This window comes from Mesorhizobium sp. M0051 (genome assembly GCF_040323235.1).
In the GTDB taxonomy this organism is placed as follows: domain Bacteria; phylum Pseudomonadota; class Alphaproteobacteria; order Rhizobiales; family Rhizobiaceae; genus Mesorhizobium.
In genome coordinates this window covers 224,019-274,202 of sequence record NZ_JAMYUT010000005.1, presented here as the reverse complement: position 1 = coordinate 274,202, position 50,184 = coordinate 224,019, and the positions used below count along the sequence as shown (strand labels likewise).

Genomic DNA, 50,184 nt, shown 5'->3' with positions numbered 1-50,184 from the left:
GTAGACGCCCTGGAACACTGGCTGAACGAGCGCGACATTGCCGAAGACCAATACGACAGCGGCGGCGGCATCTGACGACAGCGAGGTGCTCGAAATCTTCGAGCGGCTTGCGCTGGCGGCCGGGCGCGAGGTGATGCGCGTGTTCCATGCCGGCTGTGCGGTCGACCGCAAGTCCGATTCGTCGCCAGTGACCGAGGCGGACCGTGAGAGTGAGAAGATCATTCTCGCCGGACTGCGCGCCGCATTTCCCGACATACCTTGCGTGGCCGAAGAGGAAGCATCCGCCGGCATCGTACCGCCCAACCTGGACGGGGCCTTCTTTCTCATCGATCCGCTCGACGGCACCAAGGAATTCGTCAACCGCCGCACCGATTTCACCGTCAACATCGCGCTTGTCCGTCACGGCGTGCCGGAGGTCGGCGTCGTCTTTGCCCCCTGCACGGGCCGCTTCTTTTCGGGCCTGCCGGGCAAGGCGGAATCTCTGGAAATCAATGGCGACTTCCAGATCACAGCCCGTCGGCCGATTTCGGTGAGAACAGCCGTCGCGCCGCTGGCCGTCGTTGCCAGTCGGTCGCACAACACGCCGGAAACCGAGGCCTATATTCGCGACCTCGGCGCCGCCGAAATCGTCTCGGTCGGTTCGTCCTTGAAATTCTGTCTTGTCGCCAGCGCCGAGGCGGATGTCTATCCGCGCTTTGGTCGCACCATGGAATGGGACACGGCAGCGGGCGACGCCGTGTTGCGCGCGGCCGGCGGCATGACACGCACACTGGACGGCCAACCTTTGCTCTATGGCAAGCGCAGGCAAAGCGACGACGAGGATTTTGCCAATCCGCATTTTATTGCCAGCGGGGCAGGGGCCAGCCCCGCTTGAGAAGGCCCGGCAGCTTACTCGGCTGCGGCCTGCGCTGAATTCGATCCGATGTAGTTGCGGATCGTCTCGATGATGCGGTCCTGGTCGGCTTCGCTCAGATAGGGGTGCATCGGCAGACAGAGGATTCGCTTCGGCAGGTCTTCTGACACGGCAAGGCCGGTCGGCGTGCGCGGGTAGTCGCGGTAAGCGACCTGGGCATGCAGCGGCTTCACATAGTAGATAACAGACGGAATACCCTTTTCACCAAGATGCGCCTTCAAGCCGTCGCGCTTCGGCGTCTCGATCGCGTACTGCGCCCAGGCCGAACGGCTGCCGTCCAGATTGCGGGCGGCGGTAACGATGTCGCCAAGTCCGTCCGCATAGCGCATTGCCACCACCTGGCGGGCAACCATCTCGTCTTCGAGAATGGCCAGCTTTTCGATCAGGATTGCCGCCTGTATCGTGTCGAGCCGTGAATTGATGCCGACGCGGACATTGTCGTATTGCGTCTCGCCCTTGCCGTGGAAGGCGAAGGATCTGAGCTGCTCGGCCAGCGCATCGTCATTGGTGAACATCGCGCCGCCGTCACCATAGCAGCCAAGCGGCTTTGCCGGATAGAAGCTGGTCGAGCCGACCGCGCCGAAGGAACCGCACATCTTGCCTTCGAGCGAACCGCCCATCGACTGGGCGGCATCCTCGATCACCATCAGCCCTTCGCGGTTGGCAATCGCCATGATCGCCTCGTAGTCGGCGGCAAGGCCGAACAGATCGACGGGAATGATTGCCTTCGGCTTCAGCCGGCCTTCTTTCTTGATCATGGCGATGGCCGCCTCAAGACTGGCAATGTCGATATTGTACGTATGCGGGTCGACATCGACGAACACCGGCTCGGCCTTGGCCAGCGCCACCACTTCGGCGGTGGCGGCGAAAGTGAAGCTCGGCACGAAGACCGCGTCGCCCGGACCAACCCCGGCCGCAAATAGCGGCAACAGCAATGCATCCGTGCCGTTGGCACAGGCCACGACATGCTTGGTGCCAATATAGGCGGCGAGCTTGTTTTCGAATTCGGTGACCTGGGGGCCGAGAATATAGCGGCCCTCATCGACCACGCGGTCGATCGCGGCCTTCAGCCGGTCGCGGATTCGTTCGCGCTGCGCGCCAAGATCGATGAACTGCATGTCGGCCTCAAAAAGCGGTTTAGCCAGATAACCGGCCGCTGGTACCAGAGTTGCGCCTGCCGAGAAAGCCGGACAGGCAAAACCGCGAATTGCCCAGGTGTCGCAGTCTGTTACCCGTATTTCCCGGCATGTCTTCGCGAGATGCCGGAATTCCGGCCTTCATCAGGCACGATCCTGCCCCTGTTATCCCTGGCATCGGCCCAGCGAAACATAAAGTGATCGACGGGCTCAACCAATCTTGAGCACGTTCGGGCCGCTCAGGCGATCTCGTGCCGCCAGGGTGGATTTGCACCGGCCCGCGAGACCGTGACCGCCGCCGCCTTGGCGCCAAGCGCCAGCGCCTTGCCGATGGCATCCCGGGAAAGGCTGGCGATTGCCGTCTTCGTCAGCAGGCCTTGTTCATGAAGCGAGGCGAGGATCCCTGCATTGAACGTGTCGCCGGCGCCGACCGTGTCGACCACCTCGACCCTTTCCGGCATCACCGTGACGGCGTGCTCCTTGCTGTAGCCGACGGCGCCTTCGCTGCCATGCGTGACGACGATCAGCTTGGGACCGCGGTCCAGCCAGCTGTTGATGACATCCTCATGCGAGCCAGCTTCGCCGAACCAGTTCAAATCTTCGTCCGACAGTTTCACGATATCGGCCATTGTCATCATGGCGCGGATGCGCCTGAGGTGCTTGGCCTTGTCCGGGATGAAGTTCGGCCGGATGTTGGGATCGAGCATCATGACACGGCTTCCATGCTCGCGCCGCATGAACTCTTCATAGGCACTGCCGGCGGGCTCGGAGATCAGGCTGATGGCGCCGAACAGCATGGCTTCGATCTCGCCGCCGAGCTGCGGTAGGTCGTCGACGGTGAGCATGCGGCCAGCGGTGTTCTCGTCATAGAAGGTGTAGGTCGCCTGGCCGTTGGTGAGCTTGACGAAGGCCAATGTGGTCGGTCGTGGCGAGGTGTGTGCATAGGTGGAGCTGACCTTGCTCGCCTCCAGCGCATCCCTGAACTGACCGCCGAATAGATCCGACGACAGGCCGGAAAAGAAGCCGGCCGGCGCGCCGAGCCGACCAAGTGCGATCGCCGTGTTGAACACGGCGCCGCCGACATAAGGTGCAAAAGCCGGCTCGCCCGCCGTCGTCGTGCGCGGCAGCATGTCGATCAGGGCTTCGCCGCAGCAGAGGATCATGGCTTCCTGGTCTCCGGCGGATAGATCACGCCCTTGCGGATGATGATGTTGGCATAGAGCCGCGGCTCGCTTGTCGCGACGATGGCATACGCCGATTTGACCCGTGCATAGAAGTCGGCGCCAGCCAGTGCAACCACCTTGCGGCCCGGAGCGCGTTTGGCGCAGGTTGCCTCGATCTCCCGGTGGACAGGATCGGCAAGCGAGGGATCGCCTTTGACGGAGGCACGAAACAGCGCCTCCGGCACAAGGTCATCGACAGGCAAGATGCTCAATATCGCGTCGAGCACAGGAATAAGATCGTGACCGTCGGCCCGCACCAGCCGGGTCGCCTGTTGCTCGGCCGGATAATTTCCGTCGACAAGGGCGATTTCGTCGCCATGGCCCATGCCGCGCAAGATCGCGAGAAGCTCCGGACCGAGCAGCGCCGGGATTCCGATCAACATCAGGCGCTCCTGGAAATCGTCGTCGAGCCAATCAGGAAGCGTTCGGAAAGTGGCAGGCTGGCGCCGCCGAGCGCCCTGGCATGAATGCCGACGGTTCCCTCGCGAACGGCGGGCAGCTTCAAGCCTTCGCCGTCGATCGTGGCGATGGCCGCGATGATGGCATCGACCAGCCGGCGGCGCACGGCCTTCGGCATCCATCCGTCGATGACTGCCGCTTCGAAATCGATGACCGAGGACGCGGCGACGATCGCGTAGGCGAGCGCTCGCGAAGCACTGGCGATCCAGTCCTCGAGTTCGGCGCCGATCTCGCCCCAGTCTTCCGGCGACGTCCACAGATGCGAGGCCTCGACGCCGCGCGCATTGAGCGCCTTTTCGAGCATGGCGATGGACGCCACGTCGATCAATTGTGTCGGCTTGCCGTCCGGCCCTGGTACGGGCATCGAACCGAGTGCGCCGGCATTGCCGGTCGGGCCGCCAAACAGCCGGCCATTCAGCACGATGCCGCCACCGGCAAAGGCGCCGATATAGAAGTAGACGAAGTCACGCGCAGCGCTCGCCTGACCGAAGACGAGTTCTGCGCCGCAGGCTGAAGTAGCGTCGTTCTGCAGGTAGACTGGAAAATCGCATTGCGCCTGGATGTCGCCCCTGATGTCGCGATGACGCCATTCGTCCATGACGTCGCGCGGGGCGCCGGCGGTATCGGCCCAGTTCCACAATTCGAACGGCATGGCGATGCCGAGCCCAGCGATACGCTTGTCCTGTGCGGGCGTCAGTTCGCCACGCATCTGCCGCATGCCGTTGCTCACGAAGTCCACCGTCTCGCGTGGCGCCGGGTAGCGGTATGAATGCTGCAGCATCGAGCGCACATTGCCGAGAAAGTCGATCAGCACGAGTTCGGCGCTGCGCCGCCCGATCTTCAGGCCGATGAAGAAAGCGCCTTCGGGATTGAGCGCCATCGGGATGGAGGGCTGGCCGATCTTGCCGCGCAACGGCGCCTGGCGCAGCAGAAGGTTTTCTTCCTCCAGTTCGCGCATGATGACCGAAACCGTCTGCGCCGAAAGTCCGGTCATGCGGGCGATGTCGGATTTCGCCAGGCTGCCATGCTGACGCACCAGCGAGAGCACCAACCGCTCGTTGTGGTCGCGCATGCCACTTTGGTTGGTGCCGCGGTGAATGAGGCTGTCATTCATCTCGGGCGAACCGTGCCTCGCAATGGCGGTTTCCACCCTGTTCCTCCCGTCGTTTCCCTTCAAGGCTTTTCGGGCCAGAATGGGTGAACGAAGCAAGACTGTCAATAATAAATAAGAGTGATTTAATTATTGACAGAAGCCTCGGGCTGGTGTCTGTTGAGACAGCGTCCACGCTGGGAGAATTTCGTTGGATGCGCCGCAGGTGCCGGTTGGCCGGCATCCGGAATGGTTCCACTGGGAGGAAGATCGTGACCAATACAAAACTGTTGAAATCGACCGTGTTTGCCGCCGCGGCTCTGAGCCTGATGGCGTTTGCCTCGTCCGCATCCGCGGCCGGTGTCGGTGCCTGCCTGATCACAAAGACCGACACCAATCCCTTCTTCGTCAAGATGAAGGAAGGCGCCACGGCGAAGGCCAAGGAACTCGGCGTCGACCTCAAGACCTACGCCGGCAAGATCGACGGCGACAGCGAGAGCCAGGTCGCGGCGATCGAAAGCTGCATCGCCGACGGCGCCAAGGGTATCCTGATCACGGCATCCGACACCAAGGGCATCGTGCCAACCGTGAAGAAGGCGCGTGACGCAGGTCTGCTGGTAATTGCACTCGACACGCCGCTCGATCCGATCGACGCTGCCGACGCGACTTTTGCAACGGACAATCTCGAAGCCGGTAAGCTGATCGGCGCCTGGGCCGCCGCTACACTCGGCGACAAGGCCAAGGACGCCAAGATCGGCTTCCTCGACCTGACCCCCTCGCAGCCGACCGTCGATGTGCTGCGCGACCAGGGCTTCATGATGGGCTACGGCATCGACGTGAAGGATCCCAACAAGATCGGCGATGAGGACGATGCGCGCATCGTCGGCCACGACGTCACCAACGGCAACGAGGAGGGTGGCCGCAAGGCGATGGAGAACCTTCTGCAGAAGGACAACACCATCAACGTGATCCACACCATCAACGAGCCCGCAGCTGTCGGCGCCTACCAGGCGCTCAAGGCCGTCGGCCTTGAAAGCCAGGTGCTGATCGTTTCCGTCGATGGCGGCTGCCCCGGCGTGAAGTCGGTGGCCGAAGGTGTCATCGGTGCCACGTCGCAGCAATATCCGCTGCAGATGGCGGCACTTGGCATCGAGGCGATCGCAGCTTTCGCCAAGGACGGAACCAAGCCGAAGCCGACCGAAGGCAAGAATTTCTTCGACACCGGCGTCAACCTGGTGACCGACAAGCCGGCCACCGGCGTGAAGTCCATAGACACCAAGGAAGGCCTCGCCAAGTGCTGGGGCTGATGCCGGTCTGACCGGCAACAACCGAACCTGAGCGGTCGGGGCTTGATCCCCGGCCGCTTCGGGTGGACGATGGTCGCGTGACCGCGAACAATCCCGGCAGCAGACCGGATAAGCGTGGACGGGCGTCGGCGTTTGGCTGCAGCCCCACGGGGAGGAAATATGGCTCAAGCTCAAGAATTCGAGAAAGTTCTCTCGGGCAGCGACACCAGCGTAGCCGCTTTTGACGAGCACAAATCGGCCGTCAAGCGCATCCAGCATTTCCTGCATTCGACTCCGGCCGCAGTGCCGTTGATCGTGCTGGTTCTGGCAATCATCGTCTTCGGCATCACCATCGGAGGGCGGTTCTTTTCGTCCTACACGCTGACGCTGATCCTGCAGCAGATTGCCATCGTCGGCATTCTCGGCGCCGCGCAGACGCTGGTCATCCTGACCGCCGGCATCGACCTGTCGATTGGCGTCATCATGGTGATTTCAGCGGTGATCATCGGCAATTGCGCGGTCAGTTACGGTATGCCCAGTGTGCTCGCCGTGGCGATCGGGCTTGCCGCCGGCGCGGCCTGCGGGCTGCTCAACGGGCTGCTGGTTGCCTACATGAAGCTGCCGCCCTTCATCGTGACGCTTGGCACCTGGAACATCGTCATGGCCACGAATTTCATCTATTCGGCCAATGAGACGATCCGCGACACCGACGTCGACAACCAGGCACCGCTGCTGCATCTGTTCGCCCTTAGCTTTAAGGTTGGGACCGCGGTGCTGACGCTCGGGGTCATTGCGACAGTCTTGCTTGTGATGATCCTCTGGTACGTGCTCAATCACACGGCATGGGGCCGCCATGTCTACGCCGTCGGCGACGACCAGGAAGCGGCGAAGCTGTCGGGTATCCAGACCAAGAAGGTGCTGGTGACGGTCTACACCCTTGCCGGGTTGATCGCAGCTTTCGCGGCCTGGGTCTCGATCGGCCGCAACGGGTCGATCTCGCCGTCCGCCGCCGTTACCGACTACAATCTGCAGGCGATCACCGCGACGGTGATCGGCGGTATTTCTCTGTTCGGCGGACGCGGCTCGATCCTGGGCACGCTGTTTGGCGCGATGATCGTCGGCGTCGTCTCCATGGGCCTCAACATGCTGGGCGCCGATCCGCAATGGAAAGTGCTGCTCACCGGTGTGCTGATCATCGGCGCCGTGGCTGTCGACCAATGGATCAGAAAGGTTTCGGCATGACCATGACTCAGGAACCCATCCTCACCGCTCGTGGCCTGATCAAACGCTATGGCCGCGTCACCGCTCTCGACAATGCGGACTTCGACCTCTACCCAGGCGAAATCCTCGCCGTCATAGGCGACAATGGTGCCGGCAAGTCGTCGCTCATCAAGGCGATTTCCGGCGCGGCCGTGCCCGACGAAGGGGAGATTCGGCTTGAAGGCAAACCCGTCGCCTTCAAATCGCCGATGGAGGCCCGCGAAGCCGGCATCGAGACCGTCTATCAGAATCTGGCGCTGTCGCCGGCGCTGTCGATCGCCGACAATATGTTCCTTGGCCGCGAGATCCGCAAACCGGGTTTTCTGGGCGACTGGCTTCGTATGCTCGACCGTCCGGCGATGGAAAAGCGCGCCCGCGACAAGCTCACCGAACTTGGCCTGATGACGATCCAGAACATCTCCCAGGCGGTGGAAACGCTCTCAGGCGGCCAGCGCCAAGGCGTGGCGGTGGCGCGCGCCGCCGCATTCGGCAGTCGTGTGGTGATCATGGATGAACCGACGGCAGCCCTTGGCGTCAAGGAGAGCCGCCGCGTGCTCGAACTGATCCTCGACGTCAAGAAGCGCGGCCTGCCGATCGTGCTCATCTCGCACAACATGCCGCATGTCTTCGAAGTGGCCGACCGCATTCACATCCACCGGCTTGGCCGTCGCCTCTGCGTCATCGATCCCAAGCAATATACGATGTCCGATGCCGTGGCTTTCATGACCGGTGCAAAGGTTCCGCCCGAGGCAGCGCTCGCGGCTTGAGGCATATGGGCAAAGTGCGTAGCGGTTTGGGACAACGACAGGCACGGAACAAAATTTTGAAGCGCGACGCGCAGATCGTCTGAGCGCGCCGCGCTTCAATGGCCAAATTGCCGCAGGGTAAGCCGGACCAGGCTCACCTAAATCGATTGAGTATGTAGCGGTATCGGCTAGCATGGCTGGGAGGAACGATGAAAGCCGGTATGATCATGGCAACCGCACGAGAGGCAGCATGACGAGCGCGATGACATCCGAACCCCTCCCGCCACTGCTCGAAAATCCTGATCCAGAGACGCTCGCCGCGGAAGTCTTGATGGCCCTCAAATATCGGGTCGGCAAGGACACCACGGTCGCGACCCAATACGACTGGCTGACCGCCTCGATCAAGGTCGTGCGCGACCGCATCGTCGACCGCTGGATGCAGGCGACGAAGGAGGCCTATGACCAGAAGGAAAAGCGCGTCTATTATCTGTCGCTGGAGTTCCTCATCGGTCGGCTGATGCGCGATGCCTTCTCCAATCTCGGTCTGATGGACAATATGCGCGAGGCGTTGTCGTCGCTGGGCGTCGATCTCGATCTCATCGCCGCTCTCGAGCCGGATGCGGCACTCGGCAATGGCGGCCTCGGCCGGCTTGCCGCCTGCTTCATGGAAAGCATGGCGACCGTCGACATCCCCGCGCATGGCTACGGCATTCGTTACGCCAACGGCATGTTCCGCCAGGAGATTCACGACGGCTGGCAGGTCGAATTGCCCGAAACCTGGCTCGATCACGGCAACCCGTGGGAGTTCGAACGCCGCGAACGCTCGTTCGAGGTCGGGTTCGGTGGTTCGGTGGAATCGATCACCTCGAAGGATGGCCGACTCGATCGCCATGTCTGGAAGCCGACCGAGCATGTGCTGGCCGTCGCCTATGATACGCCCGTGGTCGGCTGGCGGGCCAATCGCGTCAACACCCTGCGGCTCTGGTCGGGCATGCCGGTCGATCCGATCCTGCTCGACAAATTCAATGCCGGCGACCATATCGGCGCGCTTGCCGAAAGCAACAAGGCCGATGCCTTGTCGCGCGTTCTCTATCCCGCCGATTCCCACAAGGCCGGGCAGGAACTGCGGCTCAGACAGGAGTACTTTTTCTCCACCGCCTCGCTGCAGGACATCGTCCAGCGGCATCTCAGCCAGTATGGCGACCTGAAATCGCTGCCCGACAAGGCTGCGATCCACCTCAACGACACCCACCCGGCCATCGCTGTGCCTGAACTGATGCGCCTGTTGATGGATGTCCACGGCATGGATTTCGATCAGGCCTGGGATACCACCAAGCGCACCTTCGGCTACACCAACCACACGCTGCTGCCCGAGGCGCTGGAAAGCTGGCCGGTGCCGCTGTTCGAGCGGCTTTTGCCGCGCCACATGCAGATCGTCTACGCCATCAATGCCGAAGTGCTGCTTGAGGCGCGCGCGTCCAACCAGTTCTCGGACGAGCAGATCAGCCGCATCTCGCTGATCCAGGAAAATGGCGACCGCCGGGTGCGCATGGGCAATCTGGCCTTTGTCGGCTCGCATTCGATCAATGGCGTTTCGGCTCTGCACACCGACCTGATGAAGGAGACGGTGTTTGCCGACCTGCACAAGCTCTACCCCGATCGCATCAACAACAAGACCAACGGCATCACGCCCCGGCGCTGGCTGATCCAGTGCAACCCCGGCCTGACGTCGCTCGCCCGCGAGGCGATCGGCGATCGCTTTCTCGACGACATCGACGCCATCAAGGATCTCGATGGCTTCGCCGGCGACGCCGCGTTTCGCGACAAGTTCGCCGCCGTCAAGCGCTCCAACAAGGCGCGGCTGGCCAACCTCGTCGCCGACCGTCTCGGCATCAAGGTCGACCCCTCGGCGCTGTTCGATATCCAGATCAAGCGCATTCACGAATACAAGCGCCAGCTCCTGAACATCCTCGAGGCGATCGCGCTTTACGATCAGATCCGCTCGCATCCCGAGCGTGACTGGATGCCGCGCGTGAAATTCTTCGGCGGCAAGGCGGCGCCCAGCTATCACAATGCCAAGCTGATCATCAAACTCGCCAACGACGTCGCCAAGGTCATCAACCGCGACCCGGCGGTGCGCGGCTTGCTGAAGGTGGTGTTCGTGCCGAACTATAATGTCAGCCTGGCCGAGATCATGATGCCGGCTGCCGACTTGTCGGAGCAGATCTCGACCGCCGGCATGGAAGCGTCCGGCACTGGCAACATGAAGTTCGCCCTGAACGGCGCGTTGACCATCGGCACGCTCGACGGCGCCAATGTCGAGATCAAGGAGTGCGTCGGCGACGACAATATCTTCATCTTCGGCCTGACCACCGCCGAGGTCGCAGAGCGGCGAAACAACGGCTACAACCCGCGCGCTGTCATCGAAGGATCATCCGAGCTGGCGCAAGCAGTTGCGGCTGTTTCGTCAGGTGTCTTTTCGCCGGACGATCCAGAGCGTTACCGCGACCTTATCGACGGTCTCTACAGCAGCGACTGGTTCATGGTTGCTGCCGATTTCGATGCCTATGCCGCCGCCCAGCGCGAGGTCGATGCAGTCTGGCGCAACAGTCCCGACTGGTACGCCCGGGCAATCCGCAACGTTGCGCGTGTCGGCTGGTTCTCCTCCGATCGCACCATCCGTCAATATGCGAAAGAAATCTGGAACGTGCCTGTCTGATGTGATTGCATGAGGCTGCGAACGAGGTGGTCCTGGGGTGTGAATTCGACCGTCGAATTCACACCCCAAACGAACGCTTGGTGCCTGGGAGGGACACTGCCTAATGAAGAAGCCGCGCGCGACCGCAGCGACAAGCGGGCCGGACGGACTGGCGCCAGCCAGCGATGTTGCGGCGATTGTTGCCGGCACGCATGGTGACCCCTTCGCGGTTCTTGGCGTCCATGAGGTCGGCAAGAACCTGTTTGCCCGCTGCTTTGTGCCACATGCCGAATTCGTCACCGCCTACACGCTGACCGGCATCATCGCGGGTGAACTGTCCAGGCGCGACGATGGCGGCTTTTTCGAAGGCAAGCTCTCGATCAAGAAGCGCCAGCCCCTGCGCTATCACGCGCGCAATGACGGCGGCGACTGGTGGCTGACAGATCCCTATTCGTTCGGTCCGGTGCTTGGCCCGATGGACGATTACTACATCGCCCAAGGCTCGCACCTAAGATTGTTCGACAAGCTCGGCGCCCATGTCATCGACCACGAAGGCGCTTCCGGCGTGCATTTCGCCGTCTGGGCTCCCAATGCCCGACGCGTCTCGGTGGTCGGTGATTTCAACGAATGGGACGGTCGCCGGCACACGATGCGCGATCGACGCGACACCGGCATCTGGGAGCTGTTCGTACCCGACATCGGTGCCGGACGACCCTACAAGTACGAGATCATCGGCCCTGACGGCGTAAGGCTGCCGCTGAAGGCGGACCCGTTCGCCTTCAAATCCGAATTGCGGCCGGCCACCGCTTCGGTCGTGGCCGTGCCACCGGCGCATGAGTGGGGGGATGAGGCGCATCGCAACTTCTGGCGCAATGCCGATCACCGGCGCGAAGCGATCTCGATCTATGAGGTTCATGCCGGTTCCTGGCAGCTTCGCGACGACGGTACGTTCCTGTCATGGGACGAGTTGGCCGACCGGCTGATCCCCTATGTAGTCGAGACCGGCTTCACCCATATCGAATTCATGCCGATCTCCGAACACCCTTATGACCCATCCTGGGGCTATCAGACGACCGGCCTCTACGCACCGTCGGCCCGCTTCGGCGACCCGGACGGCTTTGCTCGTTTCGTCGATGGCGCCCACCGCGCCGGCGTCGGTGTCATCCTCGACTGGGTACCAGCGCATTTCCCGGTCGATGCGCATGGCTTGGCCAATTTCGATGGCACCGCGCTTTATGAGCATGCCGATCCGCGCAAGGGTTTTCATCCCGACTGGAACACCGCGATCTATAATTTCGGCCGCCGCGAAGTGGTGTCCTTCCTCGTCAACAACGCTTTGTTCTGGGCCGAAAAATACCATGTCGACGGTTTGCGCGTCGATGCGGTCGCCTCGATGCTCTACCTCGACTATTCGCGCAAGGCCGGCGAATGGATCCCCAACGAGAAGGGCGGCCGCGAAAACCTCGAGGCGGTCAGCTTCCTGCAGAAGATGAACAAGGAGGTCTATGGCCACCATCCCGGCGTCATGACCATCGCCGAGGAATCGACCTCATGGCCGAAGGTCTCGGCGCCGGTGCACGAGGGCGGCCTAGGCTTCGGCTTCAAGTGGAACATGGGCTTCATGCACGACACGCTGGAGTACTTCTCCAAGGAGCCGATCTTCCGCAAGCACCACCACAATGACCTCACCTTCGGCCTGACCTACGCCTTCTCGGAGAACTTCATGCTGCCGCTCTCGCATGACGAGGTCGTGCATGGCAAAGGCACGCTGCTTGCCAAGATGGCCGGCGACGACTGGCAGAAATTCGCGACTTTGCGCGCCTACTACGCCTTCATGTGGGGTTATCCCGGCAAGAAGCTGCTGTTCATGGGGCAGGAGTTCGCGCAGCGCCGCGAATGGAGCGAAGCGCGCGCGCTCGACTGGAACCTGCTCGAATTCCGGCCGCATCGCGGCGTCTGGCAGACGGTGCGCGATCTCAACTATCTTTACCGTTCGCGCCCGGCGCTGCACGGGCGCGACTGCGAACCGGAAGGGTTTTCCTGGCTGATCGTCGACGACAGCCAGAATTCGGTTTTCGCCTGGCTGCGCAGCGCACCGGGGGGCAGCCCTGTGGCCGTCATTTCCAATTTCACGCCTGTGCCGCGCGACAACTATCGCGTGCCGTTGCCGACGGCCGGCAAATGGCGCGAAATCATCAACACCGACGCTTCGGAATATGGCGGTTCCGGCAAGGGCAATGGCGGCACGGTCGAGGCCCGGGCGGAGGGCGGAAGCATCTCTGCCACGATGCTTTTGCCGCCGCTGTCGACGATCATGCTTGAACCCGTGGTCGACTGAGCCATGTCGAGGTCGAGTAAGTCGAGACTGAGTAACTTGGGAGGGTAGAAATGGCAGACTTGAAACGGACCCAGCCGCTGGCGCGCGATGCCATGGCCTATGTATTGGCCGGCGGCCGTGGCAGCCGCCTCAAGGAACTGACTGACCGGCGCGCCAAGCCGGCCGTCTATTTCGGCGGTAAGACGCGCATCATCGACTTCGCGCTTTCCAACGCGCTCAACTCCGGCATTCGCCGCCTTGGCGTCGCCACCCAGTACAAGGCGCATTCGCTGATCCGCCATCTGCAACGTGGCTGGAACTTCCTGCGGCCCGAGCGAAACGAGAGTTTCGACATCCTGCCGGCCAGCCAGCGCGTCTCGGAAACGCAGTGGTATGAGGGCACGGCCGACGCAGTCTATCAGAACATCGACATCATCGAGGCCTACGGCCCCGAATACATGGTGGTCCTGGCTGGCGACCACATCTACAAGATGGACTACGAACTGATGCTTCGCCAGCATGTCGACGCCAATGCCGATGTCACCGTCGGGTGCCTCGAAGTGCCGCGCATGGAAGCCACCGGTTTCGGCGTCATGCATGTCGACGGCAAGGACAACATCATTGCTTTCGTCGAAAAGCCCGCCGACCCGCCCGGCATTCCCGACAAGCCGGAATTCGCTCTGGCCTCGATGGGCATCTATGTCTTCAAGACCAAGTTCCTGATGGAGCAGTTGCGCCGCGACGCGGCCGAGCCGGGCTCCAGCCGCGATTTCGGCAAGGACATCATCCCCTATATCGTCCAGCACGGTAAGGCGATTGCCCACCGCTTCGCCAAGTCCTGCGTCCGCTCGACCGCCGAGAACGAGGCCTATTGGCGCGATGTCGGAACCGTCGATGCCTATTGGGAAGCCAATATCGACCTGACTGATATCACGCCGGAGCTCGATCTCTACGACCGCGACTGGCCGATCTGGACTTATGCCGAATTGAAGCCGCCGGCAAAGTTCGTGCATGATGAGGATGGCCGCCGGGGTTCGGCCGTGTCCTCGCTGGTATCGGGCGATTGCATCGTCTCGGGGGCCTCGCTGAAACGAAGCCTGATCTTCACCGGTGCGCGCATCAATTCCTATTCGACGCTGGAAGAAGTCGTCATGCTGCCTGACGTTCATGTCGGCCGGAACGCAAAGTTGAAGCGCGTGGTCATCGACCACGGTGTTAGGATACCGGAAGGGCTGGTAGTCGGCGAGGATCCCGTTCTCGATGCCAAGCGCTTTAGGGTCTCGGAAAAGGGCATTTGCCTGGTCACTCAGGACATGATCGACAAGTTAGGGCTCTAGTGCATGCAGGTTCTGTCGGTCACGCCTGAGATTTTCCCGCTGATCAAGACCGGTGGACTTGCCGACGTGACCGGCGCGCTGCCCATCGCGCTGGCGACCAAGGGCGTGACCATGCGCACGCTCATTCCCGGTTTCCCCACCGTCATGGCCGCCTTCAAGAAGAGGAAGGCGGTTCTGCAATATCCCTTGCTGCAGGGTGGCAGGGCCTCCGTCCATTCCGTCCAACTCGCCGGGCTCGAGCTGTTCGTGCTAGACGCGCCGCATCTGTTCGATCGTCCCGGCGGTCCCTATGGCAATGCGACCGGCGTCGACTGGCCCGACAATTGGCGGCGCTTCGCGGCGCTGAGCCAGGTCGGCGGCGACATCGCCAGTGGCGCCATCTCGGGCTACCAGCCCGACATCGTCCATGCCCATGACTGGCAGTCTGCGATGGCCCTGGCCTACATGCGCTACGGCAGGGCGGTCGGCGTGCCCTCGATGCTAACCGTCCACAATCTCGCCTTCCAGGGCCAGTTCGGCGCAGGCATCTTCGGCGAGCTCGGCTTGCCGGCGGCGGCGATGGCGCTCGACGGCGTCGAATATTACGGTGGCGTCGGCTTCCTCAAAGCCGGCCTGCAGGCGGCCTGGGCAATCACCACGGTCAGTCCAACCTATGCGCAGGAGATTCGCTCGGCGGAATTCGGCATGGGTCTCGACGGCCTCATCAACATGCGCTCCAGCGATCTCCATGGCATCGTCAACGGCATCGACACCGGGATATGGGATCCCGAAACCGACAAGCATCTGGTGTCCACCTATACGGCCAGTACGCTGAAGGCGCGCGCCCCCAACAGGGCGGCCGTCGAAGATCGCTTCAGCCTTGAGCGCGACGACAGTCCGATCGTCTGCGTCGTCAGCCGCCTGACCTGGCAAAAGGGCATGGACATCTTGGCGACAGCCGTCGATGGCGTCGTTGCGACTGGCGCGCGCCTGGCGATCCTGGGCTCCGGCGACGCTGGTCTTGAAGGCACCCTGCTTGCCGCGGCCGCCAGGCATCGCGGCCGTATCGGGGTCGTGGTCGGCTATGACGAGGGACTGTCGCACATCATGCAAGGCGGCTGCGACGCCATAGTCATTCCCTCGCGCTTCGAACCCTGCGGGCTGACACAGCTTTACGGACTGCGCTATGGCTGCGTTCCGGTGGTCGCCCGCACTGGCGGCCTGGCCGATACGGTCATCGACGCCAACGAGGCCGCCATTTCAGCTGGTGTGGCCACCGGCTTCCAGTTCGCGCCCAACAATGGCGGTGCCTTGCTGCACGCCATCCGCCGCCTCGTCGACGCCCATGCCAGTCCGGTGGTCTGGGAATCGTTGCAGCGCCAAGGCATGAAAGCCGATGTGTCGTGGGACAAGAGCGCGGAAAAATATTTTGAACTCTATCGCTCGCTGCTTTCGAAAAGGGTTTCTTGAAGCATGATACGGACCGTCCCCACCAAACCCTATTCCGATCAGAAGCCCGGCACGTCGGGCCTGCGCAAGAAGGTGCCGGTGTTTCAGCAGGAGCACTATGCCGAGAACTTCATCCAGTCGATCTTCGACGCGCTCGATGGTTTCAAGGGCAAGACCCTGGTGATCGGCGGCGATGGCCGCTTCTACAACCGCGAGGTCATCCAGAAGGCAATCGCCATGGCGGCGGCCAACGGCTTCGGCAAGGTGATGGTCGGGCAGGGCGGCATCCTGTCGACGCCGGCCGCTTCGCATATCATCCGCAAATACAAGACCTTCGGCGGCATCATCCTGTCGGCCAGCCACAATCCGGGCGGCCCGCACGAGGATTTCGGCATCAAGTACAATGCCGGCAATGGCGGCCCGGCGCCTGAAAAGCTGACCGACGCGATGTTCGCCAAGACCAAGGCGATCTCGAGCTTCAAAACCGCCGACATCGACCCGATCGACATCGACACGATCGGCACGGTCAAGGTCGCCGGCATGACGGTCGAGATCATCGATCCGGTCGCCGACTATGCCGAGCTGATGGAAAGCCTGTTCGATTTCGACGCATTGCGCAAACTGTTCAAGTCCGGCTTCCGCATGCGCTTCGACGCCATGCATGCCGTGACCGGTCCCTATGCCAAGGAAATCCTGGAAAACCGGCTGGGTGCGCCCAACGGCACCTGCCGCAACTTCAAGCCGTTGCCGGATTTCGGCGGCCATCACCCGGACCCGAACCTCGTCCATGCCAAACACCTCTATGACGAGATGATGGGGCCGGACGCACCGGATTTCGGCGCCGCCTCGGACGGCGACGGCGACCGCAATCTGATCATCGGCAAGGGCATTTTCGTCACCCCGTCGGATTCCGTCGCCATGCTCGCCGCCAACGCCCGCCTGGCGCCTGGCTACAAGGCTGGTTTGAAAGGCATTGCCCGCTCGATGCCGACCAGTGGTGCTGCCGACCGCGTTGCTGAAAAACTCGGCATCGGCATCTACGAGACGCCGACCGGCTGGAAGTTCTTCGGCAATCTGCTCGACGCAGACATGGCGACGATTTGCGGCGAGGAAAGTGCTGGCACCGGCTCCAACCATGTTCGCGAAAAGGATGGCCTGTGGGCGGTGCTGCTGTGGCTCAACATCCTTGCCGCGCGCGGCGAAAGCTGCAAGCAGATCGTCACCGAGCACTGGGCAACCTACGGCCGCAATTACTATTCGCGGCATGACTATGAAGAGGTCGAGAGCGACCGTGCCAACGCGCTGGTCGACGAACTCCGCGCCAGGCTCGGCGCGTTGCCGGGCACCAGCGTGCGAGGCATGACAGTCGCCAGTGCCGACGATTTTGCCTATCACGATCCGGTCGATGGTTCGACCAGCGAGCATCAGGGCATCAGGGTTATGTTCGAAGGCGGTTCGCGCGTCGTCTTCCGGTTGTCCGGCACCGGCACGTCGGGCGCGACGTTGCGCGTTTATATCGAGCGCTATGAGCCGGACAAGTCGAGACACGATCTCGACACGCAGGCCGCACTTGCCGATCTGATTGCCGCGGCCGATGATATTGCCGGGATCAAGAGTCACACCGGTCGCAACAAGCCGAGCGTGATCACTTGACGGTGGCGGTGGCTTCACCCTCCCCCTTGTGGGGAGGGTCGATCCGCGTTGCGCATCGGGGTGGGGGTGCTCATAAAGCGCTTTTCCTGCGCCGCCCCCCACCCCGCTCACTTCGTTCGCGACCCTCCCCACAAGGGGGAGGGTGGAGGACGCGCTTGTGAGCCAGCTCGGCGCTACCGTCACCCGCGACGGCATCCGCTTTGCCGCCTGGTCGCAGGCCGCCAGACGGCTCTGGGTCTCGATCTTCAACGAGCAGGGCAACCGGGAACTCGAACGGCTCGAGCTTCGGCCGGAAGGCGAGGGCGTCCATGCGCTGTTTGTTGCGGGTCTTGGCCCCGGCACCCGCTACGGCTTTCGCGCCGATGGCGACTACGCGCCGGAGCGCGGGCTGTGGTTCGACCCCGCCAAGCTCCTGACCGACCCTTACGCCGTCGAGATCGACAGGTCTTACGCCTATGACTGGCGGCTGGCCCAGCGTCGCGGCGAGGGCGCCGATACCGCGCCGCTGATGCCGAAGGCGATTGCGGTTGCCTTGCCGAAGTCGGTGCAGGCTGCGCCGCCACTCTTTGAGCCCGGTGATCTGATCTACGAAGTGCCGGTGCGCGCCTTCACGATGCTGCACCCAGACGTTCCGGAAAAATTGCGCGGTACGGTCGCGGCGTTGGCTCACCCCGCGATAATCGAGCACCTAAAAAAACTCGGCGTTGGCGCGGTCGAACTGATGCCGGTGACGGCATCGATCGATGAGCGGCATTTGCCGTCGCTCGGGCTGCGCAACGCCTGGGGCTACAATCCCGTCACGTTCATGGCGCTCGATCCACGCCTGGCGCCGGGCGGCATCATGGAATTGCGAAACACCGTCGCCGTGCTGCGCCGGGCTGGCATCGGCGTCATCCTTGATCTCGTCTTCAACCATACCGGCGAGAGCGACAGGCTCGGGCCCACGCTGTCGCTGCGCGGTCTCGATAACCAGGCCTATTATCGGCATACATCTGACGGCAGGCTGGCCAACGATACCGGCACCGGCAACACCGTCGCTTGCGATCATCCGGTCGTCAGGGAAATGGTCCTCGACACGCTTCGCCACTTTGTCCGGGATACCGGCGTCGATGGTTTCCGCTTCGACCTGGCGCCCATTCTGGGCCGTGTCGAAGGAACATTCGATGCCGAGGCGCCGCTGCTGAAGGCGATGCGCGAAGATGTGCTCCTAGCCGAGCGCGTATTGATCGCCGAGCCCTGGGATATCGGCCTGGATGGCTATCAGCTCGGCAATTTTCCGCCTTCCTTCCTTGAATGGAACGATAAGTACCGCGACGATATCAGGCGCTTCTGGCGCGGCGACGCCGGCATGGTCGGCGCCCTGGCTACCCGGCTGGCCGGTTCGTCCGATGTGTTTGTCGCGAAGGGACGAAACGGCAGCCGCTCGGTCAATTTCATCGCCGCCCATGACGGCATGACGCTCGCCGACATCGTGCGCTACGAGCGCAAGCACAACGAGGCCAATGGCGAGCAGAATCGCGACGGCCACAACGAGAACTTGTCCTGGAACAACGGCGTCGAAGGGGATGCGGACGACCCGGCTGTGGCAGCGGCTCGCCTGAACGACCAGCGCGCGCTGCTCGCCACACTGTTTGCCTCGCGCGGCACCATCTTGCTGACGGCTGGCGACGAATTCGGCCGCACCCAGCAGGGCAACAACAACGCTTATGCGCAGGATAACGAGATCACCTGGCTCGACTGGGCCGGCCGCGACCAGGCTCTGGATCGCTACACGGCGCTGCTCTCGACGTTGCGCCGCGCGACATCAGTGCTTTCCGACACAGCCTTCCTCACTGGCGAGCCACCGGCAGGCTCGAAGATGCCGGACGTCGCTTGGCTGACCGAGACGGGCGTGCCGCTCGATGAACAGAGCTGGCAGGATCCGCAGCGGCACCGTCTTGTCATGATCCTGGGTGGCGCCAGCGATGGCGAGGGTCGCCTTGCCGTCATCATCAACGGCGATCGCCGGGCCTGCATGGTCACGCTGCCTGAGCGTGAAGGGTTTTTCTGGACCGCCGCAGTCGAGGCAGCTGACATCTCGCGGCCGGTATCGGGGCGGACGGTGATCTTCATGATCGAACAAGCGCAGGCCGGCACAAGGGAGAAGCGCAATGGCGTCAGCTGACAAGGCCGGATGGTGGCGCGGCTGCGTCATCTACCAGATCTATCCGCGCTCGTTCCAGGACACGACCGGCGACGGCAGCGGCGATCTCGCAGGCATTACGTCGAGGCTCGCTCATGTCGCCTCGCTTGGTGTCGATGCTGTCTGGCTGTCGCCCTTCTTCAAGTCGCCGATGGCCGATATGGGCTACGACGTGTCGAACTACTGCGATGTCGATCCGATGTTCGGCACGCTTGAGGATTTCGGTGCGCTGGTTGCCGAGGCGCATCGTCTCGGCCTGAAGATCGTCATCGACCAGGTGCTGTCGCATTCATCCGACAAACACGACTGGTTCGTCGAAAGCCGCGCCAGCCGCGATAATCCCAAGGCCGACTGGTATGTCTGGGCCGACGCCAAGCCTGATGGCGGCGCGCCCAACAACTGGCTCTCTGTTTTCGGTGGCCCGGCCTGGGAATGGGATTCGACCCGCCGGCAATATTACATGCACAATTTCCTCGCCTCGCAGCCGGACCTGAATTTCCACAATCCGGAGGTTCAGGATGCGCTTCTGGAAACGGTGCGGTTCTGGCTGGAGCGCGACGTCGACGGCTTCCGGTTGGATACGGTCAACTACTATGTCCATGACCGCTGGCTGCGCAGCAATCCACCCCTGGCGTCGAGCGTCGCCGGCACCAACAGCGAGACCAACACCTACCTCTACCAGGAGCACCTGTTCGACAAGACGCAGCCGGAAAACCTGGCATTTCTCCAGCGCTTCAGGGCGCTGCTCGACGAATATGACGACCGTACCGCAGTCGGCGAAATCGGCGATGAAGGCCGCTCCCTGCAGACGCTCGCCGCCTACACCTCAGGCGGCGACAAGCTGCATATGTGCTACACTTTCGACCTGCTGGGGCCGCAGTTCTCGGCGGCGCATGTACGCGGCTGCGTCGAAGCCTTCGAGGCAAGCGTTTCCGATGGCTGGGTCTGCTGGGCGTTCTCAAACCATGACGTAGTGCGCCATGTCAGCCGCTGGACGAGGCCGGGAAGTGATCCCGACGCGGTCGCAAGATTCTCGATCATGCTGCTGTCCTGCCTGCGCGGATCGATCTGCCTCTACCAGGGCGAGGAACTTGGCCTGGAGGAGGCGGAGCTTGCTTATGGGGATCTGCGCGATCCCGTCGGCATCCGCTTCTGGCCGGGCGTCAAGGGCAGGGATGGATGTCGTACGCCGATGGTCTGGGAGGCTGGCGCCGACAATGCGGGCTTCTCGACGGCCAAGCCGTGGCTGCCCATACCGGCCAGCCATCGCGCCCGAGCGGTCGACGTGCAGAATGCAGACGCCACATCGGTGCTCACGTCCTATCGGGCCGCCCTGGCGTTGCGCAGGGAGCATGAGGCGCTGGTAACAGGCTCGATCCTCTTTATTGACGCTGAGGGTGACGTGCTCGCCTTCATCCGCGAAGGCGGCGGCGAGAGACTGCTCTGTGTCTTCAATTTCACAGGGGAGCCGGCGAATTGGCCCTTGCCTCCTGATATCGGAGCGGTCGCAAAGCTTGCCGGCGATGCAGCTGCCGTCGAGGAGACCGGGCTCTCGTTGCCTGCGCTCGGATATTTTCTTGGCCGCCTCGATTGACGTCCGTCCTTACTGGACGAGTACCGAGCGTCCGCAGGTCGCGCCGGTAACCCGTACATCGGCCTCGCCGACGCCGACACCCAGCGCTGAGAGCACATTGTAGAGCAAGTCGTCGACGGGCGCTGTTACACCGTTCAGCGCCGTCACCACCGCCGGCTTGACCGCTCCGGTCAGGGCTGTCAGGTCGATCCCCAGGCCAAGCGCATTGACCGAAAGTGACAGGTTGCTGACCAGAGACGTGGTGAGCGATTGTGTAATGTTGCGCGTCGAAACGGTCTTGATCGTCTTGTTGGCGATGTCGGCCGCATCGAAGGTCAGTGTTGTCGGGTTGTTGTTGGTGATCGCGGTGGCGGCGGAGCCCATCATCTGTATCAGCGGAATGTTGGTCAGCAGCAGCTTGAGGTTCGCATCCGCGATTTCCGCGTCGGTGAATGTCTGCGGTTGGCTGAAGTCGCCAAAGCCTGAAGTGTTGCTGTTGGCCAGGTGCAGCGCGGCAATGCCTGGGTGCGCCGCGATGGAAACCTTGATGCTGGAAGGCCCTGTCGGACAAGTGATGTCGGTCAGTTTGGCTTCGGCATAGGCGACTTCCACATTGAGCGGCAGGTTCACGGCCAGCAGACTGACGCCGCCGCCGAGACCAGGTGTGCCGACCCCGACGCTGGCCACCAGCTTGATACGTGTCTGTGCCGTGCGCACCGTGGTACCGATTCCACCGACCGCGAGCCATGGCGAAAATTGTGCCGGCTCGCCGATCGCAATGGTAAGCTTGGTGGAAACAAGCCCCGGTACGGTGGCTCCGAGATTGACCTGAGCCTGGTTGGTGCCGTTAGCCAGCACTGCGGCGGCAGTCAGCATTCCCATGGCGCTTGCATCGACCCCTAGGCCTGTCGGGGTTTGTCCCAACCCTACGCTGCCCACGGAGCCGAGGTCGACAAGGCTGCTGAGCGGGATCTTGACCGTGCTGGTCGACTTGGACGCGATTGTCTGCAGGGCGACCTTGGCCGTATTGCCAACTCCAGGCACATTGGCCATGGCGGTAGCGATCTGGCCGACGGTCGCCTTGGAGGCCAGCACATCCGAATAGGTACCGCCGGTCACGTTCGCTTGCGTGGCAAGGGCACTTATGAAGGAGAGGACGCTGACATCAGCCGAGATCAACCCGTTGTAGTCCATGACGCTGAGCGTAATGTTGCCGCCGAGAAGTCCGCTCAGAAGCGCGTTGAGGATACCGCCATTGACGCTGGCCAGCCTCGACCCTACCGAGAACGTTGCCAGCGGTGTCATGCTGGCCGTCGCCTCGGTGCCGATGACCGGAGTGGGGATCAGCGAACTCGCGAAATAGCGGGCCGGGATCTTCTTCAGAGTTACGCGGACGGCATTGTAGGGTGTCAAGTTGGCCTGGAAGCGCTGGCTTACGTTAGTACCGGATGCCGCGTATCGTCCCGGTGTGACCGAAACGACAGTTTTGCCGACGGCCGGTGCGATCGTCTGTCCCAAGCCTTGAACGACAACCCCCGGCATGCCGTTGTCGGTCAGCGTGGTCACGACTGCGGTGTCGATCTTTGTGATGTTCGAGGCGGCGGTGATCGCGGCCAAGTCCACCATTGCCTGTGCTTCGCGACGCTCGGTGTAGATCGAGGCTTCGTCGATGGCGACGGCAGCCAGCGCAAGCCCGACCGGCGCCATAAGCGCGGTCATCACGGCAAAATTCGCCTTTCTATCACTCAGCATCAACCGCGCCAGCCGGCCGATCTCCTTGCGCGCATGCGGCAACACTTAGATACCTCCGACCCGTATGGTTGACTGGCGCGTGATCGTGGTCCCTGGCATCGCGATGCCAGGGAAGAGATTCCATATCGGCAGGTTGCGTGCATCGTATTGGATGGAAACCACGAACTGGCTGCCATCGGCTGTGCTGTCATTGGCCTGATAGGTTAGCTTGTTCGCATCCACGAACGGATATCCACCTGCATTGTTGGTGACGAAGCTGGCCACGAGCGTTTGCCGTTCGGTCTGGTTCATCCCAGCAATGGCTGTCCGTGCGGCGTCCGCCGCGATTTGCTGGATCGAGTTGGCCGCACCGAAATATATGCCGTACGCAACCATTCCAAGCAGGATGAGGATGAAGATCGGTGAGAGCAGGGCGAACTCAACCGCCGAAGTTCCCGAAGCACTTATCCGGAATCGGCGGCTTCTGGCCATAAGAATGAGACGGCGAACCATGTCGCTGAACATGCCAAAGTTCGCATGCAAAAAGCGGAAACCCCAGGTGCAACCTGGCGGTGTGAGCGATTGAAGGCATGTTCTAATTTAGCGATGGCCTCTTTCTTCTCATTGTTGACTTAGGGTCAATCAGTACTCAGTTGAAAAGAGCTTACCTCCTGTCTAGTCTCCTGCCACCAGCCATCGGAGGGAACCGGTGGCGCGCTCGAAGGAGTCAGATATCGGCTCCGGGGCGTCAACACGTAAAGGCGCGCCGACGGGCAGCGCCGACAGGGAGAACTTCATGCTGAAAAACATGCTGAGGGCGACTGTGTTCGCCACGACCATGGCGGTGGCAGCCGGCACGTTCTACACGCCCGCTTTCGCCGAGACCGTCTACAACCGCGGATCCGCCGCCGAAGCGGAGACGCTCGATCCGCACAAGACGTCGACGGTCTACGAAGCCGATATCATACGCGACCTGTTCCAGGGCCTCGTCATGCATGACCAGAAGACGAACCTCATTCCTGGCGCCGCCGAAAGCTGGACGGTGTCCGACGACGGCACAGTCTACACCTTCAAGCTGCGCAAGAACGGCCTCTGGTCGGACGGCAGCCCGGTGACGGCCGACGACTTCGTCTATTCGTTCCATCGGCTGGAAGATCCAGCCACCGCTGCCGAATATGCTTCCATGCTCTATCCCGTGAAGAACGCCGAGGAGGTAAACACCAAGAAGGCCAAGCCGGAGGACATGGGCGTCAAGGCGCTTGACGCAAATACCCTCGAAGTCACGCTGAAGGCGCCGACGCCTTACTTCCTGGAGATGCTGACCCACCAGGCAACCTATCCGGTTAACAAGGCGTCTATCGAAAAGCTTGGCGCCGACTGGATCAAGGCAGGCAAGCTGGTCTCCAACGGGGCTTATACAGCGGCGGAGTGGATTCCCAACGACCATCTGAAGCTGGTCAAGAATCCGAAATTCTGGGACGCCGCAACCGTCAAGTTCGACGTGGTCAACTACATCCCGACCGAGGATCGCTCGTCGGCGATGAAGCGCTTCGAGGCCGGTGAACTCGATAGTTACGGTGACCTGCCGACCGAACAGCTCGCCGACCTCAAGACCAAATTCGGCGACCAGGTCCGTGTCGGTCCATATCTCGGCACCTACTATTATGCGATCAAGACCGACAAGGCGCCGTGGGATAATGTCGAACTGCGCAATGCCATCTCGATGGCGATCGATCGCGACTTTCTCGCCGAAAAAGTCTGGCAGAACTCGATGCTGCCCGGCTATTCGATGGTACCTCCGGGCATCGAAGGCTACACGCCGGCACTGGCCAAATATGCCGACATGCCGCAGATCGACCGCGAAGACGCTGCCAAGAAGATCCTCGAGAAGCTCGGCTATACACCCGAGCATCCGTTGAAGATGGAGATCCGCTACAACACCTCGGAAAACCACAAGAACACCGCTGTCGCCATCCAGGAACAATTGAAGCCGCTTGGCGTCGAGATCACGCTGCTCAACACCGACACCAAGACCCACTACTCGTTCCTCGAGCAGAAGGGCGACTACGATGTGGCGCGTGCCGCCTGGATCGCAGATTACAAGGACCCGGAAACCTTCCTCGGCATCTCGCGCAAGGCCAGCGGCAACAACTATTCGAACTATAACAGCCCGAAATACGAAGCGGCGATGGACAAGGCGGCCGCCGCCGGCGGCAAACCCGAACTGCGCATGAAGGAACTCGCCGAGGCCGAGCGCATCCTCATCGATGATGTCGGCGAGATCCCGCTTCTCTACTACAGCTACCATGACATCGTTTCTTCGAAGCTGCATGGTTTCGACGACAATGTGATGGACATCCATCCGTCCCGCTTCATCAGCAAGGACTGATCCCTTGGCTGGGCCGCCGCGCAACTCATGCGCGGCGGTGCTGGTTTGCCATCGCATCGGCCCGGGAACCGGATCGATTTTCGACAATGTCGGTGCGAAGATTTGAACGCTAGAGCATAATCGTCCAGTTGGACGCATACTGCTCTGGATCAAGCGGGGCACCGATGCTGCGATATGTATTAAGGCGGCTTCTGACCGCCATTCCGACGCTGTTCGTCATCGTGACAATGGCGTTTTTCCTGATGCGCGTCGCGCCAGGCGGCCCGTTCAACCAGGAGCGGGGGCTGAGCCCTGAGATCAGAGCCAATCTCGAAGCTCAGTTCGGTCTCAACGACCCGCTCTGGCTGCAATTTGTCCACTATCTCGGCAATCTTTTGCGCGGCAATTTCGGGCCGAGCTACAACATGCCGGATTTCACCGTCACCGAACTCTTCGCCAAGGGACTGCCTATTTCGGTCCAGCTCGGCGCGTCGGCACTCGTCCTGGCGCTTCTGCTCGGTTCCGTGCTCGGCACCATTGCCGCGCTCAACCAGAACAAGCTTGGCGACTACACGGTGATCGCGCTGGCGACCGCCGGCAGCACGATTCCCACCTTCGTCATCGCGCCGGTGATCCAGCTTCTGTTCGGGCTGACCTGGAAACTGCTGCCGATCGGTGGATGGGGTGATGGCGCTTTCATCAACAAGGTCGGCCCGGTGCTGACGCTCGCTCTGCCGCAGATCGCCATCGTCGCCCGACTGATGCGTGGCTCGATGATCGAATCGCTGCGATCCCATCATATCCGCACGGCACGCGCGCTCGGCCTCTCCGATTGGTCGGTGGTGGTCAAGCACGCGCTGCGTGGCGCCATCCTGCCGATCGTCTCCTTCACCGGCCCGGCGGCCGCGGCTCTGCTGACCGGTTCGGTCATCGTCGAGACGATCTTCTCCATTCCCGGTGTCGGCCGCTATTTCGTCGATGCCGCGCTTAACCGCGATTATACGCTGGTGATGGGAACGGTGGTGGTGATCGCCATCTTCACCATCGTTTTCAACCTTATCGTCGACGTCATGTACGCGGTCGTCGACCCGAGGGTGCGCTATGACTGACATCGCAGCCACGGCTCCCGCCGTCATCGGCCGCTCGCTCTGGGGGGATGCCTGGGCGCGCCTCAAGGCCAATCGCGCCGCCATGTTCAGCCTCTATTATCTCGCTTTGATCGCGGTCGTCAGCGTGGTCGGCCCCTCGCTCGTGTCGCATCAATACACGACCATCTATGGTGATTATGTGCGCACGCCGCCAAGCCTTTCGGCCTATCCGAAGGCCGACACGATCGAGACGGCGCTCACCGAAGCGATCAAGCGCATGCGGGTCGACCTCAAGGAGTGGCGGCAGGAGGGCAACCAGGTCTTCGTTACCGTCAAGTCGACCAAGCCGATCGACGACCGCAACATCCGCTATCTCGATCGCTCCGATGCCTTTGACGGCACCAAGATCGAAAGCAAGTCGCCTGACGGCCTCGAAGTGACGATGAGCGCCTCGATCAAGCAGCAATACTTCCTGTTCGGTACCGACAACACCGGCCGCGATCTGTTGTCCCGCACGCTGATGGCCGGGCGCATATCTCTGGCCATCGGCCTGCTCGCCGGCATCGTGGCGGTGGTCATCGGCGTGGTCTACGGCGCCGCTGCCGGCTTTGCCGGCGGCAAGGTCGACGAGGTGATGATGCGCATCGTCGACGTGCTCTATTCCTTGCCCTTCATCTTCTTCGTCATCATGCTGGTGGTGTTCTTCGGCCGCAATTTCGTGCTGATGTTCCTGGCGGTCGGCGCAGTGCTGTGGCTCGACATGGCGCGCATCGTGCGCGGCCAGGCACTGTCGATCCGCCGGCAGGAATATGTCCAGGCGGCGGAGGCCATGGGTGTCGGCCAGCGCGGCATCCTCCTGCGCCACGTCATCCCCAACCTGCTCGGGCCCGTCGTGATCTACATGACGCTGCTGGTGCCGCAGGTCATCATCCTGGAGAGCTTCCTGTCGTTCCTGGGGCTCGGTGTGCAGGAGCCGATGACCAGCTGGGGCGTACTGATCTCGGTCGGCGCCAAGAACATCGGCACCGCCAACTGGCTGCTCCTGTTTCCCGCCTTCTTCCTCGTCTCGACGCTGTTCGCCTTGAACTTCGTCGGCGACGGCCTTCGCGACGCGCTCGACCCAAGGGATCGCTAAGATGGGGATCGATAGAGATGGGGATCACTGAGATGGCTGCTTCCGAAACGATCCTCAGCGTCAAGGACCTTCGCGTCCGCTTCCGCACGCTCGACGGCGCGGTCGAGGCGGTCAAGGGCATCAACATACATGTCAACGCGGGCGAAACCGTTGCCGTCGTCGGTGAGTCCGGCTCCGGCAAGAGCCAGACGATGATGGCGGCGATGAGCCTGCTGGCATCGAATGGCGAAGCGACAGGCAGCGTCGACTATCGCGGCCGCAACCTTCTGGCTCTGAGCAAATCCGAGCTCAACAAGGTCCGTGGCCGGAAGATCAGCATGATCTTTCAGGAGCCGATGACGTCGCTCGATCCTCTCTATTCGATCGGCAATCAGCTGATCGAGCCGATCCGCCGGCATCGCGGCTTGAATGTCGCCGAGGCGCGCGAAGAGGCGCTCAAGCTGCTGCGGCTGGTGCATATTCCCGATCCCGAGCGGCGGATGAAGTCCTATCCGCACGAAATGTCTGGCGGCCAGCGCCAGCGCGTGATGATCGCCATGGCGCTCGCCAACGATCCCGACATCCTGATCGCCGACGAGCCGACGACGGCGCTCGACGTAACCATCCAGGCGCAAATCCTGATGCTCTTGGCCGAATTGCAGCGCAAGCTCGGCATGGCGATCGTCTTCATCACCCATGATCTTGGCATTGTCCGTCGCTTTGCCGACCGTGTCTATGTCATGCGCCAGGGCGAGGTTGTGGAGGAGGGGGAGGCTGAAGCCATCTTCGTCAACCCGCAGCATGCCTATACGAAAATGCTGCTGGCAGCCGAGCCGACCGGCCACAAGGCGCCGCCGCCCGCCAACGCCCCGGTGCTGCTCGAAGGCAGGAATGTCGAAGTGACCTTCAGGATCGGCGGCGGGTTTCTTGCTGGCGAGCCGTTGATGCTGCGTGCCGTCGACCACATCTCGATCCGACTGCAGCGCAACCAGACCATCGGCATCGTCGGTGAATCCGGCTCGGGCAAATCGACGCTCGGCCGCGCCTTGCTGCGACTGTTGCCGAGCGACGGCCTCATCCGTTTCGGCGATCACGACATTTCCACTGCCGACCGACAAGCGATGAGGCCGCTGCGGCGCCAGATGCAGCTCGTCTTCCAGGATCCGTTCGGTTCACTATCGCCACGCATGACCGTCGGCCAGGTCGTCACCGAAGGGCTTCTGGTGCATGAGCCGAACCTTTCGGGCAAGCAACGCGACCAGCGCGCGGTCGAGGCCTTGCGCGAGGTCGGCCTCGATCCAAATGCCCGCAACCGCTACCCGCACGAATTCTCAGGCGGCCAGCGGCAGCGCATCGCCATTGCCCGCGCCATGATCCTGAAGCCCAAGCTGGTGGTTCTGGACGAACCAACCTCGGCACTCGACCGCTCGGTGCAAAAACAGATCGTCGAACTGCTGCGCAAGCTGCAGGCCGACCACGAGCTGTCCTACCTCTTCATCAGCCACGATCTGTCAGTCGTGCGCGCCATGGCCGACTACATCATCGTCATGAAACAGGGCAAGATCGTCGAGGAAGGGCCGACCGAGGCGATTTTCAGCAATCCGCAGCACGTCTACACCCAGACGCTGATGGCCGCGGCGATCGACGTCACACGGTTTCGGTTGAGCGCCTGAGGACCGTAGCCACCAAAAGGCGCAAAACACCAGACACGGCTGTTCACTCAGTCCGTTGACCTCGGGCACTTGTTTGCCCGAACCGCGACTAGGGCGTCTTGCTGCTGTTTCAGCCGGGCGATCCTAGCCGTTTCACGGTTGGCGACCGCGGTTTTTACACGCGAGCCGCCCGGCAGCCAGCGCGGAACGTTGGTATTCGCGATTTTGCCGCGGGTAATTGCGGTTCGCGAGATGTCGCGGGCGATGCCTCCCAGCGCACTGTTGAGCTCAGGGCACGACATCGCATCGTATTTCGCCGGATCGACAGTTCTGCCGATCGATGAACAGCCGACGACAAGAAACAGCGCAATCGTCAGGGCCGGTGGCGAGGCTGTCGTTGAATTCGAATTCATGTCGCATCCGGCTTGCCGTTACATCGAGCCCGTCATACCGCATCGAAGTACCTAGCGCTGACGGCCATTTTCGTCAAAGTTTCGCCGCGGCGCGCTTTCGCATTTTGGTTGTCTCCGACCTGGAAAGGGATGTTCAGCGGCTTCGTTCGGATCGCCTGGTCGACGTGCAAACTTCGGCGGCACGAGTTGAAAGCGGTAAGCCAGCCGCCGCACCGTTCCCGCCTCCGAAACGTCGGGCCATTCGTTCAATTTCCCCACAAATTCTCAGGCTGCTTTGGCAACGAACTTCGCCGGTTCGTCCCCGAGCACTGCCTGGGCGGCATCGATCTCGTTTTCATCGACATGCGCCGTCACCAAAATGATGCCCTCTGCAATGCTCGGATCATTCGTCTTTGCGGAACTCGTGGTGAATAGTGTGCCGAGCAGGCCGCCGGCAACGCCGCCAAGGACAGCGCCTGCCATCGCTGTTGCCGACAGTCCCGCGGCAAGAGGATTGATGGCGTGAACGGCAACTCCGCTCAACCAGGCCAACCCGCCAGCGCCAGCGCCAGCGATTGATCCCAGAGCGAGCGCCCATAGAAATCCCGCTTCGTCCCGGTAAGGCCCAATGATGGCGATCTCCACCCGAGGAATTCCAGCTCCCATAAGGTCGCCTGCGACCCGGGCAGCTTCGGCAGGCGAATCAAAAAGTCTGCTGATTGTCGCCATGGCTACTCGGGGTTTTGGCTGTTCAGATCGGAGACGAAAGACGCGGCGATCAGGTCGTCGCCCTGAATTCGCCCCTCGCGGTCCTCCATCATGGCCGCGACTTTCTGGAAGGTCTTCATTTCGCCCTTGGTGATGCGGGCCTCTTGCATCTTGGCCTTGAGGTCAGCCACGCGCATCCCCAGCGCTTGGGATATTTCAGTCTCACGGTTCATGGCGATCTGCATCCGTTTTTGCTGCGAAGCCCGTGGCCCAAAGGGCGGCGGGCTTCAGCCGACAGCGGCTGGTTCAGTCGATGATCTTGATGATCTTGTGGGTACCCGGATCCACGACAACTGTTCGGTTGTCGATCACTGTGTAGCGGTATTTGACGTTGGGGACTTCGTGAAGCTCGACCGTGTCGGGCAGCGCTGTTCCAATATTGAGTTCCACACCGGGAAGCTTCACCGAAGCGAGGGGCTGCTTCTTCACATATTCACGGATGACTGTTTCCTGCTCGGGCTGGAGGATGATGTCCTCGGCTGCGGCTGCTCCGATACCTGCAAGTAACAGAAGCGCCGCCGCCGCGGTGGTAAGATGCATTTTCATGAATTCCTCCTTTGCAAACCGACGCAGCACAACATCGTCTGCGCCAATCACTCGAACTTGGGGCAGGTGCAATCGTTCCCGGGGCTGGGCTTCGGTCGGGCGGAGCAGGGGACTTAAGTCTGATCGCAAAAGGCAATGGTCTTACCAAGGGCGTAGCCCGGAACGGCCGCTGTTTGCGGTCGTTGTCCGCTGCAAGTTGTGGGAGGAAACCGATGGAGAAGAGCGTTGGCCAGGCGCGCTGGTTGCTCGCACCAGTCTTCGCGATGGCCATCACCTTGATGGCTATTGGACTAGCCCTTGGCTGATCGTCCCGGAGATGACCCATGAAGATTTGCACATCGGCGCAGCTACGTCCCTTCCTGCGCCGATAGGGTTCGCTCGCCGGGTGGTAATCCTGGTGAGCGAACTCTCATTTCCATATGCGCCGCGACCGAGCATTTTGGCTCCTTTCGAGTGAAGGAGGCCAAGGGCCGTCGTCGGCGTCGCCGACATGATCCAACCAGTCCACGACCTTGCCGTCCTTTGATCTCCTGGAGGGTGGGTCATGGCGGTCAGCCGCATCCGGAGCAGGAACGGCGCCGGTCTGTACCTCCTCGCCGTTGCGTCGACCGGCGGACAGGGTCGACTCCCCCGTTCACGCAGACTGCCGCTGCTGTTCCCTGGTCTTGAGGAGACTCCAGACCACGCCGGCGGCGATGATCGCAAAGGTAATGCCGAGCGAGAAGGCGGCCGGGAACTTTTCAAGGCCAAGGAGATCGGCGACGAAGATCTTCGAGCCGATGAAGATCAGGACGATAGCGAGCGCGGGCTTCAGATAACGGAAGCGGTGGATCATCGCCGCAAGCGCGAAATAGAGGGCGCGAAGGCCGAGGATCGCAAAGACGTTCGAGGTGTAGACGATGAATGGGTCTGTCGTGATCGCGAAAATCGCAGGGACGGAATCCACGGCGAAGATGACGTCGGCCACCTCGACCATCACCAGCGCCATGAAAAGCGGCGTGATGAACCAGCTCGCCTGGCCTGTTCCGGGATTTGTCTTTTTGACGAAAAACCGCTGTCCGTGGTGCTCTTCGGTGACCCTAAAGCGATTGTGCATGAAGCGGAAGAGGACGTTCTTGGACAGGTCGGGTTCTGCCTCCTTGACGATCAGCATCTTGATGCCGGTGATGATCAGGAACGCGGCGAAGATATAAAGAACCCAAGCGAACTCGGCGACCAGCATCGCGCCGACACCGATCATAATGGCACGCAGCACCATGACGCCGAGGACGCCCCAGAAGAGCACCCGGTGTTGGTAGATGCGCGGCACAGCAAAGAATGAGAATATCAGGGCAATTACGAAGATGTTGTCGAGCGCCAGCGTCTTTTCGACGACGAAGCCTGTCAGATAGGCGAGGCCGGCGTCGGCGCCGAGATACCACCATACCCAGCCACCGAAGGCGAGCCCGAGCGCGACATAGAGGGCAGAAAGCATCACGCTTTCGCGGACGCCAATTTCCTTGTCCTGCCTGTGAAGAATTCCAAGGTCGAATGACAGAATAGCGATAACGAGGACAAAAAAGCTCGACCACATCCAGAGCGGTGTCCCGAGCCATTCGATGAACAAGAATGAGAAACTCAAGGGCAATCCCCTGTCAGCACGGCTGTCAGAAAATCGGTCCGACATCGTAAGAGTGCCGAGGCTCTCACCAGAGGGGCCCGGACCAGCGGGTTGGTAACCCACTTGGGAACTCATTTCTGGCGGTCAAGGGCCCGGCGGGACTTTTGCTGGGGCCGGAAGAGTACGGCCTGGAGTTCAACTGGGGTTTTGCCATGAGGCTGGTCCGACGGGCTAAAGCCTTGCGTCGGAGCAAGATGCGCGTTTTTCATCTGACCAGATCCCGTAGGTGGCGCTGGCAAAAGGGAATCCGATTTGGTGAGCTGACCTGCATTTCGGAAAGAAAGGCTTGCCCAAACAATGGGTAGAGCTCCATCCAATTCCTGGATCAGGGAACTTGCTTCTTCCCGTGAAATACCGGAAGAAAGATGATCGACTGAGGATTGATTCGGAGCTTGCGAATGCGCGGGGTGCGAGCGGCTGTGGCTGCACTGGTCCTGACCTGTTCCATCACTTCCGCTCTCGCCGACAATTCTCCCTTCATCTATATTGCTACCGAAGATCCTTTCACCGTCGGTCAACCGGCGAAGAACGACGTGTATTTTTTTGGCGGCGTTTTTGCGGCCGGATCATTTGGGAACACAATCAACGTATTCGGCGCCGACTATACGAACAACTACATAATCGGCGCTGCCTATGGTCGCGATTTCGTCGATATGGGCGCTGGTTTCGTTCTTGACGGTGTGACCGGGGCTGCCGTAAGATTTGGCGAGGACGACGACACGTCAGGAGAAGTTTGGGCCGGGGTTAGGGTTCGTCACCAGGGCCTTGTCATCGGCGATCTGGCGATTGCGCCCGCAGTGACGGCCGGTTTGAGTGCGGTTACGGGCACCACCGAGATCGAACGCGAACGCGAAATCTATTACGATGGCGACGCGTCTTTGCTTGGTTTCATCGGCGCGGAGCTTTCCTTCAGGCTAAGGCAAGCTCCCAATGTCGAGCTTGTCTATCAACTCCACCACCGATCCGGCGCCGGTGGTACGTTTGGAAATATGGGAGAGGGTTCCAACGCGAATACTGTTGGGCTTCGTTATCGCTTCTAGCTGACGCCTCAACGCCCCCCGACACTCTGGACCGGCGCACCTTCACAGCCTTCGTTGGCGAAGCACGACCCCGATCGGGTGGCACACGTCGCCAGGCCGGCAGAACTCAGAGCGCCGGCAGGTCTCGCGCTGTGGGGTATCGGGAGAAACAAATACCTAAGTATCTGTTTTTTCTGGTCGGAGTGGCAGGATTTGAACCTGCGACCCCCTCGTCCCGAACGAGGTGCGCTACCAGACTGCGCTACACTCCGTGACCAGACCGCGGGCTTATAGCCGCCACACCTCGTTCCTGCAAGCGGCAATGGCAGCACTTCTGTCGCATTTCATCCCTTTCGTCGGGCATTTCCGCAAAGCTCGGATTTCGGTCCGCGATAAACGTGGCTTAAAGCCTTGCGTCCTAAGCCGCGGGCCTCGATATCAGTACTTTTCCGCCTCTTGGAGTTTCCGGTCTTGCCCTTGAGGATCGTTGGCGAGGCTTGGCCAACAGTTTCGAATTCGAGACCGAAGCGCTGATCAAGGCGCCCGGCTTTCGCGAATATATTGCGCGCTGGCGGTTCGGCCATCCCCGCTCCAAGCTACCACCGGAGCTCAATCTAATCGGGTCCGGCCACTCGGCATGGGGCTTGGCACGCTGATTCGCCGTCCCGCGCCGGACCGATATCGTCACCGGGCATGACCTCCGCTCCAACTTGCTGTCGTTCAAGCGGGCGCTGGTGTCGGGCTGGGGCTGCCGGCGCGCGGATCCGTCGCAATGGTCACGGCCGCGCTAGACGGTTCGGGTGGCGCCGACCTCAAGCCGGAAATCGAGGCACGCGTTGGTCGCCTGTTCCGCTGGCACATAGACCCGGCGCCGCTCGGCCCGTGGATCGACCGCATCGACGAGCGTGGCCGCTCGCTGGCGATGGATGGGCCGGCGGCCAGCATCTTCTATCATCTGGTCTGTGCGGAGACGCAGTATCTCGAGAGCAGAGCTGAAAAAAGCCGCGTAGATCGGCTCAATACGGGCTCGCCACGTCGCCGGTCTCGACATAGATCGACTTCAGCTGCGAATAGAGCGCCAGCGCCGCCAGCGAATTCTCGCGACCGATGCCGGACTGCTTGAAGCCTCCGAACGGGATTTCCACCGGTGTCAAATTGTAGGCGTTGATCCAGCAGGTACCGGCCTGCAGCTCGGCAATGACGCGGTGGGCGCACTGCAGGTCGCGGGTGAAGACACCGGCGGCGAGGCCGAATTCGGTGTCGTTGGCGCGGTCGACCACTTCGTCCTCGCCGTCGAATTTCAGCACGCTCATCACCGGCCCGAATATCTCCTCGCGGGCGATGCGCATCGTGTCGGTGACGCCGGTGAACACGGTCGGCTCGACGAAGAAGCCGCCCTGGAAACCCTGCAAAGAAGGCACGTTGCCGCCGCAAGCGAGTGTCGCGCCGTCCTGCTTGCCGATTTCGATATAGCCGACCACCTTGTCGTGCTGCGCCTTGGAGACCAGCGGCCCCATCTGGGTTTCGGGATCGAGTGGGTCGCCGATGCGGATTTTCTTCGTCCGCTCGACAAGGCGTTCGACGAAGCGGTCGTGGATGCCGCTTTGCACGAAAACCCGCGTACCGTTGGAGCAGATCTGCCCGGTCGAATAGAAATTGCCGAGCATGGCGCCGCCAATGGCATTCTCGATATCGGCATCGTCGAAGACGATCAGCGGTGACTTGCCGCCGAGCTCCATCGTCGCATGCTTCATCTTCGAGCCGGCGAGCGACAGCACCTTGCGGCCGGTCGGCACCGAGCCGGTCACCGAAACCTTGGCGACGACATCGTGGCCGACGAGCCCGGCGCCGACATCGCCATAGCCCTGCACGACGTTGAACAAACCGTCGGGCAGGCCGGCCTCGCTGTAGATCTCGGCCAGCGCCAGTGCCGACAGCGGGGTGTTTTCCGACGGCTTGAACACCATCGCGTTGCCCATGGCGAGCGCCGGTGCCGATTTCCAGCCGGCGATCTGGATCGGGTAGTTCCAGGCGCCGATGCCGACGCAGACACCCAGCGCCTCGCGCCTTGTGTAGGCGAAGGGCCCGCCGAGATCGACCGACTCGCCATTGTAGGCGGCAACCGCACCGCCGAAATATTCGAGGCAGTCGGCCGCCGACGGGGCGTCCGCCACCAGCGTCTCCTGGATTGCCTTGCCGGTGTCCAGGGTCTCGATGCGGGCGAGGTCGGCATTGCGGGCGCGCAAGATGTCTGCGGCGCGGCGCAGGATGCGCCCGCGCTCGACCGGCTTCAGCCGCGCCCAAGCGGGCTGCGCTGCCCGCGCTGCCTCGACGGCGAGTTCCAGCACGTTCGGCGTCGCCGAGCGCAGCATGGCGATGGTCTCACCGGTTGCCGGATAGATGACCGGCAGCGGCGCGCCGCCTTCGTCCTCGATGTAGCGTCCGTTGACATAGTGCGATGCCGTGGGCTGGGCGCGCATGGGAGGTCTCCAATTGGTCTGCGCCCCCCAAATGGGTGGCTCGCTCTATCGGGCAGCTCGATCTGTCTGGTGGATCATGCTCTATCTGTCCGACGCCTGCCAGCGTGGATTGATCCATGGTTCCTGGTTGGACGGCGCCAGCGGCGTGCGGCCAAGGATGTGGTCGGAAGCCTTCTCGCCGGTCATGATCGATGGCGCATTGAGGTTGCCGTTGGTGACACGCGGGAAGATCGAGGAATCGGCGACCCGCAAGCCATCGACACCGATGACCCGGCACTCCGGATCGACCACGCTCATCATGTCGTCGGCGCGGCCCATCTTGCAGGTGCCGCAGGGATGATAGGCGCTCTCGGCGTGGTCGCGAATGAAGACGTCGAGATCATCGTCCGATTGCACTTGGCTGCCCGGCGAGATTTCTTGGCCACGATAGGGATCGAAAGCCGACTGGCCGAAGATTTCGCGCGTCAGCCGGATGCAGTGGCGGAACTCCGTCCAGTCGTCTGGATGCGACATGTAGTTGAAGCGGATCACCGGCTTCGATTTCGGGTCCGGCGAGCGCAGCGTCACCGAGCCGCGCGACTTCGATCGCATCGGCCCGACATGTGCCTGGAAGCCATGCGATTTGGCCGCTGCCTTGCCGTCATAGCGGACCGCGGCCGGAATGAAGTGGTACTGGATATCAGGGTAGTCGACGCCGGCGCGCGAGCGCACGAAGGCGGCCGCCTCGAAATGGTTGGTTGCGCCAAGCCCGGTCTTGAAAAACAGCCATTGCGCGCCGATGCGCGCCTTGGAGAACGGGTTGAGCACCGAATTAAGCGTGATCGGCAGCAAGGATTGCTGCTGGATATAAAGCTCCATGTGGTCCTGCAAATTGCGGCCGACGCCAGGCCGGTCGGCCAGCACTGGAATGCCGTTCTCGCGCAAATGCTCGGCCGGGCCGATGCCCGAAAGCATCAGGATCTTGGGTGAGTTGATCGACGATGCGGCGACGATCACCTCGCGTCGCGCCTTAACGACCTGAACCTGTTTGTGAGCTTCGATCTCGACGCCGATGGCGCGTTGATTCTCGATGATCACCCGCCGCGCAAAGCCTTTGACCAGACTCACATTTTTGCGCGCGAGTGCCGGCTTCAGATAGGCCGATGCCGCCGACCAGCGGCGGCCGCCGCTGATGGTTTGCTCCATCGGCCCAAAACCTTCTTGCTTGGAACCGTTGTAGTCGTCGGTCAGTTCGAACCCGGCCTGGCGGCCGGCCTCGACAAAGGCACCGTAGAGCGGATTGCGGCGCGAGCCGCGCTGCACATGCAGCGGCCCGCCGTGACCGCGCCAGCCATCCTCGCCGCCGTCGGAGTCCTCCATGCGCTTGAAATAGGGGAGCACATCGGCAAAGCCCCAGCCGGCCGCACCCTCTTCGGCCCAATGGTCGAAGTCGCGCGCATGGCCGCGCACATAGACCATGCCGTTGATCGAGGACGAGCCGCCGATGACCTTGCCGCGCGGCGTCGCCAGCACGCGGCCGCCGAGATGCGGTTCCGGCTCGCTGGCAAAGCCCCAGTCGTAGAGACTCATGTTGAGCGGTATCGACAGGGCCGACGGCATCTGGATCAGCGGCCCGATATCGCTGCCGCCGAATTCGATGACGATGACCGAATACTTGCCGTCCTCCGACAGGCGATAGGCCATGGCCGAGCCGGCGGAGCCGGAGCCGATGATGACGAAATCTGCTTCAAGCATGGTTCATATGCGCCATAAAATCGGCGAGCGAGACATTGCCGCCGGTAGCCACAACAAGGACGGTCTTGTCCTTCACATCCACCTTGCCGCCGAGCAGTGCCGCCAGCGACGCCGCGCCCGACGGTTCGAGCACCAGCTTCATGCGCTCGAAGGCGATCCGCATGGCGCGCCGTACCGATTGATCATCGACGGTGACGCCGCGAACACCGGCGGTCTTGACCGCCGCGAACGGCGCGTCGCCCGGCCGTCGCGACATCAGCCCATCGCAGATCGACTTCGGCCCGATCGGCATGGTCTCGATGCTGCCATGCGCCAGCGACGCGCCCATGCCATTGAAACCTTCCGGCTCGACGCCGATGATTTCAGTGGCGGGCGACAGATAGTGGAAGGCGAGTGAAACGCCGCCGATCAACCCGCCGCCACCGACCGAGCATGACAAGACGTCGGCGCTGGCACCCTTGGCCTCAAGCTGGTCGAGCGCTTCGAGGCCGGCGCCCGCCTGGCCGGCGACAATCTCCGGATCGTCGAACGGATGCAGCAGGGCCAGACCTTCGGTCTCGGCGATCTCGCGCGCCTTAGCGGCGGCAACCTCTTCTCGCGCGCGCTCGCCATGGTCGGTCAGCACGACGCGGGCGCCATAGCCCGCCGTTGCGTCGCGCTTGGCGGCTGGTGCGTCGATCGGCATGACGATGGTGACGGGAATGCCAAGCGCCTGGCCGGCAGCCGCCAGCCCTTGCGCGAAGTTGCCGGAGGAGTAGGCGACGACGCCCTTTTTGGCTTCATCGGCCGAAAGCTGCTTCAGACGCCAGTAGGCGCCACGCACCTTGAACGAGCCTGCCCACTGCAGCGATTCCGGCTTGATGAAAACACGAGCGGCACCGGTTTCTCTGGCCAGTGCCGCGGATTCCAGCAGCGGCGTGATCTGCGTCGCCTGGGAGGTAACGGCATAGGCCTGTCTAAGGTGATCGAGGGAGGGGACGAGCGCTGTTGTCATCATTCGCCCCGCGGATACCTTTTGCTCTCTTCGAGATTGTCGAGGTTCATGTGGTTTCGCATGAACCGCTCCGAAGCCTTCTGCAGGGGCTGGAAATCCCAGGGGTAATAAGCGCCGTTGCGCAGCGCCGGATAGACCACCCAGCGACGCGCCTGGCTTTCGCGCACGGCGGCGTCGAAGCCGGCCATGTCCCAGCGCGCCCGGATCTTGTCCATGAACGCCACCACCAGGCCGGCATGGACGGGATCGTCGGCCAGATTGTTTCGCTCGAGCGGATCGGCTTCGAGATCGAACAGTTGAGGCGGATCGAGCTCGCAATGGACGAATTTGTATCTGCCTTCACGGATTGCAACGAGTGGCGCGGAAGAACCTTCGGCGGCATACTCCATCAAGACAGGTGCGGTGCGCTGCCCGCCATTGGCGAGCGGCAGCAGCGACTGGCCGTCGGTCCACGGCGCGATCGCGGCGATGTCGATGCCGGCGAGGTCGCAAAGCGTCGGTGTCACGTCAAGATTGGAAACCGGCGCCTCGATCAACCCGGCCGGTACGCCCTTGCCGGCAATCATCAGCGGCACCCGCGCCGAACCCTCGAAGAAGCTCATCTTGAACCACAGGCCCCGCTCGCCGAGCATGTCGCCATGGTCCGAGCAGAACAGGATGATTGTGTCGTCGGCCATGCGGGTGCGCTCGAGGACGTCCAGGAGCTCGCCGAGCTTGTCGTCGACATAGGAGATGTTGGCGAAATAGCCGCGCCGCGAACGACGCACCTGCTCCGGCGTGATCTCGAATGAGGGATAGTCGCTGGCGTGGTACAGCCGCCGGGAATGCGCGTCCTGTTCGTCAGGAGCGATGAACCCGGTTTCCGGATCCAGCGCCTGGCAATGCTCATAGAGATCCCAATACTGCTTGCGCGCGACATAGGGATCGTGCGGGTGCGACAACGAGACGGTGAGGCACCAGGGCCGATGGTTCGCATCGTCCTGTTCGCGCGCAAGCTGGTAGAGCTTTTGCGTGGCGAGGAACACGACCTCGTCGTCATATTCCATCTGGTTGGTCGTCTCGGCGACGCCGGCGCCCGTGACCGAACCAAGATTGTGGTACCACCATTCGATGCGCTCGCCCGGCTTTCGATAATCCGGTGTCCAGCCGAAATCGGCGGGGTAGATGTCGGTGGTCAGCCGCTCCTCGAAACCGTGTAGCTGATCCGGCCCGACGAAATGCATCTTGCCCGACAGGCAGGTGTAGTAGCCGGCTGCGCGCAGATGATGGGCGAAGGTCGGGATCGATGAGGCGAATTCAGCCGCATTGTCATAGACACCCGTGCGCGACGGCAATTGCCCGCTCATGAACGAGGCACGGCCCGGCGCGCAGAGCGGCGATGCCGTGTAGTTGTTGGCAAAGCGCGCCGAACGTGCGGCCAAGGCTTTCAGGTGCGGTACATGCAGAAACTCTGCCGGGCCGTCCGGAAACAGGGTCCCGTTGAGCTGATCGACCATGACGATCAGGAAATTGGATCGCTTCGTTGTCACTGTTTGCGCCGATCGCCAAGTTTGGTTTCGAGATAGTCCTCGACCAGCGCGATGGCGGTCGCGGCATCAGGCACGCCGTCCTTCAACGCCCGCCTGATGTAGAGCCCATCGATCATCGCCGCCGTCGCCTCGGCGACGCGGTCGGCTTCGGCCCTGGGCAAGATGCCGGTCAGACCGCTCATCAGGTTCGAATGGAGCCGCCGCGCGTAGACCCTGAGCAGCCGGCGCAAGGCGGATGACTTCTGGGCCTCGACATAGAAGGCAAGCCAGGAGGCGATGGTTTGCGGCTGGAACTGAATGTCGGAGAAGTTGACGGCGACTACCGCCGAGACGCGTTCGCGCGCGGTGCCGGCCGAACCAAGGGCGCGCAACGTGTCGGCGGTCAGTTCGGCCAGGATATGGCGCATCGTCGCCAGCAGCAGCTCATCCTTGGCGCCGAAATAGTGATGGGCAAGGGCCGATGAAACGCCGGCGCGCCCGGCAATCTCAGACATGGTCACGTCGAGCGAGCCACGCTCGCCGATCGCCGAGATCGTCGCGTTGATCAGCGCCTTGCGGCGCAGCGGTTCCATTCCGACTTTCGGCATTTCGCTATGTTCCTTTAAAACAGGATTATTTTTTATTGACGGGTCAATCAACAAAAAAATCGACGCTGGTTTCGTTTGTACCAAGCGATTATCGGCTTGCAGCCCTTCACGAAGCGAGCAGGACTGTTTATCTTTGAACAATAAATGCGAGGTGCGCCAGCCAGCCACGTGCTAGGCTGGCGCCAAGGATGGAGACCGCCATGACCGCATGTATCGTTGGCTGGGCGCATTCGCGCTTTGGTAAGCTCGAGGGCGAAACGCTCGAGAATTTGATCGTCAAAGTGGCAACGGACGCGCTCGACCATGCCGGCATCGGTCCTGACGAAGTCGACGAGATCGTGCTCGGCCATTTCAACGCCGGTTTTTCGGCGCAGGATTTCACCGCCAGCCTGGTGCTTCAGACCGACGACCGGCTGCGCTTCAAGCCGGCGACGCGCGTCGAAAACGCTTGCGCCACCGGTTCGGCGGCGGTCCGGCAAGGCATCCGCGCCATCGACGCCAGTGCTGCCCGCATCGTGCTGGTAGTTGGCGCCGAGCAGATGACGACGACGCCCGGGCCGGAGATCGGCAAGAACCTGCTCAAGGCGTCCTATCTGCCCGAGGATGGCGACACGCCTGCGGGTTTCGCCGGCGTCTTCGGCAAGATCGCGCAGGCCTATTTCCAGCGCTATGGCGACCAGTCGGACGCGCTCGCCATGATCGCCGCCAAGAACCACAAGAACGGTGTCGACAATCCCTATGCGCAGATGCGCAAGGATTTCGGCTATGAGTTCTGCCGCCAGGAAAGCGAAAAGAACCCTTTCGTTGCCGGTCCCCTAAAGCGCACCGACTGCTCGCTGGTCTCCGACGGCGCCGCCGCCCTTATCCTCGCCGACACCGCGACGGCACTGAAGATGCGCCGCGCCGTTGCCTTCCGCGCCAACGAACATGTGCAGGATTTCCTGCCGATGTCGAAGCGCGACATCCTTGCGTTCGAAGGCTGCGAACAGGCTTGGAACCAGGCGCTGAAATCGGCCGGTGTGACGCTCGACGATCTCTCCTTCGTCGAAACGCATGACTGCTTCACCATTGCCGAACTGATCGAATACGAGGCGATGGGTCTGGCCAAGCCGGGAGAGGGCGCCAGACTGGCGCTGGACGGCACAACGGCCAAGGATGGCCGCCTGCCGGTCAATCCGTCCGGCGGGTTGAAGGCCAAGGGCCACCCGATCGGCGCCACAGGCGTGTCCATGCATGTCTTGACCGCCATGCAGCTTGTCGGCGAGGCCGGCGGTATCCAGGTGCCCGGTGCAAAACTCGGCGGCATCTTCAATATGGGCGGTGCGGCGGTCGCCAACTACGTTTCAATATTGGACCGGATCAGGTAGAAGCAGCCCGTATTTTTGCGGGGTAGCCATGACAAATCCGGTTCTGATCGAAGTGTTGCGCGGCGCGCTCGTCGAGAGCGCGCATCGTGGCGCGGTCGCCGTCTTCGATGCCGATGGCAAACCGGTTTGGGAGATTGGCGACACGGCCAAGCCGGTGTTTCCGCGCTCCGCGGTCAAGGCGATCCAGGCATTGCCGCTGGTCGAAAGCGGCGCGGCCGACGCCTATGGCTTCGGCAACCGCGAACTGGCGCTCGCCTGCGCGTCCCATTCGGGCGAGCCGGCGCATGTCGAACTGGCGCGATCGATGCTGGCCAAGGCCGGGCTGGACGGCTCGGCACTCGAATGCGGCACGCATTGGCCGTCCAATCATGACGCCGAGATTGCACTCGCCCGCGCCGGCGGCTCGCCGAACGCATTGCATAACAATTGCTCCGGCAAGCATTCCGGGTTCCTCTGCACATGCGTCCACGCCGGCATTGCGCACCGCGGCTATGTCAAGCCGGGGCACGGCCTGCAGGAGATGGTGCGAGACGCCATGCACGCGGTGACGGGCGCTGTCCATGGCGCGGACGAGCGGGCGACCGATGGCTGCTCGATCCCGACCTATGCGGTGCCGCTCCGGAGCTTCGCGCTTGGCTTTGCCCGCATGGCAACGACAAATGGTTTTGGTCCCGAGCGAGCCAAGGCCGCGAAGCGTCTGCTGGCTGCCTGCATGGCCGAGCCGTTCTTCGTTGCCGGCACCGGCCGCGAAGACGTCGCGCTGATGGAGGCCGCACCAGGGCGGATTTTTACGAAAGGCGGCGCCGAAGGCGTCTATTGTGCCGCAATTCCGGAACTTGGTCTCGGCATTGCACTCAAATGCGATGATGGCGCCGGCCGCGCCGGCGAAGCCATGGTTGCCGCCGTTCTTGCCAAACTGCTGCGCGCCGACGAGGCCCTGGCGTCAAAGCTAAGCGCACTGGCAAAGGTGCCCATCAAAAGCCGGAACGGTGCCAAGGTCGGGGCGCTGAGGCCCACCGGCGCCTTGCATTAAACCGGCCGTCAACTGACGTGATTGCGCTCGACGGTCAGATGCGCATATCCGCTATCGTTTGACGAGGTGAGATCGCCTGTCGCCGGCTTGGCCCAGCGCTGGCCAACAACGGCGCCGTTCAGCGCGCTGTCAATGACATTGTCTGAAATGACCGCTGTGCCGGCGCCCTCGACCACCGACACGACGATGCCGGTTCCAACCTTGCGGATGATGTTACCGGTGGCGACGACATTGCGCAGATACGGCCCCCAGCCGATCTGCATGCCGTAGAGCGGCGCGTTCTCGATGACATTGTTGGAAACGGTCGTGTCGGCCTCGACGCCAATGCCGACGCCGAATCCAGGCGAGTCGGCGGGGTAGGGGCCGTTGGTCGACAGATTGCGTACGATGTTGCCCGAACAGACGCCCATCCGCCCGCCTTCGTTGAAATTCACGATCGAGATGCCGTTGGCGGCCCCATCGACGATGTTGTTGCTGATGATGGCGCCTTCGAACGAGAACTCGGAGTAAACGGCTGTTTCGCCGGAACGCGAGCAGGTATTGCCCGATATCTGCAGATTGCTGGCGCTGTTGGCGCGGATCGCCGAGAAGGCGCAGTCGGACACGATATTGCCTGAAATGACTACATTGCCGGCCCGGAAGGCATTGATGCCATTGCCGTTCTGACCGGTCCCGCCGCTGCGCGCCTGGATCCGTTCGACGCGGTTGCCAGTCACTATGGTGCCATCTTCCGCCGCCTGCCAGCGGTGCACGAGAATGCCGCCATTGGCGCAGTCGGAGACGGTGTTGCCCGTGATCGCCAGCCCGCCGGCCTCGACCGAATAGATGCCGGCATCGGCAGCCCCCGATATCTCCGAGCGTTCTACACGCCCCGTCGCGTGCTCCAGCGCCAGTCCGTTCTTGCCGCTGCCGGTGATCTGGCAATTGTCGATGACCAGATGCGCGACCCGGCGCAGATCGAGCAGCCCTTGCGCATGATCGCCCATCGAGCGGTTTGCGCCGTCGAAGACCAGCCCGCCAAGTTCGATATGGTCGGCCTGCTCGGCCATGAACAGGTGACCGTCGCCGCCATAGACGATGCGCGTTGCGCCCGGCACGCCGGAAAGACGCACGCGACTGGGCAGCGAGATGTTGGATATGACATAGGTGCCCGGCGGCAGGAACACCGGTATGTCGCGATCGTTTGCGTCGCGCAGCAGCTTGGCGAAGGCCTTGCTCTGATCGTCGAGGATGCCGGGCTGCACGCCAAGTTCCGTGGCATTGATCGAGCCGCGCATAGAGGCCTTCTCGATACCGGTCAGGCTCGCGGCCACCGCCTTGCCAAGCGAGAGGCCGACGACGGCAAAGCCGGCGGTTCCGATCAGCAGCGTTCGTCTGTTCAACATCGGCACAGGTCCTGGTTTTTGACCCTTGCACCGCAGGAATCGTGCCAGCCGGTCCGCCTCTCCGGTCGAGGGCAACGACAATCGCTTGTCGAGTAGCCTTTCCGCGCCTAAGTTCAGGGAATGAGCAGAGCTTTCACTCGCGAGGAAGACAGCGAAAACGCCATTGCCGGCGTCGGTGAGCGACCGATCAGTCACCACCGCAATCTGGTGACGGAGCGCGGCTTGGCGCAGATCGAGGACAATCTTTCCGATTTGCGCGATATACTGGCGAAAGCCGAAAGGAAGGCAGACCGCGAGCGCATCGCGTTGGTCTCACGCGACCTACGCTACTGGACCGCCCGACGTGAAAGCGCCGAACTCTCCGTGCCGGAACCGGGCAGCGACCTTGTTCGCTTCGGCATGGGCGTCACGCTTGAGGGCGATGATGGCAGGAAGGTGCACTGGAAAATCGTCGGCGAGGATGAGGCGGATCCGGCAAAGGGCACGATTTCGCACGTATCCCCAATGGCGGTCGCTCTGTTCGGCAAGAAGGTCGGCGACGTAGCCGTGGTCAACGGCAAGGAATGGGAAATCGTCAAGCTTTCCGACAGCTAGTGCATGTCGCTCAAAAGTGGCCCCGGTTTTGAGACAACGACATGCATGGAAACAAAGACCTAAAGCGCGGTGCATGAATCCATTTCGACGCGACGCGCTTTAGTCTTCGAGCTTGACGACATGGTCCCGGAAGAAGGCTGCAGCTCCGGCCTCATCGATTTCGCCAGCGGCAACCATCAAGACCAGCTGAATGACGTCCTGCTGGTCGGCCTCGATGCTTAATCCGTTGAAATAGAGAAACAGATCGGCTGCGGCAAAGGCGGTGCGCTTGTTGCCGTCAACGAACGGGTGGTTCTTGGCAATACCGAACAGGTAAGCGGCCGCCAGTTCGCACAAATCCGGATCGCCATAAATCTCCCGCTGCTGAGGACGGGAGAGCGCCGATTCCAGCATACCCTCATCTCGTATACCTGCCGCTCCGCCGTGCAGCCGCAACTGCTCGGCGTGAAGTGACTCCACGAACTCCCGCGAATGATGCTCAGTCATTTCGCGAGCGCGCGGTAGGCAACCTCGTACTTTTTCATCCGCTCACGCGCGATCTTCATCTTGCGCTCGAATTCCTCGGCGCTGTCTTCGGTGCGACGCAAACGAAGCTCTTCGCCTTCCTGAACGATGACGATGCTGTCGCCTGCCTTCATGTTCAGACGATCGAGCAACTCCTTGGGCAGGATCACGCCTTCGGAATTACCGATCTTGCGAATTGTGGTGTTCATGATGGATTATCCTGTTGCAACGTCGATTATAACGCAATCGCCGTGCGTTGCAACAATTATTATAACAAGCCTGTCAATCGGAAAGCAGCCGGTCCAGCAAGCGATCCGCTGCTTCCGGAATGACCGTGCCCGGCGGGAATATCTCAGCCGCGCCTGCTTTCAGCACCGCGTCATAGTCCTGTGGAGGGATGACACCGCCCGCGACGATCAGCATGTCGCCGCGGCCGAGCTTCTTCAGCGAGTCGCGTAACTCGGGGATCAGCGTCAGATGCCCTGCAGCCAGCGACGAGGCGCCGACGATGTGGACGTCTTGTGCGACCGCCAGCCTGGCGATCTCATCGGGTGTCTGGAACATCGCTCCGACGGTGACGTCGAAGCCGAGATCGGCGAAGGCCGTGGCGATAACCTTCTGCCCACGATCATGGCCGTCCTGTCCCATCTTGGCGACGAGTATACGCGGCTTGCCTCCGGTCTTCTTCTCGAAGGCGTCAAGCTTCTCCTGCAGCCCGTCGACAACGGGATGATCGCCAAGGGCTTTGCGATAGACGCCGGAAATGGTCTGCACCGTAGCGACATGGCGCCCAAAGGCTCTTTCCAACGCCAATGAAATCTCGCCTACCGTGGCACTGGCTCGCGCGGCCCGGATGGCGAACTCCAGCAGGTTTTCGTTACCCCGTGCGGCACGGGTCAGTGCATCGAGTGCGGTTTCGACGGCGGCGACGTCGCGCGTGCCCTTCAGCAGTTGCAACTTCGACAATTGCCTGGCCCTGACCTCGGCATTGTCGATCTTCAGCACGTCGACCTCCATGTCCTTCTCCGGACGATAGGCATTGACGCCAACCAGCATCTGTTCGCCGGAATCGATGCGTGCCTGCGTACGCGCTGCCGCTTCTTCTATGCGCAGCTTGGGAATGCCCTGTTCGGTCGCGGCGGCCATGCCGCCGAGCGCCTCGACCTCCTCGATGTGGGCAAGCGCGCGGGCCGCCAGGTCATGCGTCAGCCGTTCGAGATACGCCGAGCCGCCCCACGGATCGATGACGCGTGTCGTGCCGGATTCCTTTTGCAGAATGAGCTGCGTGTTGCGGGCGATCCGTGCCGAGTGGTCGGTCGGCAGCGCCATCGCCTCGTCGAAGGAATTGGTGTGCAGCGACTGCGTATGTCCCTGCGTCGCCGCCATCGCCTCGATCATGGTGCGTATGATGTTGTTGTAGGGATCCTGCGCCGTCAGCGACCAGCCCGAAGTCTGGCAATGGGTGCGCAGCGATAGCGAGCGCTCGTCCTTGGGCAAGAAGTTCTTCTTCATCAGGGTCGCCCACAGCAGGCGCGCGGCCCGCAGTTTGGCGACTTCCATAAAGAAGTTCATGCCGATCGCCCAGAAGAAGGACAGACGCGGCGCGAAGCGGTCGATATCGAGGCCCGCAGCAACGCCGGCGCGGGCATATTCGATGCCGTCGGCGATCGTGTAGGCAAGCTCCAGGTCGGCTGTCGCGCCGGCCTCCTGCATGTGATAGCCGGAGATCGATATCGAATTGAACTTCGGCATGTTCTTCGACGTGTAGGAGAAGATGTCCGAAACGATCCGCATCGAGGGTTTCGGCGGATAGATATAGGTGTTGCGGACCATGAACTCCTTCAGGATGTCGTTCTGAATGGTTCCGGCAAGATCCTTCTGCGCAACGCCCTGTTCTTCCGCCGCGACGATGTAGAGCGCCATGATCGGCAGCACCGCGCCGTTCATCGTCATCGACACCGTCATCTCGCCGAGCGGAATGCCGTCGAACAGTTGCCGCATGTCGAGGATGGAATCGATGGCTACCCCCGCCATGCCGACGTCACCGGCGACGCGTGGATGGTCGCTGTCATAGCCGCGATGCGTGGCAAGATCGAAGGCGACCGACAGCCCCTTCTGGCCGGCGGCAAGATTGCGCCGGTAAAACGCATTGGACTCTTCGGCCGTCGAGAAGCCGGCATATTGCCGGATGGTCCAGGGCTGCTGGATATACATGGTCGGGTAGGGGCCGCGCACGAAAGGCGGCAGCCCCGGATAGGTGTCGAGATGCGGCAACCCCTTGAGATCGCTTTGATTGTACAGATGCTTGGCGACAAGTCCTTCCGGCGTCGTCCGCTGGCCTTTGACCTCGACGGGTGCGCGGGGTGGCGGGACCCAACCGATCTGGCTGAAATCGGGTATCAAGAGGCGGCTCCGATGGATTGGTCGATGCGGACCGGAAACAGCGGCTCACAGATGGCAACGCCTTCGGTGAAGGCAGGCCGCCGTTCCGCCGCCAGCGTCTCGACCGGACTTTCGCCTTTCAGCGGGTAGAGCGTGGTGCCGATGATGACCCGCTCGCCTGCCTGGTAGGCTGCATTGCGCTGCGCTGCCGCAGCGTGAACACGCTTCTGGATAAGCCCCTCCTGAAGGCTGGACAAGACGCCGCCCTCGGCCTCGATTGTTTGCAATTGCGCCCAGGCCATCTCGCAGAGTTCGTTGGTCAGCGCTTCGACCGCGCCGGAACCATAGGCAGGATCGGCGACGTGATCGATATGGCTTTCATTCGCCATGATCAGCTGCGTGTTGCGGGCGACACGACGGGCAAAACCCGCCGGCAAGCCATGCGCGATCGTGTGCGGCAGGATCGAGATCGAATCGGCGCCTCCGGACGCCGCGGCAAAGCAGGCAATTGTGGTGCGCAGGATGTTGGTCTCCGGATCCATCGCTGTCATCATCCGAAACGACGTCTCGGCATGGATGTTGGCCGTGGAACTGGGGATCGAGCAGGTCTCCTGCACCCGCGCCCAGAGCCTGCGCAGCGCCCGCACCTTGGCCATAGACAGCAACTGGTCCTGGTCGACGCTCAGTGCAAAGCCGATATGCGGCGCGGCATAGACAAGCGGCTGCCGTGCCGTCTCGAACATTCTGAGATAGGATATCGCCGAAGCCAGCATGATGCCAAGCTCCTGCGCTTCCGTCGCACCGGCATTGTGGAACACACGTCCGTCCGCTTCCAGCAGCACGCCCGGAACGCCCATCGAGAAGAAATGCGCCAGCGACTGCGGCATCGAAGCCTGCAACGCCTCGATCGACATGCGCAGCCGGCCGGTTCCGGCGAAGATCGCCGCCGGATCGATGCCAAAGGAGAGGTTGAGTTTTGCCGGGTCTGACCGGCGCTTGCTCAGGAACGCCACCAGCCAGTCGGCCACGGCGCGGCTCCAGGGATGGGCGTCGATGCGAACCTGGACGCGGTTGAGCGGTACGCCGTCCAATACCGTCTCCAGTGCTTCCGCCGTTCTCGGCAGGCCGTAGCCGAACGCGTTCGGCGCCCCTTCGAAGACAAGTGACAATCCCGTGGCGCCTTGCGCTACGTCGTCTAGAGCCTGGGTTCTGGCGCGCTCGATATCCGGATCGTCGATGCGCTGGCTGACGATCCACGGCGATTTCGGGTTTGCGCGCACGGTCGGTTCTGCCGCTGTGCTGCGGTCGTAGAGCGGTTCGATGCGGATGTTGTCGTCGGTATGCGAGACCAGCTTCTCTTCGAAGGATGCGCCGGCGAGTGCCTTTTCCGCCAAGGCTCGCCATCGCTGGCGCTCGGCGTTCTCTGGTTCGACATCCCTGGTCAGGGCTTCGGCGGCCATCCGTCTTCCTCGCTTTATGCGCCCGCACCAGCCTGGAGCGGTTCAGTCTACGGTCCTCGGTTCGATATCGCAATCCAATGCGTTTTCAGCGGCCGAATTCGATCCAAAAGATATAGGTCGGCCCACGTGCACGAACCATGAACGATTGCCAAACACCGGCAAAATCCGCAAGCTTCAAAAAATCGATTGGAGGGTTGCCCCTGATTGAACGATTGCCACGACTTGGACGAATGGTTCCGACTTGAACGAATGGCATTGTCGCTGTGCAACGGCCTCACTATACCTGCGGCAAGGCCACTGGCTTTAAACACATCAGTTTGCGGAGACCGGACATATGGCTGACGACACCAGTATTTTCATCGGCGCCAGACGCAAGCCCGACGACAGCTATCAGCGTGCCGAGCAGTTGTTGCTGCAATATGGCAATCGTCATGGCCTGGTGACCGGCGCCACCGGTACCGGCAAGACCGTCACCTTGCAGATCCTGGCCGAAGGT

General features: G+C 62.0%; 42 protein-coding genes, 1 tRNA gene and 1 pseudogene (1 of these 44 cut by a window edge). 21 read left to right on the top strand and 23 right to left on the bottom strand.

The window, feature by feature from the left end; translation table 11 throughout:
• Window positions 1-85 precede the first annotated feature (85 nt).
• The gene (gene cysQ / locus NKJ90_RS08050; protein ID WP_031260640.1) at window positions 86-874 is read left to right on the top strand and encodes a 3'(2'),5'-bisphosphate nucleotidase CysQ; all 789 of its coding nucleotides are present in this window, start codon (window positions 86-88) and stop codon (window positions 872-874) included.
• A 14-nt stretch (window positions 875-888) separates the two neighbouring features.
• Here cysQ and NKJ90_RS08045 read toward each other — a convergent pair whose 3' ends face one another.
• From NKJ90_RS08045 to NKJ90_RS08030, 4 genes are all read right to left on the bottom strand, one after another.
• Complete coding sequence (locus NKJ90_RS08045; RefSeq protein WP_023760539.1) at window positions 889-2,031, bottom strand: DegT/DnrJ/EryC1/StrS family aminotransferase; 1,143 nt, start codon at window positions 2,029-2,031, stop codon at window positions 889-891.
• A 257-nt stretch (window positions 2,032-2,288) separates the two neighbouring features.
• Entirely contained in the window at window positions 2,289-3,212 is a 924-nt protein-coding gene (locus NKJ90_RS08040; RefSeq protein WP_023760538.1) for a carbohydrate kinase family protein, read from the bottom strand.
• Window positions 3,209-3,655 (bottom strand): RbsD/FucU family protein, encoded by a 447-nt coding sequence (locus NKJ90_RS08035; RefSeq protein WP_023760537.1) that lies wholly within the window; start codon window positions 3,653-3,655, stop codon window positions 3,209-3,211. The genes NKJ90_RS08040 and NKJ90_RS08035 overlap by 4 nt, the downstream gene beginning before the upstream one ends.
• Complete coding sequence (locus tag NKJ90_RS08030; RefSeq protein ID WP_023760536.1) at window positions 3,655-4,881, bottom strand: ROK family transcriptional regulator; 1,227 nt, start codon at window positions 4,879-4,881, stop codon at window positions 3,655-3,657. Before NKJ90_RS08030 ends, NKJ90_RS08035 begins: the two co-directional genes overlap by 1 nt.
• A 269-nt stretch (window positions 4,882-5,150) precedes the next feature.
• On the opposite strand from NKJ90_RS08030, the gene NKJ90_RS08025 reads away from it, so the two are divergent.
• The 10 genes from NKJ90_RS08025 to bglA all read left to right on the top strand — a co-directional run bounded on the left by NKJ90_RS08025 (window position 5,151) and on the right by bglA (window position 21,322).
• The gene (locus tag NKJ90_RS08025; RefSeq protein ID WP_502898064.1) at window positions 5,151-6,128 is read left to right on the top strand and encodes a sugar ABC transporter substrate-binding protein; all 978 of its coding nucleotides are present in this window, start codon (window positions 5,151-5,153) and stop codon (window positions 6,126-6,128) included.
• Window positions 6,129-6,287: 159 nt separating this feature from the next.
• The gene (locus tag NKJ90_RS08020) at window positions 6,288-7,349 is read left to right on the top strand and encodes an ABC transporter permease (RefSeq protein WP_023760534.1); all 1,062 of its coding nucleotides are present in this window, start codon (window positions 6,288-6,290) and stop codon (window positions 7,347-7,349) included.
• Between the two features lie 2 nt (window positions 7,350-7,351).
• Entirely contained in the window at window positions 7,352-8,134 is a 783-nt protein-coding gene (locus NKJ90_RS08015; RefSeq protein WP_023760533.1) for an ATP-binding cassette domain-containing protein, read from the top strand.
• 229 nt (window positions 8,135-8,363) lie between these two features.
• The gene (locus NKJ90_RS08010) at window positions 8,364-10,832 is read left to right on the top strand and encodes a glycogen/starch/alpha-glucan phosphorylase (protein ID WP_352485868.1); all 2,469 of its coding nucleotides are present in this window, start codon (window positions 8,364-8,366) and stop codon (window positions 10,830-10,832) included.
• A 103-nt stretch (window positions 10,833-10,935) separates the two neighbouring features.
• Window positions 10,936-13,149: a 1,4-alpha-glucan branching protein GlgB gene (gene glgB, locus NKJ90_RS08005; RefSeq protein ID WP_023760531.1), complete on the top strand. Its 2,214-nt coding sequence runs from the start codon at window positions 10,936-10,938 to the stop codon at window positions 13,147-13,149.
• Window positions 13,150-13,199: 50 nt separating this feature from the next.
• The gene (glgC, locus tag NKJ90_RS08000; protein ID WP_023760530.1) at window positions 13,200-14,465 is read left to right on the top strand and encodes a glucose-1-phosphate adenylyltransferase; all 1,266 of its coding nucleotides are present in this window, start codon (window positions 13,200-13,202) and stop codon (window positions 14,463-14,465) included.
• A gap of 3 nt (window positions 14,466-14,468) precedes the next feature.
• A complete protein-coding gene (glgA, locus tag NKJ90_RS07995; protein WP_352485867.1) occupies window positions 14,469-15,914 on the top strand; it encodes a glycogen synthase GlgA in 1,446 nt (481 codons plus the stop codon).
• A 3-nt stretch (window positions 15,915-15,917) separates the two neighbouring features.
• Window positions 15,918-17,546 (top strand): alpha-D-glucose phosphate-specific phosphoglucomutase, encoded by a 1,629-nt coding sequence (locus NKJ90_RS07990; protein WP_023760528.1) that lies wholly within the window; start codon window positions 15,918-15,920, stop codon window positions 17,544-17,546.
• Window positions 17,547-17,703: 157 nt separating this feature from the next.
• A complete protein-coding gene (glgX, locus tag NKJ90_RS07985; protein WP_023760527.1) occupies window positions 17,704-19,710 on the top strand; it encodes a glycogen debranching protein GlgX in 2,007 nt (668 codons plus the stop codon).
• The gene (bglA, locus tag NKJ90_RS07980; RefSeq protein ID WP_023760526.1) at window positions 19,697-21,322 is read left to right on the top strand and encodes a beta-galactosidase BglA; all 1,626 of its coding nucleotides are present in this window, start codon (window positions 19,697-19,699) and stop codon (window positions 21,320-21,322) included. The genes glgX and bglA overlap by 14 nt, the downstream gene beginning before the upstream one ends.
• A 9-nt stretch (window positions 21,323-21,331) precedes the next feature.
• On the opposite strand, the gene NKJ90_RS07975 is transcribed toward bglA, so the two are convergent.
• Complete coding sequence (locus tag NKJ90_RS07975; RefSeq protein ID WP_023760525.1) at window positions 21,332-23,098, bottom strand: Tad domain-containing protein; 1,767 nt, start codon at window positions 23,096-23,098, stop codon at window positions 21,332-21,334.
• Window positions 23,099-23,545: a TadE/TadG family type IV pilus assembly protein gene (locus tag NKJ90_RS07970; protein ID WP_023760524.1), complete on the bottom strand. Its 447-nt coding sequence runs from the start codon at window positions 23,543-23,545 to the stop codon at window positions 23,099-23,101.
• A gap of 283 nt (window positions 23,546-23,828) precedes the next feature.
• Here NKJ90_RS07970 and NKJ90_RS07965 point away from each other — a divergent pair, with 283 nt between their 5' ends.
• The 4 genes from NKJ90_RS07965 (at window position 23,829) to NKJ90_RS07950 (ending at window position 29,275) form a co-directional block, all read left to right on the top strand.
• Complete coding sequence (locus tag NKJ90_RS07965) at window positions 23,829-25,421, top strand: peptide ABC transporter substrate-binding protein (protein WP_352485866.1); 1,593 nt, start codon at window positions 23,829-23,831, stop codon at window positions 25,419-25,421.
• A 164-nt stretch (window positions 25,422-25,585) separates the two neighbouring features.
• Window positions 25,586-26,509, top strand: a complete 924-nt coding sequence (locus tag NKJ90_RS07960; protein ID WP_056580795.1) for an ABC transporter permease subunit — start codon at window positions 25,586-25,588, stop codon at window positions 26,507-26,509.
• Window positions 26,502-27,623 (top strand): ABC transporter permease subunit, encoded by a 1,122-nt coding sequence (locus NKJ90_RS07955; protein WP_023760523.1) that lies wholly within the window; start codon window positions 26,502-26,504, stop codon window positions 27,621-27,623. The genes NKJ90_RS07960 and NKJ90_RS07955 overlap by 8 nt, the downstream gene beginning before the upstream one ends.
• A 32-nt stretch (window positions 27,624-27,655) precedes the next feature.
• The gene (locus NKJ90_RS07950) at window positions 27,656-29,275 is read left to right on the top strand and encodes an ABC transporter ATP-binding protein (protein WP_023760522.1); all 1,620 of its coding nucleotides are present in this window, start codon (window positions 27,656-27,658) and stop codon (window positions 29,273-29,275) included.
• Window positions 29,276-29,322: 47 nt separating this feature from the next.
• Here the strand turns inward: NKJ90_RS07950 and NKJ90_RS07945 are convergent, their stop codons facing one another.
• The 5 genes from NKJ90_RS07945 to NKJ90_RS07925 form a co-directional block, all read right to left on the bottom strand.
• Window positions 29,323-29,667, bottom strand: a complete 345-nt coding sequence (locus tag NKJ90_RS07945; protein ID WP_023760521.1) for a hypothetical protein — start codon at window positions 29,665-29,667, stop codon at window positions 29,323-29,325.
• 264 nt (window positions 29,668-29,931) lie between these two features.
• On the bottom strand, window positions 29,932-30,291 hold the full coding sequence (locus tag NKJ90_RS07940) for a hypothetical protein (protein ID WP_352485865.1): 360 nt from the start codon (window positions 30,289-30,291) through the stop codon (window positions 29,932-29,934).
• Window positions 30,292-30,377: 86 nt separating this feature from the next.
• A complete protein-coding gene (locus NKJ90_RS07935; RefSeq protein ID WP_245266735.1) occupies window positions 30,378-30,599 on the bottom strand; it encodes a hypothetical protein in 222 nt (73 codons plus the stop codon).
• 61 nt (window positions 30,600-30,660) lie between these two features.
• Window positions 30,661-30,960, bottom strand: coding sequence for a DUF1236 domain-containing protein (locus NKJ90_RS07930; protein WP_023760518.1), 300 nt, complete (start codon window positions 30,958-30,960; stop codon window positions 30,661-30,663).
• A 634-nt stretch (window positions 30,961-31,594) separates the two neighbouring features.
• On the bottom strand, window positions 31,595-32,581 hold the full coding sequence (locus NKJ90_RS07925; RefSeq protein WP_023760516.1) for a TerC family protein: 987 nt from the start codon (window positions 32,579-32,581) through the stop codon (window positions 31,595-31,597).
• Between the two features lie 437 nt (window positions 32,582-33,018).
• Here NKJ90_RS07925 and NKJ90_RS07920 point away from each other — a divergent pair, with 437 nt between their 5' ends.
• Window positions 33,019-33,660 carry a hypothetical protein gene (locus NKJ90_RS07920; RefSeq protein ID WP_023760515.1) on the top strand — a complete coding sequence of 214 codons (642 nt, stop codon included), beginning with the start codon at window positions 33,019-33,021 and terminating at the stop codon, window positions 33,658-33,660.
• Between the two features lie 174 nt (window positions 33,661-33,834).
• Here NKJ90_RS07920 and NKJ90_RS07915 read toward each other — a convergent pair.
• Window positions 33,835-33,911: transfer RNA gene (locus NKJ90_RS07915), tRNA-Pro, on the bottom strand.
• A 72-nt stretch (window positions 33,912-33,983) separates the two neighbouring features.
• Window positions 33,984-34,223 carry a hypothetical protein gene (locus tag NKJ90_RS33480; protein WP_198032249.1) on the bottom strand — a complete coding sequence of 80 codons (240 nt, stop codon included), beginning with the start codon at window positions 34,221-34,223 and terminating at the stop codon, window positions 33,984-33,986.
• A gap of 200 nt (window positions 34,224-34,423) precedes the next feature.
• Here NKJ90_RS33480 and NKJ90_RS07905 point away from each other — a divergent pair.
• Window positions 34,424-34,762, top strand: a pseudogene (locus NKJ90_RS07905) (AGE family epimerase/isomerase); the annotation flags it as partial.
• Here the strand turns inward: NKJ90_RS07905 and betB are convergent.
• The 5 genes from betB to betI form a co-directional block, all read right to left on the bottom strand.
• Window positions 34,656-36,119 (bottom strand): betaine-aldehyde dehydrogenase, encoded by a 1,464-nt coding sequence (betB, locus tag NKJ90_RS07900; protein WP_023760512.1) that lies wholly within the window; start codon window positions 36,117-36,119, stop codon window positions 34,656-34,658. The pseudogene NKJ90_RS07905 and the gene betB sit on opposite strands and share 107 nt — an antisense overlap.
• A gap of 81 nt (window positions 36,120-36,200) precedes the next feature.
• Window positions 36,201-37,853, bottom strand: a complete 1,653-nt coding sequence (betA, locus tag NKJ90_RS07895; protein WP_023760511.1) for a choline dehydrogenase — start codon at window positions 37,851-37,853, stop codon at window positions 36,201-36,203.
• Window positions 37,846-38,847 (bottom strand): threonine/serine dehydratase family protein, encoded by a 1,002-nt coding sequence (locus tag NKJ90_RS07890; RefSeq protein ID WP_023760510.1) that lies wholly within the window; start codon window positions 38,845-38,847, stop codon window positions 37,846-37,848. Before NKJ90_RS07890 ends, betA begins: the two co-directional genes overlap by 8 nt.
• Window positions 38,847-40,376, bottom strand: a complete 1,530-nt coding sequence (gene betC, locus NKJ90_RS07885; RefSeq protein WP_352485864.1) for a choline-sulfatase — start codon at window positions 40,374-40,376, stop codon at window positions 38,847-38,849. The genes NKJ90_RS07890 and betC overlap by 1 nt, the downstream gene beginning before the upstream one ends.
• Window positions 40,373-40,963 (bottom strand): choline-binding transcriptional repressor BetI, encoded by a 591-nt coding sequence (gene betI, locus NKJ90_RS07880; protein ID WP_023760509.1) that lies wholly within the window; start codon window positions 40,961-40,963, stop codon window positions 40,373-40,375. Before betI ends, betC begins: the two co-directional genes overlap by 4 nt.
• A gap of 200 nt (window positions 40,964-41,163) precedes the next feature.
• Between betI and NKJ90_RS07875 the strand changes: the two genes are divergently transcribed.
• Both NKJ90_RS07875 and NKJ90_RS07870 read left to right on the top strand, forming a co-directional pair.
• Window positions 41,164-42,330 carry an acetyl-CoA acetyltransferase gene (locus NKJ90_RS07875; protein ID WP_023760508.1) on the top strand — a complete coding sequence of 389 codons (1,167 nt, stop codon included), beginning with the start codon at window positions 41,164-41,166 and terminating at the stop codon, window positions 42,328-42,330.
• Between the two features lie 28 nt (window positions 42,331-42,358).
• The gene (locus tag NKJ90_RS07870; protein WP_023760507.1) at window positions 42,359-43,363 is read left to right on the top strand and encodes an asparaginase; all 1,005 of its coding nucleotides are present in this window, start codon (window positions 42,359-42,361) and stop codon (window positions 43,361-43,363) included.
• A gap of 8 nt (window positions 43,364-43,371) precedes the next feature.
• On the opposite strand, the gene NKJ90_RS07865 is transcribed toward NKJ90_RS07870, so the two are convergent.
• Window positions 43,372-44,748: a TIGR03808 family TAT-translocated repetitive protein gene (locus NKJ90_RS07865; protein WP_023760506.1), complete on the bottom strand. Its 1,377-nt coding sequence runs from the start codon at window positions 44,746-44,748 to the stop codon at window positions 43,372-43,374.
• Window positions 44,749-44,868: 120 nt separating this feature from the next.
• Between NKJ90_RS07865 and greA the strand changes: the two genes are divergently transcribed.
• Window positions 44,869-45,342 (top strand): transcription elongation factor GreA, encoded by a 474-nt coding sequence (gene greA, locus NKJ90_RS07860; protein ID WP_023760505.1) that lies wholly within the window; start codon window positions 44,869-44,871, stop codon window positions 45,340-45,342.
• Window positions 45,343-45,441: 99 nt separating this feature from the next.
• Here greA and NKJ90_RS07855 read toward each other — a convergent pair whose 3' ends face one another.
• The 4 genes from NKJ90_RS07855 to NKJ90_RS07840 form a co-directional block, all read right to left on the bottom strand.
• Window positions 45,442-45,828 carry a type II toxin-antitoxin system death-on-curing family toxin gene (locus NKJ90_RS07855; RefSeq protein ID WP_023760504.1) on the bottom strand — a complete coding sequence of 129 codons (387 nt, stop codon included), beginning with the start codon at window positions 45,826-45,828 and terminating at the stop codon, window positions 45,442-45,444.
• Window positions 45,825-46,055 (bottom strand): AbrB/MazE/SpoVT family DNA-binding domain-containing protein, encoded by a 231-nt coding sequence (locus NKJ90_RS07850; RefSeq protein WP_023760503.1) that lies wholly within the window; start codon window positions 46,053-46,055, stop codon window positions 45,825-45,827. The genes NKJ90_RS07855 and NKJ90_RS07850 overlap by 4 nt, the downstream gene beginning before the upstream one ends.
• A 73-nt stretch (window positions 46,056-46,128) precedes the next feature.
• A complete protein-coding gene (gene scpA / locus NKJ90_RS07845) occupies window positions 46,129-48,249 on the bottom strand; it encodes a methylmalonyl-CoA mutase (RefSeq protein ID WP_023760502.1) in 2,121 nt (706 codons plus the stop codon).
• Window positions 48,246-49,688 (bottom strand): methylmalonyl-CoA mutase subunit beta, encoded by a 1,443-nt coding sequence (locus tag NKJ90_RS07840; RefSeq protein ID WP_023760501.1) that lies wholly within the window; start codon window positions 49,686-49,688, stop codon window positions 48,246-48,248. The genes scpA and NKJ90_RS07840 overlap by 4 nt, the downstream gene beginning before the upstream one ends.
• 334 nt (window positions 49,689-50,022) lie before the next feature.
• Between NKJ90_RS07840 and NKJ90_RS07835 the strand changes: the two genes are divergently transcribed.
• On the top strand, window positions 50,023-50,184 hold the start of the coding sequence (locus tag NKJ90_RS07835) for a helicase HerA-like C-terminal domain-containing protein (protein WP_023760499.1). Its footprint extends 1,386 nt past the window's final position; only the first 162 of its 1,548 coding nucleotides appear in the window; it begins with the start codon at window positions 50,023-50,025; its stop codon lies off the right edge, out of view.

Coding starts and splice junctions, on each gene's coding strand:
- glgC (WP_023760530.1), top strand. CDS start 13,200: ATGGCAGACTTGAAACGGACCCAGCCGCTGGCGCGCGATGCCATGGCC.
- NKJ90_RS08020 (WP_023760534.1), top strand. CDS start 6,288: ATGGCTCAAGCTCAAGAATTCGAGAAAGTTCTCTCGGGCAGCGACACC.
- bglA (WP_023760526.1), top strand. CDS start 19,697: ATGGCGTCAGCTGACAAGGCCGGATGGTGGCGCGGCTGCGTCATCTAC.
- greA (WP_023760505.1), top strand. CDS start 44,869: ATGAGCAGAGCTTTCACTCGCGAGGAAGACAGCGAAAACGCCATTGCC.
- NKJ90_RS07970 (WP_023760524.1), bottom strand. CDS start 23,545: ATGGTTCGCCGTCTCATTCTTATGGCCAGAAGCCGCCGATTCCGGATA.
- NKJ90_RS08015 (WP_023760533.1), top strand. CDS start 7,352: ATGACTCAGGAACCCATCCTCACCGCTCGTGGCCTGATCAAACGCTAT.
- NKJ90_RS07875 (WP_023760508.1), top strand. CDS start 41,164: ATGACCGCATGTATCGTTGGCTGGGCGCATTCGCGCTTTGGTAAGCTC.
- NKJ90_RS07865 (WP_023760506.1), bottom strand. CDS start 44,748: ATGTTGAACAGACGAACGCTGCTGATCGGAACCGCCGGCTTTGCCGTC.
- NKJ90_RS07990 (WP_023760528.1), top strand. CDS start 15,918: ATGATACGGACCGTCCCCACCAAACCCTATTCCGATCAGAAGCCCGGC.
- NKJ90_RS08040 (WP_023760538.1), bottom strand. CDS start 3,212: ATGATCCTCTGCTGCGGCGAAGCCCTGATCGACATGCTGCCGCGCACG.
- betA (WP_023760511.1), bottom strand. CDS start 37,853: ATGCTTGAAGCAGATTTCGTCATCATCGGCTCCGGCTCCGCCGGCTCG.
- NKJ90_RS08035 (WP_023760537.1), bottom strand. CDS start 3,655: ATGTTGATCGGAATCCCGGCGCTGCTCGGTCCGGAGCTTCTCGCGATC.
- NKJ90_RS07945 (WP_023760521.1), bottom strand. CDS start 29,667: ATGAATTCGAATTCAACGACAGCCTCGCCACCGGCCCTGACGATTGCG.
- NKJ90_RS07930 (WP_023760518.1), bottom strand. CDS start 30,960: ATGAAAATGCATCTTACCACCGCGGCGGCGGCGCTTCTGTTACTTGCA.
- betB (WP_023760512.1), bottom strand. CDS start 36,119: ATGCGCGCCCAGCCCACGGCATCGCACTATGTCAACGGACGCTACATC.
- NKJ90_RS07920 (WP_023760515.1), top strand. CDS start 33,019: ATGCGCGGGGTGCGAGCGGCTGTGGCTGCACTGGTCCTGACCTGTTCC.
- NKJ90_RS33480 (WP_198032249.1), bottom strand. CDS start 34,223: ATGGCCGAACCGCCAGCGCGCAATATATTCGCGAAAGCCGGGCGCCTT.
- NKJ90_RS07890 (WP_023760510.1), bottom strand. CDS start 38,847: ATGACAACAGCGCTCGTCCCCTCCCTCGATCACCTTAGACAGGCCTAT.
- betI (WP_023760509.1), bottom strand. CDS start 40,963: ATGCCGAAAGTCGGAATGGAACCGCTGCGCCGCAAGGCGCTGATCAAC.
- NKJ90_RS07935 (WP_245266735.1), bottom strand. CDS start 30,599: ATGCAGATCGCCATGAACCGTGAGACTGAAATATCCCAAGCGCTGGGG.
- NKJ90_RS07850 (WP_023760503.1), bottom strand. CDS start 46,055: ATGAACACCACAATTCGCAAGATCGGTAATTCCGAAGGCGTGATCCTG.
- NKJ90_RS07955 (WP_023760523.1), top strand. CDS start 26,502: ATGACTGACATCGCAGCCACGGCTCCCGCCGTCATCGGCCGCTCGCTC.
- NKJ90_RS08025 (WP_502898064.1), top strand. CDS start 5,151: ATGGCGTTTGCCTCGTCCGCATCCGCGGCCGGTGTCGGTGCCTGCCTG.
- NKJ90_RS07855 (WP_023760504.1), bottom strand. CDS start 45,828: ATGACTGAGCATCATTCGCGGGAGTTCGTGGAGTCACTTCACGCCGAG.
- NKJ90_RS07840 (WP_023760501.1), bottom strand. CDS start 49,688: ATGGCCGCCGAAGCCCTGACCAGGGATGTCGAACCAGAGAACGCCGAG.
- glgA (WP_352485867.1), top strand. CDS start 14,469: ATGCAGGTTCTGTCGGTCACGCCTGAGATTTTCCCGCTGATCAAGACC.
- NKJ90_RS08045 (WP_023760539.1), bottom strand. CDS start 2,031: ATGCAGTTCATCGATCTTGGCGCGCAGCGCGAACGAATCCGCGACCGG.
- NKJ90_RS07950 (WP_023760522.1), top strand. CDS start 27,656: ATGGCTGCTTCCGAAACGATCCTCAGCGTCAAGGACCTTCGCGTCCGC.
- NKJ90_RS08010 (WP_352485868.1), top strand. CDS start 8,364: ATGACGAGCGCGATGACATCCGAACCCCTCCCGCCACTGCTCGAAAAT.
- NKJ90_RS07960 (WP_056580795.1), top strand. CDS start 25,586: ATGCTGCGATATGTATTAAGGCGGCTTCTGACCGCCATTCCGACGCTG.
- glgB (WP_023760531.1), top strand. CDS start 10,936: ATGAAGAAGCCGCGCGCGACCGCAGCGACAAGCGGGCCGGACGGACTG.
- NKJ90_RS07870 (WP_023760507.1), top strand. CDS start 42,359: ATGACAAATCCGGTTCTGATCGAAGTGTTGCGCGGCGCGCTCGTCGAG.
- NKJ90_RS07965 (WP_352485866.1), top strand. CDS start 23,829: ATGCTGAAAAACATGCTGAGGGCGACTGTGTTCGCCACGACCATGGCG.